This is a genomic window from Sediminibacterium goheungense (assembly GCF_004361915.1).
In the GTDB taxonomy this organism is placed as follows: Bacteria; Bacteroidota; Bacteroidia; order Chitinophagales; family Chitinophagaceae; genus Sediminibacterium; species Sediminibacterium goheungense.
Window position 1 is genome coordinate 115,344 of sequence record NZ_SNWP01000011.1, and the last position, 57,671, is coordinate 173,014.

At 40.6% G+C, this 57,671-nt stretch carries 60 protein-coding genes (2 of these 60 cut by a window edge); 35 read left to right on the forward strand and 25 right to left on the reverse strand.

Features of this window, described 5'->3' with window-relative positions; all coding sequences use genetic code 11:
- The 6 genes from rsfS to BC659_RS08045 all read left to right on the forward strand — a co-directional run.
- Window positions 1–290: the 3' portion of a ribosome silencing factor gene (rsfS, locus tag BC659_RS08020; protein WP_133474200.1), read on the forward strand. Its footprint begins 112 nt before the window's first position; the window shows 290 of its 402 coding nt (coding positions 113–402); the start codon falls outside the window, past its left edge; it ends in the stop codon at window positions 288–290.
- Window positions 291–382: 92 nt separating this feature from the next.
- Complete coding sequence (gene ftsH, locus BC659_RS08025; protein ID WP_246027099.1) at window positions 383–2,410, forward strand: ATP-dependent zinc metalloprotease FtsH; 2,028 nt, start codon at window positions 383–385, stop codon at window positions 2,408–2,410.
- On the forward strand, window positions 2,410–3,051 hold the full coding sequence (locus BC659_RS08030; protein WP_133474202.1) for a LutC/YkgG family protein: 642 nt from the start codon (window positions 2,410–2,412) through the stop codon (window positions 3,049–3,051). Before ftsH ends, BC659_RS08030 begins: the two co-directional genes overlap by 1 nt.
- A gap of 7 nt (window positions 3,052–3,058) precedes the next feature.
- Window positions 3,059–3,487: a gamma-glutamylcyclotransferase family protein gene (locus BC659_RS08035; protein ID WP_246027100.1), complete on the forward strand. Its 429-nt coding sequence runs from the start codon at window positions 3,059–3,061 to the stop codon at window positions 3,485–3,487.
- 17 nt (window positions 3,488–3,504) lie between these two features.
- Window positions 3,505–4,266 (forward strand): UDP-2,3-diacylglucosamine diphosphatase, encoded by a 762-nt coding sequence (locus tag BC659_RS08040; RefSeq protein ID WP_133474203.1) that lies wholly within the window; start codon window positions 3,505–3,507, stop codon window positions 4,264–4,266.
- 19 nt (window positions 4,267–4,285) lie between these two features.
- Window positions 4,286–5,374 (forward strand): mechanosensitive ion channel family protein, encoded by a 1,089-nt coding sequence (locus BC659_RS08045; RefSeq protein ID WP_133474204.1) that lies wholly within the window; start codon window positions 4,286–4,288, stop codon window positions 5,372–5,374.
- Here the strand turns inward: BC659_RS08045 and BC659_RS08050 are convergent, their stop codons facing one another.
- A complete protein-coding gene (locus BC659_RS08050) occupies window positions 5,375–6,094 on the reverse strand; it encodes a MerR family transcriptional regulator (protein WP_246027101.1) in 720 nt (239 codons plus the stop codon).
- A 97-nt stretch (window positions 6,095–6,191) separates the two neighbouring features.
- Here BC659_RS08050 and BC659_RS08055 point away from each other — a divergent pair, with 97 nt between their 5' ends.
- On the forward strand, window positions 6,192–7,052 hold the full coding sequence (locus tag BC659_RS08055) for a 3-hydroxyacyl-CoA dehydrogenase family protein (RefSeq protein WP_133474205.1): 861 nt from the start codon (window positions 6,192–6,194) through the stop codon (window positions 7,050–7,052).
- Between the two features lie 87 nt (window positions 7,053–7,139).
- Window positions 7,140–8,915 carry a DUF885 domain-containing protein gene (locus BC659_RS08060; protein ID WP_133474206.1) on the forward strand — a complete coding sequence of 592 codons (1,776 nt, stop codon included), beginning with the start codon at window positions 7,140–7,142 and terminating at the stop codon, window positions 8,913–8,915.
- 47 nt (window positions 8,916–8,962) lie between these two features.
- On the opposite strand, the gene BC659_RS08065 is transcribed toward BC659_RS08060, so the two are convergent.
- From BC659_RS08065 to BC659_RS08075, 3 genes are read right to left on the reverse strand one after another with little or no spacing between them, the layout of a single operon-like run.
- A complete protein-coding gene (locus BC659_RS08065) occupies window positions 8,963–10,108 on the reverse strand; it encodes a hypothetical protein (RefSeq protein ID WP_133474207.1) in 1,146 nt (381 codons plus the stop codon).
- A gap of 6 nt (window positions 10,109–10,114) precedes the next feature.
- Window positions 10,115–10,825 carry a hypothetical protein gene (locus BC659_RS08070; RefSeq protein WP_133474208.1) on the reverse strand — a complete coding sequence of 237 codons (711 nt, stop codon included), beginning with the start codon at window positions 10,823–10,825 and terminating at the stop codon, window positions 10,115–10,117.
- A complete protein-coding gene (locus BC659_RS08075; protein ID WP_133474209.1) occupies window positions 10,803–11,354 on the reverse strand; it encodes an RNA polymerase sigma factor in 552 nt (183 codons plus the stop codon). The genes BC659_RS08070 and BC659_RS08075 overlap by 23 nt, the downstream gene beginning before the upstream one ends.
- A gap of 251 nt (window positions 11,355–11,605) precedes the next feature.
- On the opposite strand from BC659_RS08075, the gene BC659_RS08080 reads away from it, so the two are divergent.
- The 6 genes from BC659_RS08080 (at window position 11,606) to BC659_RS08105 (ending at window position 15,864) form a co-directional block, all read left to right on the forward strand.
- Window positions 11,606–12,736, forward strand: a complete 1,131-nt coding sequence (locus BC659_RS08080) for a glycosyltransferase family 4 protein (protein WP_133474210.1) — start codon at window positions 11,606–11,608, stop codon at window positions 12,734–12,736.
- A 59-nt stretch (window positions 12,737–12,795) separates the two neighbouring features.
- Entirely contained in the window at window positions 12,796–13,140 is a 345-nt protein-coding gene (gene gldC, locus BC659_RS08085) for a gliding motility protein GldC (protein WP_133474211.1), read from the forward strand.
- 11 nt (window positions 13,141–13,151) lie between these two features.
- On the forward strand, window positions 13,152–13,607 hold the full coding sequence (locus BC659_RS08090) for a GatB/YqeY domain-containing protein (protein ID WP_133474212.1): 456 nt from the start codon (window positions 13,152–13,154) through the stop codon (window positions 13,605–13,607).
- 78 nt (window positions 13,608–13,685) lie between these two features.
- On the forward strand, window positions 13,686–14,231 hold the full coding sequence (locus BC659_RS08095; protein WP_133474213.1) for a CvpA family protein: 546 nt from the start codon (window positions 13,686–13,688) through the stop codon (window positions 14,229–14,231).
- Between the two features lie 156 nt (window positions 14,232–14,387).
- Window positions 14,388–15,161 carry an alpha/beta fold hydrolase gene (locus BC659_RS08100; RefSeq protein ID WP_133474214.1) on the forward strand — a complete coding sequence of 258 codons (774 nt, stop codon included), beginning with the start codon at window positions 14,388–14,390 and terminating at the stop codon, window positions 15,159–15,161.
- Window positions 15,162–15,204: 43 nt separating this feature from the next.
- Complete coding sequence (locus tag BC659_RS08105; protein WP_133474215.1) at window positions 15,205–15,864, forward strand: CBS domain-containing protein; 660 nt, start codon at window positions 15,205–15,207, stop codon at window positions 15,862–15,864.
- 82 nt (window positions 15,865–15,946) lie between these two features.
- Here BC659_RS08105 and BC659_RS08110 read toward each other — a convergent pair whose 3' ends face one another.
- The 5 genes from BC659_RS08110 to BC659_RS08130 all read right to left on the reverse strand — a co-directional run bounded on the left by BC659_RS08110 (window position 15,947) and on the right by BC659_RS08130 (window position 20,983).
- A complete protein-coding gene (locus tag BC659_RS08110; protein WP_133474216.1) occupies window positions 15,947–18,196 on the reverse strand; it encodes a multicopper oxidase family protein in 2,250 nt (749 codons plus the stop codon).
- Window positions 18,197–18,260: 64 nt separating this feature from the next.
- Window positions 18,261–19,130, reverse strand: a complete 870-nt coding sequence (locus BC659_RS08115) for a DUF3347 domain-containing protein (RefSeq protein WP_133474217.1) — start codon at window positions 19,128–19,130, stop codon at window positions 18,261–18,263.
- Window positions 19,131–19,212: 82 nt separating this feature from the next.
- A complete protein-coding gene (locus BC659_RS08120; RefSeq protein ID WP_484346118.1) occupies window positions 19,213–19,599 on the reverse strand; it encodes an HYC_CC_PP family protein in 387 nt (128 codons plus the stop codon).
- Window positions 19,600–19,629: 30 nt separating this feature from the next.
- Window positions 19,630–20,346 (reverse strand): heavy-metal-associated domain-containing protein, encoded by a 717-nt coding sequence (locus BC659_RS08125; RefSeq protein WP_133474219.1) that lies wholly within the window; start codon window positions 20,344–20,346, stop codon window positions 19,630–19,632.
- A 76-nt stretch (window positions 20,347–20,422) separates the two neighbouring features.
- Window positions 20,423–20,983 (reverse strand): helix-turn-helix domain-containing protein, encoded by a 561-nt coding sequence (locus tag BC659_RS08130; protein ID WP_133474220.1) that lies wholly within the window; start codon window positions 20,981–20,983, stop codon window positions 20,423–20,425.
- A gap of 135 nt (window positions 20,984–21,118) precedes the next feature.
- On the opposite strand from BC659_RS08130, the gene BC659_RS08135 reads away from it, so the two are divergent.
- The 13 genes from BC659_RS08135 to yidD all read left to right on the forward strand — a co-directional run bounded on the left by BC659_RS08135 (window position 21,119) and on the right by yidD (window position 35,182).
- Window positions 21,119–22,399, forward strand: a complete 1,281-nt coding sequence (locus BC659_RS08135; protein ID WP_133474221.1) for a M24 family metallopeptidase — start codon at window positions 21,119–21,121, stop codon at window positions 22,397–22,399.
- Between the two features lie 124 nt (window positions 22,400–22,523).
- Window positions 22,524–23,951 carry a POTRA domain-containing protein gene (locus tag BC659_RS08140; RefSeq protein WP_162847391.1) on the forward strand — a complete coding sequence of 476 codons (1,428 nt, stop codon included), beginning with the start codon at window positions 22,524–22,526 and terminating at the stop codon, window positions 23,949–23,951.
- Window positions 23,952–24,020: 69 nt separating this feature from the next.
- Complete coding sequence (locus BC659_RS08145) at window positions 24,021–24,899, forward strand: NAD kinase (protein ID WP_133474223.1); 879 nt, start codon at window positions 24,021–24,023, stop codon at window positions 24,897–24,899.
- Between the two features lie 322 nt (window positions 24,900–25,221).
- Window positions 25,222–26,076, forward strand: coding sequence for a type IX secretion system protein PorG (gene porG, locus BC659_RS08150; RefSeq protein ID WP_133474224.1), 855 nt, complete (start codon window positions 25,222–25,224; stop codon window positions 26,074–26,076).
- A 109-nt stretch (window positions 26,077–26,185) separates the two neighbouring features.
- Window positions 26,186–26,950 (forward strand): undecaprenyl pyrophosphate synthase, encoded by a 765-nt coding sequence (locus tag BC659_RS08155; RefSeq protein ID WP_211340753.1) that lies wholly within the window; start codon window positions 26,186–26,188, stop codon window positions 26,948–26,950.
- 156 nt (window positions 26,951–27,106) lie between these two features.
- Entirely contained in the window at window positions 27,107–29,848 is a 2,742-nt protein-coding gene (locus BC659_RS08160; RefSeq protein WP_133474226.1) for a BamA/OMP85 family outer membrane protein, read from the forward strand.
- A 23-nt stretch (window positions 29,849–29,871) separates the two neighbouring features.
- Window positions 29,872–30,387: an OmpH/Skp family outer membrane protein gene (locus BC659_RS08165; RefSeq protein ID WP_133474227.1), complete on the forward strand. Its 516-nt coding sequence runs from the start codon at window positions 29,872–29,874 to the stop codon at window positions 30,385–30,387.
- A 37-nt stretch (window positions 30,388–30,424) separates the two neighbouring features.
- Window positions 30,425–31,045, forward strand: a complete 621-nt coding sequence (locus BC659_RS08170) for an OmpH/Skp family outer membrane protein (RefSeq protein ID WP_133474228.1) — start codon at window positions 30,425–30,427, stop codon at window positions 31,043–31,045.
- 118 nt (window positions 31,046–31,163) lie between these two features.
- Window positions 31,164–33,266 carry a tetratricopeptide repeat protein gene (locus BC659_RS08175; RefSeq protein ID WP_133474229.1) on the forward strand — a complete coding sequence of 701 codons (2,103 nt, stop codon included), beginning with the start codon at window positions 31,164–31,166 and terminating at the stop codon, window positions 33,264–33,266.
- A gap of 18 nt (window positions 33,267–33,284) precedes the next feature.
- Entirely contained in the window at window positions 33,285–34,115 is an 831-nt protein-coding gene (gene murI, locus BC659_RS08180) for a glutamate racemase (RefSeq protein WP_133474230.1), read from the forward strand.
- Between the two features lie 163 nt (window positions 34,116–34,278).
- On the forward strand, window positions 34,279–34,434 hold the full coding sequence (gene rpmH, locus BC659_RS08185; RefSeq protein WP_026774417.1) for a 50S ribosomal protein L34: 156 nt from the start codon (window positions 34,279–34,281) through the stop codon (window positions 34,432–34,434).
- A gap of 97 nt (window positions 34,435–34,531) precedes the next feature.
- Entirely contained in the window at window positions 34,532–34,924 is a 393-nt protein-coding gene (gene rnpA / locus BC659_RS08190; protein ID WP_133474231.1) for a ribonuclease P protein component, read from the forward strand.
- 27 nt (window positions 34,925–34,951) lie between these two features.
- Window positions 34,952–35,182, forward strand: a complete 231-nt coding sequence (gene yidD / locus BC659_RS08195) for a membrane protein insertion efficiency factor YidD (RefSeq protein ID WP_211340754.1) — start codon at window positions 34,952–34,954, stop codon at window positions 35,180–35,182.
- A gap of 84 nt (window positions 35,183–35,266) precedes the next feature.
- Here yidD and BC659_RS08200 read toward each other — a convergent pair whose 3' ends face one another.
- The 8 genes from BC659_RS08200 to BC659_RS08235 form a co-directional block, all read right to left on the reverse strand.
- Window positions 35,267–35,872, reverse strand: a complete 606-nt coding sequence (locus tag BC659_RS08200; RefSeq protein ID WP_133474232.1) for a hypothetical protein — start codon at window positions 35,870–35,872, stop codon at window positions 35,267–35,269.
- Window positions 35,873–35,973: 101 nt separating this feature from the next.
- Window positions 35,974–36,573 (reverse strand): superoxide dismutase, encoded by a 600-nt coding sequence (locus BC659_RS08205; protein WP_133474233.1) that lies wholly within the window; start codon window positions 36,571–36,573, stop codon window positions 35,974–35,976.
- A gap of 156 nt (window positions 36,574–36,729) precedes the next feature.
- On the reverse strand, window positions 36,730–37,179 hold the full coding sequence (locus BC659_RS08210) for a nucleoside deaminase (protein ID WP_133474234.1): 450 nt from the start codon (window positions 37,177–37,179) through the stop codon (window positions 36,730–36,732).
- A 108-nt stretch (window positions 37,180–37,287) separates the two neighbouring features.
- Complete coding sequence (locus tag BC659_RS08215) at window positions 37,288–37,893, reverse strand: YdeI/OmpD-associated family protein (protein ID WP_133474235.1); 606 nt, start codon at window positions 37,891–37,893, stop codon at window positions 37,288–37,290.
- Window positions 37,894–38,002: 109 nt separating this feature from the next.
- Window positions 38,003–38,725, reverse strand: coding sequence for a 3-keto-disaccharide hydrolase (locus tag BC659_RS08220; protein WP_211340755.1), 723 nt, complete (start codon window positions 38,723–38,725; stop codon window positions 38,003–38,005).
- A 1-nt stretch (window position 38,726) separates the two neighbouring features.
- Window positions 38,727–39,116 carry a c-type cytochrome gene (locus BC659_RS08225; protein ID WP_211340756.1) on the reverse strand — a complete coding sequence of 130 codons (390 nt, stop codon included), beginning with the start codon at window positions 39,114–39,116 and terminating at the stop codon, window positions 38,727–38,729.
- A gap of 112 nt (window positions 39,117–39,228) precedes the next feature.
- Complete coding sequence (locus BC659_RS08230; protein WP_133474236.1) at window positions 39,229–40,287, reverse strand: sugar phosphate isomerase/epimerase family protein; 1,059 nt, start codon at window positions 40,285–40,287, stop codon at window positions 39,229–39,231.
- Between the two features lie 99 nt (window positions 40,288–40,386).
- Window positions 40,387–41,553 (reverse strand): Gfo/Idh/MocA family protein, encoded by a 1,167-nt coding sequence (locus BC659_RS08235; protein ID WP_133474237.1) that lies wholly within the window; start codon window positions 41,551–41,553, stop codon window positions 40,387–40,389.
- 226 nt (window positions 41,554–41,779) lie between these two features.
- On the opposite strand from BC659_RS08235, the gene BC659_RS08240 reads away from it, so the two are divergent.
- The 5 genes from BC659_RS08240 to BC659_RS08260 all read left to right on the forward strand — a co-directional run bounded on the left by BC659_RS08240 (window position 41,780) and on the right by BC659_RS08260 (window position 47,388).
- Window positions 41,780–43,063, forward strand: coding sequence for an MFS transporter (locus BC659_RS08240; RefSeq protein ID WP_133474238.1), 1,284 nt, complete (start codon window positions 41,780–41,782; stop codon window positions 43,061–43,063).
- A 39-nt stretch (window positions 43,064–43,102) separates the two neighbouring features.
- A complete protein-coding gene (locus BC659_RS08245; RefSeq protein ID WP_133474239.1) occupies window positions 43,103–43,993 on the forward strand; it encodes a hydroxypyruvate isomerase family protein in 891 nt (296 codons plus the stop codon).
- Window positions 43,994–44,097: 104 nt separating this feature from the next.
- The gene (locus BC659_RS08250; protein ID WP_133474240.1) at window positions 44,098–45,777 is read left to right on the forward strand and encodes a GMC oxidoreductase; all 1,680 of its coding nucleotides are present in this window, start codon (window positions 44,098–44,100) and stop codon (window positions 45,775–45,777) included.
- A gap of 83 nt (window positions 45,778–45,860) precedes the next feature.
- Complete coding sequence (locus tag BC659_RS08255) at window positions 45,861–46,427, forward strand: gluconate 2-dehydrogenase subunit 3 family protein (protein ID WP_133474241.1); 567 nt, start codon at window positions 45,861–45,863, stop codon at window positions 46,425–46,427.
- A 94-nt stretch (window positions 46,428–46,521) separates the two neighbouring features.
- Entirely contained in the window at window positions 46,522–47,388 is an 867-nt protein-coding gene (locus tag BC659_RS08260; protein WP_133474242.1) for a sugar phosphate isomerase/epimerase family protein, read from the forward strand.
- A 110-nt stretch (window positions 47,389–47,498) separates the two neighbouring features.
- Here BC659_RS08260 and BC659_RS08265 read toward each other — a convergent pair whose 3' ends face one another.
- The 6 genes from BC659_RS08265 to BC659_RS08290 form a co-directional block, all read right to left on the reverse strand.
- A complete protein-coding gene (locus tag BC659_RS08265) occupies window positions 47,499–48,977 on the reverse strand; it encodes a Gfo/Idh/MocA family protein (RefSeq protein WP_133474243.1) in 1,479 nt (492 codons plus the stop codon).
- Window positions 48,978–49,109: 132 nt separating this feature from the next.
- The gene (locus BC659_RS08270) at window positions 49,110–49,559 is read right to left on the reverse strand and encodes a hypothetical protein (RefSeq protein WP_133474244.1); all 450 of its coding nucleotides are present in this window, start codon (window positions 49,557–49,559) and stop codon (window positions 49,110–49,112) included.
- A gap of 134 nt (window positions 49,560–49,693) precedes the next feature.
- Window positions 49,694–50,284 (reverse strand): LPS export ABC transporter periplasmic protein LptC, encoded by a 591-nt coding sequence (gene lptC / locus BC659_RS08275; RefSeq protein WP_133474245.1) that lies wholly within the window; start codon window positions 50,282–50,284, stop codon window positions 49,694–49,696.
- Window positions 50,277–51,650, reverse strand: a complete 1,374-nt coding sequence (locus BC659_RS08280) for a hypothetical protein (protein ID WP_133474246.1) — start codon at window positions 51,648–51,650, stop codon at window positions 50,277–50,279. Before BC659_RS08280 ends, lptC begins: the two co-directional genes overlap by 8 nt.
- Window positions 51,616–52,350 carry a type III pantothenate kinase gene (locus tag BC659_RS08285; RefSeq protein ID WP_133474247.1) on the reverse strand — a complete coding sequence of 245 codons (735 nt, stop codon included), beginning with the start codon at window positions 52,348–52,350 and terminating at the stop codon, window positions 51,616–51,618. Before BC659_RS08285 ends, BC659_RS08280 begins: the two co-directional genes overlap by 35 nt.
- Before the next feature lie 9 nt (window positions 52,351–52,359).
- Window positions 52,360–53,001, reverse strand: a complete 642-nt coding sequence (locus BC659_RS08290) for an LON peptidase substrate-binding domain-containing protein (RefSeq protein WP_133474248.1) — start codon at window positions 52,999–53,001, stop codon at window positions 52,360–52,362.
- A gap of 103 nt (window positions 53,002–53,104) precedes the next feature.
- On the opposite strand from BC659_RS08290, the gene BC659_RS08295 reads away from it, so the two are divergent.
- Window positions 53,105–53,974: a glycosyltransferase family protein gene (locus BC659_RS08295; protein WP_133474249.1), complete on the forward strand. Its 870-nt coding sequence runs from the start codon at window positions 53,105–53,107 to the stop codon at window positions 53,972–53,974.
- Window positions 53,975–54,152: 178 nt separating this feature from the next.
- Here the strand turns inward: BC659_RS08295 and BC659_RS08300 are convergent, their stop codons facing one another.
- The gene (locus tag BC659_RS08300) at window positions 54,153–55,328 is read right to left on the reverse strand and encodes an O-antigen ligase family protein (protein WP_133474250.1); all 1,176 of its coding nucleotides are present in this window, start codon (window positions 55,326–55,328) and stop codon (window positions 54,153–54,155) included.
- An 85-nt stretch (window positions 55,329–55,413) separates the two neighbouring features.
- Between BC659_RS08300 and meaB the strand changes: the two genes are divergently transcribed.
- Together meaB and BC659_RS08310 are read left to right on the forward strand one after the other, a co-directional pair.
- Window positions 55,414–56,316 (forward strand): methylmalonyl Co-A mutase-associated GTPase MeaB, encoded by a 903-nt coding sequence (gene meaB / locus BC659_RS08305; RefSeq protein ID WP_133474251.1) that lies wholly within the window; start codon window positions 55,414–55,416, stop codon window positions 56,314–56,316.
- 13 nt (window positions 56,317–56,329) lie between these two features.
- A complete protein-coding gene (locus BC659_RS08310) occupies window positions 56,330–57,253 on the forward strand; it encodes a glycosyltransferase family 2 protein (protein WP_133474252.1) in 924 nt (307 codons plus the stop codon).
- On the opposite strand, the gene BC659_RS08315 is transcribed toward BC659_RS08310, so the two are convergent.
- Window positions 57,250–57,671 carry the 3' end of a glycosyltransferase family 2 protein gene (locus BC659_RS08315; RefSeq protein WP_133474253.1) on the reverse strand. Its footprint extends 472 nt past the window's final position, so 422 of the gene's 894 nt are visible here — the last part of the coding sequence; the start codon falls outside the window, past its right edge; it ends in the stop codon at window positions 57,250–57,252. The two genes, BC659_RS08310 and BC659_RS08315, sit on opposite strands and share 4 nt — an antisense overlap.

The following is a 57,671-nucleotide window of genomic DNA, read 5'->3' on the forward strand; positions in this document are numbered from 1 at the left end:
AACATATTATTAGTCTTGACCTGCGGAAAATACCAGAAGCCGCTGCTGATTTTTTTGTGGTTTGCCAGGCTTCCAGTACCACACAGATAAGAGCTATTTGTGATTCGGTGGAAGATGAAGTGAAGAAGGTATGCGGTGAGGCACCCTATAAGCATGAGGGCCGTCAGGCACTTCAGTGGGTGTTGATCGACTATGTGAATATCGTGGTACATGTAATGCATCCCGATGCAAGGAAATTTTATAAGCTGGAAGAAATGTGGAGCGACGCAGCCTCACAAATACATGAATAAAGAAAAAAACAGGATTACTGAATATTCAGCAACCTGAATCGTCATTATAAGAGAGGAATATGTCACAGGAAAACAAGCAATCGAAATCAAACATGGAAAAAACTGATGGACCACGTAAGGGTCCCAAATTCAATATTTACTGGATATACGGTATTATCATTGTTGCATTGATATCTGCACAGATATTCAATGTTAGCCCGGAGTTAAAATCCATTACCGAAAAACAGTTCCGGGATAATATCCTGATTCAGGGCGATGTACAAAAGCTCGATCTGGTAAAGAACAAGGAACAGGTATATGTATATGTGAAGAAAGACAGGTTGGAAAAAGACTTTTATGTAAAGCAGTTCAAAGGAAAACTGGATGCACGAAAAGTGGGCAATGACCCGATTTTTTCTTTTGAGGTGGTTGACTGGAAAGCTTTTGAAGAAAGACTGGATACTTTCTGTAAGGCCAATAACCTTCCTGAAGTAGATATGCGTGTGATAAAAGCACCAGAATGGTTTGGTCCACTCCTGAATACTGTATTTACACTACTTATTATTATTGTGGCCTGGGTATTACTGATGCGTAAAATGGGTGGTCCTTCAAGCGGAGGCGGTCCGGGTGGCATCTTCAATATTGGCAAATCAAAAGCCACTTTATTTGATAAGGGTGCAAAAGTAAATATCACTTTTGCAGATGTAGCTGGTCTGGATGAGGCGAAGGTGGAAGTGATGGAAATCGTTGATTTCCTCAAAAATCCTAAAAAATATACTTCGCTGGGTGGTAAAATACCCAAGGGAGCTTTACTGGTGGGCCCTCCGGGTACCGGTAAAACCCTGTTGGCAAAAGCTATGGCAGGTGAAGCGCAAGTGCCTTTCTTCAGCCTCAGTGGTAGCGATTTCGTAGAAATGTTTGTGGGTGTAGGTGCCAGCCGTGTACGCGACCTGTTCAAACAGGCAAGAGAAAAAGCACCCTGTATCATTTTTATCGATGAGATTGATGCCATTGGTCGCGCACGTGGCAGAAATGCCATTATGAGTAACGACGAAAGAGAAAATACCCTGAACCAGTTACTGGTAGAAATGGATGGCTTTGGTGGAGATACCGGAATCATTATCCTGGCTGCCACTAACAGACCAGATGTATTGGATAGTGCTTTATTGCGCCCGGGTCGTTTCGACAGACAGATTTCAATTGACCGTCCGGATGTAAAAGGTCGTGAAGCCATTTTCAAAGTACACCTGATGCCGATCAAGATATCTGAAACACTCGATCTGCACAAACTGGCTGAACAGACACCCGGATTTGCCGGAGCCGATATTGCCAATGTTTGTAACGAAGCTGCCCTGATTGCCGCACGTAAAGGCAAAGAAGCAGTAGACATGAGCGATTTTCAGGATGCCATTGACCGTGTAATCGGAGGATTGGAGAAGAAAAACAAAATCATTGCACCACACGAAAAATCTGTGATTGCTTATCATGAAGCCGGACATGCGGTTTGCGGATGGTTCCTTGAACACGCTTATCCATTGCTGAAAGTTACAATAGTACCAAGGGGCACGGCAGCTCTGGGTTATGCGCAGTACACACCAACCGAACAGTACTTATACAATACAGATCAGTTGATGGATCAAATCTGTATGACATTGGGTGGCCGTGCAGCAGAGCAAATCTTCTTTGGTAAAATCTCAACAGGAGCAGCAAACGATTTGCAGCAGATTACCCGGATTGCGTATAGTATGGTAACAGCCTATGGCATGAATAAAAAAGTGGGAAATGTGAGTTTTTATGATCCGTCACAGGAAAATACATTTACCAAGCCTTTCAGTGAAGAAACAGGGAAAATCATTGACGAAGAAGTACGTGGCATTATTGACGAAGCATACCAAAGAACCATCGCGTTGCTGACAGAAAAAAAAGAGCAGGTTGAAAAATTGGCAAAAGAGCTCCTCGATAAAGAAGTATTACATAAGAGTGATGTGGAAGAACTGATTGGCAAAAGACCTTTTGAAGAAAAGAAAATACTGGAAGTAGAAGAAGGAGAGGTTGCAGCAGAACCAGCAACAACAGCCCCTGCTGTAATTGAAAATACAGATAATAACGAAACACAAACAGATTCAACCGTTATCGCCTGATGTCACAAACAGCAAGAGAAAATATTTTGAAAAAAATAAAACAGGCACTGACTAAACCAGTGCCTGTTCCCTTTCCTGAAAGATTAAAGGAGGAAGGTTCGGTATTTCATCCGGCAACGGACGATCTGGAAATCTTATTTGCACAAAACTTTACACAATTACAGGGTCGTTTCGCTTTTTGTGAAAGTGAAAAAGAACTGGTATCTCAGTTAAATATGCTTTTTATAAAGCGTGAGTGGAAGGCTTTATATTGCCGGGAGGAAGAACTGAAACAGAATCTTCAACAGGCAGGATTTCAGGCTATGACAGCTACAGATATAGAAGCCTGCGATGCTTCTGTAACCGGTTGTGAATACCTGATAGCAAGAACAGGCAGCATGCTGATGTCGAGTGCACAGGAAAGTGGCAGAACGGTGAGTGTATATGCACCGATACATATTTGTGTGGCTTATACTGATCAGTTGGTATATGATGTAGAAGAAGCTTTGCTCTCGTTAAAGGAGGAATATGGAGAACAATTGCCTTCCATGATTACACTTGCTACAGGACCCAGCCGTACTGCCGATATTGAAAAAACATTGGTGGTTGGCGTACACGGACCAAAAGAAGTATTTTGTTTTTTAGTACAACGAAACAGATGATAAACACATGGCCATTCAAATTTTACCTCTGTTTGTATATGGGTCACTGAGAAGTGGCTTTCAGCATCCGGCTTATGCCTATATCAGCCGTTATTTCACTTTGCTGGGCACAGCCACTGTGAGGGGTGAATTATATGATATGGGAGAATATCCTGCTGCCATACCTTCTTCTGCCGATCAATGGATTACAGGTGAACTATATGCAATTCAGAAAAGCGAAGAGTTTTCCTGGGCAATGGGCCAGCTGGATGATTATGAAGGAATAAATGGTGAACCCGACGAACCGCAACTCTACAGAAGAGATACCACAACCGCTTACCTGAATGGGCAGGCTATAGAAGCCTGGATTTACTGGTTTAACGGAAATACAGAGGGGAAGGCTAAAATTGATTGTGGAGACCTGCTGCTGTATATACAACAACAAAAGAAGTCTTAATTGTACCTGTATCATTGATGGAATTGATAACACCAAAAAAGAAAATATATTTTTTATCCGATTTCCATCTGGGTGCGCCTGATCATGCTGCAAGCCTGGTCAGGGAAAAAAAAGTAGTGGCATTTCTCGATAAAATAAAAAATGACGCTGGCATTATATTTATTGTAGGCGATATTTTTGATTTCTGGTATGAGTATAAAAAAGTAGTACCTAAAGGATATGTTCGATTGCTGGGTAAACTGGCAGAATTAACAGATAGTGGTATTGATGTGAGAGTGTTTATCGGGAATCACGATATGTGGATGAGTGGTTATTTTGAGGAAGAACTGAATATACCCGTATACCATCACCCGCAGGTATTTGAATGGAATAAAAAACGTTTTTATATTGGTCATGGTGATGGTTTGGGCCCGGGCGATCATGGCTATAAGTTTTTAAAAAAAATATTCCGGAATCCATTTTGTCAGTGGTTGTTTGGCCAGTTACATCCAACATGGGGAATCGGTCTTGCCAATTATTTCAGTAGAAAAAGCCGTGAGAAAACCGGGTTGGCTGACGAACATTTTTTAGGGGAGGATAAGGAATGGCTGATCATTTATTGTAAAGAACTATTGCAGAAAGAGCAGTATGATTTCATGGTATTTGGTCATCGGCATTATCCGATTGATTTCAAACTGAATGAACAGAGTCGTTATGTTAATCTGGGCGACTGGATACGAAACTATACCTATGCCAGCTTTGATGGCACCAATATGCAGTTGCATATATGGGAGCAGTAACGCTTCTTAAATTGTAGTTATGGATCACTTTTTAAAACAGAAAATATTTGATAATACCATCGAATCGTACCTCTATGTATTAGGTACTATATTGGTAATGCTTTTACTGAAAAGGCTGATTTCAAAATACCTGGCTCAACAGTTGTTCAGGATGATTGCCAATAAAAAAAATCAGACAGCAAGAAAATCCTTTCTTGATCTGGTAGTGCAGCCACTGGGGCTGTTTTTACTGTTATCCATGACCATTATAGCAGTTGATAAACTCAGGTTCCCCGGCGTATTAGACTTTAAGATTTACCGTATTACTTCCAGACAACTGGTAGAGTCGGTGGCCAATGCCATTATGGTGATTGTTTTTATTCGTCTCTGTTTACGTATCATCGATTTTATAGCAACTATTCTCGAAGAGAAGGCAAATCTTACAAAAGACCAGACAGATAATCAGCTCATCATATTCTTCAAAGATTTTTTTAAAGTGATACTCGTCATTATCGGTATCCTGCTGATGATGAAATTCTCTTTTAATAAAAGTATTGGTAACCTGCTTACAGGACTGAGTATAGTAGGTGCAGCTATTGCTTTGGCTACCAGAGAGAGTATGGAAAACCTGATTGCATCATTTATTATTTTCTTCGATAAACCATTTGCAGTAGGTGACCTTGTAAAAGTGAATGGCTTTACGGGTAATATTGAGAAAATAGGTTTACGAAGTACAAGAATCAGAACCACTGAGAAAACCTATATCTCTGTTCCTAATAAGCAGATGGTTGATAGCATTGTTGACAATATGAGCCTGCGTACACAGCGTAAAGCGGAATTACGGCTGGAAATCGATCTTTCAGCAACGGCAGCACAGCTTCAGTCATTAACAGATGCCATCAAACAAATACTTACCGTGCCGGAGATTGAAAACAAAGTGGTTTTTCTGAGTGAAACAGGGAAGAACGCACATGTTGTGCTAATAGAGTTTTTTACGAGTGCCGAGCAACCGATAGAAGCTTTTAATCTCTTACGTCAGGAAACAAATCTTCAGATTATCAATTGGCTGGAGCAACACGGGATAGCCCTGGCTGCATCTAATACATCTGTAACAGTAAAACAGGTCTGATTAATTACCCAACCCGGCTTTTAGTTCCAGTAAAAATGATTTGAATTTGGTAAGCGACTGTACAAGTTGAAGTTGTACATCCGCCTGTCCTTTATTTTGTTTGAGGTAATTACGCGCACCTTCAATGGAGAATTTGCGCTGGCGCAGCAGAAAATAAATGAGCTGCAGGTTTTTAATATCTTCTACCCTGAATAGTCTGTCACCTTTCCGGGTTTTACGGGGTTGTAATATATCAAACTCGTTTTCCCAGTAACGCAATAAAGAGGTATTTACTTTAAACCAACCCGCTACTTCACTGATTGAGTAATATAATTTCTGGTTCAGGGTTTCTTCATCAGGAATATCAATCAGATCGACTTCTGTATCAATTTCCCTGAATGATTTACGTCCGCGTTTACCTGGCTGTCTGTAACTGTTCTCTATTTCCGGAACAGGCTCATGCACCTGAAGCGCTTCCACAACCGGGGTCGGGGGCGGTGTTTTTGCTTTGATCTTTACAACAATACGTTCATCTGCAAATACCACAGGGTCATTTACCGGTGCAGGTTTTTCTGCGATGGGTTCGGGTAAGGTTGGGGCAACAGGCTCAGCTATTACTTCGTTAACAACAGGTAATGCTTCAACAGCCTTTTCCTTCACAACCGGCTTCTTTTTAGCAGGTGGTGTAGCCGGTTCAACGGGCATACCAAACAAATCGAGTTGCTGAAGAGGCTTTTGCATGGCATAAAAGTAATACATCTGTAAAGCAGTAACTTATGCAGGTTAGTTAAAGTGGAAAAGATGTAAGTATCTTGCAGTTATCTTAACTATCAGCCATATGAATCATATCAAAATCATCTGTGTTTGTGGTGCCGGAACCATGGGAAGTGGTATTGCACAGGTAGCGGCACAGGCCGGTTTCCAGACCATACAGTTTGACCTTAACCCGGATATGGTAGAAAAAAGTAAACAGTCGATAGAAACGGGCCTTACTAAAATGGTAGACAAAGGAAGGATGACGATTGCAGATAAAGACGCCATCGTGAACCGGATATTGTTTACCAGCGACATACAGCAATGCAGGGCCGATCTGATTATTGAAGCCATCATAGAAAAAAAGGAAGCTAAAACCGGTCTTTTTCAAAGCTTATCAGTGATTAATGCTCCAGACACTATACTGGCCACCAATACTTCTTCTATTTCTGTTACGGAGATTGCAGTGACTATTCCATATCCTGAAAGAGTGATTGGCATGCATTTTTTTAATCCTGCGCCGCTGATGAAATTGGTAGAAATTATCCGTACCGACAAAAACACAGACCTGATCATAGAGAAAACGCTTTCGGTAACAAAACAAATGCAGAAAACACCTGTACTTTGTAAAGATGCACCCGGATTTATTGTAAATCGGGTGGCCCGTCATTATTATCTGGAAGCCATGCGCTTTGTAGAGAAAGAACAGGTTTCTATAGAAAGCATTGATCAGTTGATGGAAGCCAGCGGTTTTAAAATGGGCCCCTTTAAACTGATGGATCTGATTGGTATGGACATCAATTATGGTGTGAGTAATATTGTATGGGAAGCTTTGGATAAACCTGTTCGATTAACACCATCTCCCTTGCAACGTGCAAAAGTAGAAGCAGGTGAATTGGGCCGAAAAACGGGCAAGGGTTTTTATAATTATGGAAGTAGCCAATAGTTAATAGTGTTTGGCTAATAGCATCTGCTATTAGCCATACCTCATAAGCTAAACGCAATTACCCCAAAAAAGAATAAATCAACTTGTATGAAATACTTATTATCCAGTCTCTGTTTATGTATACTGCTTTCGTCCTGTCAGTTAAGTAACCGGAATGTTACCGGGGAAGACAACAAAGAACTTGCGGCATTGCTGGATAATTATTATGAGGAGCGATTGCAGTTTTATCCGATTGAAGCCACCATCAATGGAGATGAACGATACAATGATCGTTTACTGATCGATTTTACGGATGAACACCGTTCAAGACTAAGAAGTTTTTATAAAAACCAGCTTACCTATCTTACCCGATTCGACAGGGAAAATCTGAATGCCAATGATCAGTTAAGTTATGATGTGCTGAAAAGAGAGCTGGAAGTGAATATTGAGGCTTTGGGTTTTAAAGATAACTACATGCCCTTGAACCAGTTTTCAAGCACACACCTGGTTTTTATGCAAATGGGTAGCGGTCAGGTATACCAGCCATTTAAAACAGTACAGGACTATGATAACTGGTTAAAAAGAGCGAGCGTTTTTCCTGCCTATATCGATAGTGCCATTGTATATTTTAAAAAAGGAATGGGTTCGGGATATGTATTGCCTAAAATACTGGTAGAACGCATGATTCCGCAGTTTCGTTCTGTTATAACCGATACGGCTGCTGCCAGTTTATTTTATGGTCCTGTTAACCTGATGCCTGTATCTTTTGATATAGGCGAGAAAAAAAGATTATCAGGTGCATTTAATACACTGATTGTAGAGCAGCTTACGCCTGCATTCAGAAGAATGGCCAACTTTCTGCAAAATGAATATTTACCAGTTGCCCGCAGCTCTACAGGAATTGCTGCCATTCCGGATGGAGAAAAATATTATCGTTTTCTAGTAAAACAACAAACTACCACTGCATTTACGCCGGATGAAATCTACGAAACAGGTTTGTCAGAAGTAAAACGCATTCGTGCTGAAATGGAGAAGACAAAAGATGCAGTAGGATTTAAGGGAGATCTCAAATCGTTTTTTGCATATATCAATACAGATAAGAAATTCACACCGTATAAAACACCTGCTGAGATAATTGAGGCTTTTCAGTCTATACAGCAACTTATACAACCTAATCTGGAAAAACTTTTTGGTAAAACGCCCAAAACGGGATTTGAAATAAGACAAACAGAAGCTTTCCGTGCAGCGAGTGCAAGTGCAGAGTATCAGCAGGGTACGGCAGATGGTAGCAGACCCGGGGTGTTTTATGTACCTATTCTCGATGCAACCACATTCAATATTACCAGTGGTATGCAGAGTTTATTTTTACACGAAGCCATACCCGGACACCACTATCAGATTAGTTTACAACAGGAAAATACGAAGCTCCCGAAATTCAGACGTTTTGGTGGTAACAATGCTTATATAGAAGGTTGGGCCTTGTATTGTGAAAGTTTGGGTAATGAATTAGGCCTTTATAAAGATCCCTACCAGTATATAGGTGCATTGGGCGATGAAATGCATCGTGCTATCAGGCTGGTTGTAGATGTAGGTATGCATGCAAAAGGAATGACCAGGGAGGAAGCCATTCAGTACATGATGGAAAACGAGCAGATAAGTGAAGCCGGAGCCATTGCAGAAATTGAGCGATATATGGCCATACCCGGTCAGGCACTTGGATATAAAATCGGTGCTTTAAAAATCAGGGCCTTGCGAACAAAGTATGAGCAACAACTGGGTACTAAATTTAAAGTGAATGCCTTTCATGATGCAGTGTTGAAAGACGGCGCTTTACCATTGGAAGTACTGGAAAAGAAAATGGATTTATGGTCTACTAAACAATAATTATTTTACCGGCTTTGGCAGTTGTTTTCCAAAGCCGGTAAAAGTGTTTAAAAGTTGAAGCTAAACTTGATCGAAGGCGATAGATTCTTAAACCATCCATTGAATACCAGTTGAGGCTCTATGGATAGGTGTTTGTTTTTTAGTACTGGAAGTCCGATTCTTAATGTGGAAGGCTCATACCAATTACCTTTTCTTGACACCAGATAGCCAATACTAAGATTACCTGCAAAATATAAATTGTTTCCTGAGCGGTTTTTTTCTGTTTGCGTAAGCTGTGCAACAGCAAAAATATTAGCATCCGTATTAAGTTTGTTCGATGCATCTCTCGAAAAAAAGTATTGTCTTTCAATATAAAACCTGAAACTATTATTGAAATAGTTATTACCTGTGTTGAAAGCAATTCCTGCCTGGATAGAAGGCGCAATAGATCCGCGTACAGCTGTCAGTGAAAAACCTAGAACCGGCGAAATTTTTTCATACCCTGTAGGAATATAGCTATCATTTATGGGTGAAAACATTTTTCCGGTCAACATATTAAAACTAGCCCTGTAGTTATATGATGGCGAGTTCAGTTTATCACGTTTGTAGAATTTCTCTACTTTTTGTTGTAAACTGGCAACACATTTTTGTAAAGCATCAGGCTCAATGGTTGCAATATCAGCAATATTATTTGTAATGATAGTTACAGAAAAAAGAGAAGGACGTAGCTGTATGCTTTTTTTCCCATTTACATCCATAACATTCCAGGCGGCTCTGCTTTTCGAAAGGCCAATAATACGAATGGTATCCTGATTGATTTTTAATTGCATTAACTCCTGATCTTTAATGGTATACGTATTGGTGAATTCGGGGTGTGAAATGAGTCTTATTTTCGGAATAAGATCTGTTAATACAACATCCACTCTTCTTACTATACCATCTGCTTTAAGCGAGTCGCTTAAAGGATCGAGCATTGAAGCAGCAACTTTTACCAAAGAATCCAGATCAGGCAACTGTTCTAGCTGTGAAATATATTCGAATTCAAGCCCTATCCTGATATTTTTTGATAAATAGAATACAAAATGAGCGTTTGATTTACCAGGAGGTGGATTGTCGAAAATACTTTCACTTCTGTTGGGTAAATCTCTATACTGTGCGGGCAAAAGTTGGACTGTTCCTGTTAGTAACAGGAAGCATACAATGATTTTTTTCATGGTAAATTAATTGTCTGAAATAGTAATGGTATGGTTTATGAGCGGCGTTTTCTTAAAGAATAAAAACTGTTTAGCGGGTAGTTCTACAGCATCCTGCGTTTCAGAAAGGTCTGTTTTCGGTATGATTTTTTTTAATTCATTTTTACTAAGCATTTTTGCCTCTTCTGTTGAGATGCTGAAAGGAGTTAGTTCGTTTAGATGAACGATTCTATATTTTTTAGGACTTGCTTTCTGAACAGTTAGTATTGCTGTTTGATTTGTTTCGCTTACTTGTTGTATAGTACTGGTAGTAGGATCAGTTGCCTCAATTGGGGTTGGCACCTCAACTGAAGTTATAACGATATCTTTTAAAATACTATCTGTATTTACGGGAGGCTCTTTTTTCATTTGTGAAGAATGTGTAACTACTTCCCTCAACTGTATTTTTTCAGGTATGATCGTTTTTAATTCTTCAATAGATGATTTCTTATATGGTTGCGAACTTTTAGATATACTTTGTTTTTGTTCAGACTTATGCTCTAATAAAAAGAATGTTGTAAGTATTAATACAATAAATACAGCAGCATATTGCCAATATTTTACCGAACCCTTTTTTAAAGGTAGTTGTGTAGAAAGCTCAGCCCATGTTTTATGGCTGTTAAAATGTATATCAGCAGGTAAATGTTCCAGACCTTCTATCGCTGATTGAATGATTTTATCTTGCATTAACTGAGACATACTGGTTGGCATTTTTGATTAAATCCTGTAACATTTTTCTTGCTTTATTCAGCTGACTTTTACTTGTTCCGTTTGTAATCTGAAGTATATCAGCTATTTCCTGATGACTATATCCCTCAATAACATACAAATTGAAAACAGTTCTATAGCCAATTGGCATGCTGGTAATCAAACGAAAGATTTCTTCTGTAGACAATTGACTTATAATACCGTTTTCTTCAACAATCTCATGTGCTGTTTCTTCTGCCACAAGGAAAAAATTGTTCTTCTTTCTTAATTCCTGTAAACATTCATTCACCATAATCTTTTTCATCCAGGCAATAAAGGCATTATCTGTAGTATACCTGAATGTATGTAGAGAGGTATATATTTTTAAAAACCCGTTTTGTAACATATCTTCTGCTTCTACATCAGTTTTAAGGTATCGTCTGCAAATGAGAAATAGTCGAACAGCAAAAAGATCATACAACTTTTTCTGCGCAATTATTTCAGCCTTTTTGCAATCATTTATGAGTACAGATAATTCCATTCGTCCGAATTGCTTTACTAAATGATAAATGCATAAAAAAGAAAAGGGTTGCCTACGTCTTTACAATTACTTAGATTTAATTTAGTCTGGCTGACCGGATTCCTTTGCCGATAGCGGGATATCCTTTGTGTTCAGCTATGTGTGCTTAACCAGACATTAGCCATATTATATATAGCAATTATATATATAAATGGTTTTTGTTTTGCAATGAAAAAAAGTTTTAACAATTAAAGCCTCTACTTTTGTGGTTTATGCGCATCGCTATTAACGCCATATTTCTGCAGAACAATCCGATGGAAGGTTATGGCCATTATACGGCTGAAGTCATACAACGAATTATTTCGAAACACCCTAACGATGAATTTCTATTGTTGTATGACCGGCCATGGGATGACAACTTTTTTGATCAGCCCAATATTACCCGGCTATTGGTAACACCGGCTGCCAGGCATCCATTGAGTTTTAAATATTGGTATGATGTAAAGGCAACCGCTGCCGTAAAAGGATGGAAAGCTGATGTATGGTTTCAACCCTATGGTTTTTGCAGTATCACCAGCCGTGTTCCACAGGTACTGATGATTCATGACCTGGCTTTCAAACATTATCCCGCTTATATAAGCTGGTACCAGCGTTTATACTACCGTTGGTTTACGCCTGCTTTTATTAAAAAAGCCCAAAAACTGATTACGGTATCCAATTTTTCAAAAGAGGACATTGCCAAAACCTATCGTGTTGGCGATGGTAAGATGGTGGTGATACCCGGAGCTGCCAGACAAGGCTTTGTTCCTTTGGAATGGGAAGAAAAACAGGCTGTAAAAGATGGTTATGCAGATGGAAGGGAATATTTTCTGTTTGTAGGCGGTATACATCCACGTAAAAATCTAATAACACTGCTGAAAGCCTTTTCACATTTTAAAAAATGGCAGCACAGTAATATGAAATTACTGGTGGCGGGCAGAATGGCCTGGCAATATGAGGATTTACTGGAAAAATTGAAAACCTATAAATACAGGGAAGATGTGCTCTTGCTTGGATATTTACCTGAAACGCAATTACAGCGGGTAACAGCGGCAGCTTATGCGCTGGTATATCCTTCCTGGTTCGAAGGTTTTGGTTTGCCCATACTCGAAGCTATGCAGGCAGGTGTACCGGTTATTTGCTCCAATACCAGCAGTATGCCGGAAGTTGCCGGTGATGCAGCCATACTTACCGATCCTTCTAACTATGAAGCAATGGGTAAAGAAATGATTGCCTTATACCGAAACGAAAGCATCCGGAATGCATTTGTAGAAAAAGGTCTGCAAAGGGCAAAGGCATTTAGTTGGGATGAAACTGCCCAATCGGTTTACAAAGAGCTGGAAGCGGCGGCTGTAAGCAGGTAAAGGTTCCTGAAATCTCTCCATTTAATCCTATTTTTGCGCCTCATTTATACATCATAACTATGCATCAGTCAACAATAACCATCGGCGTTCAATTAGATGAGCAAAAAGTGCCGCAGAATATAGAATGGAGTGCCTCAGACAGCACCGCAGATATGGCACAACAGGCCAGGGCCATGATGCTGGCTTTCTGGGACGCAGCCGACAAATCAGCGCTTCGTATTGATCTTTGGACCAAGGATATGATGGTTGATGAAATGGCAGATTTCTATTACCAGACCCTGATGGGAATGGCAGATACTTATGGAAGAGCAACTCAACAGACAGAGATGGTAGAGGACATGAAAAAATTTGCCAAAGACTTCATCAAAAAATTCAGGGACAGCCAAATAAAAGCTAACCAATAAAACCTACCGATATGAGCTTAGAAGAAAAAGTAATGGCGGGCATGAAAGAAGCCATGAAGTCGAAAGATGAAGCTTTGCTGCGTGGTCTCCGTGCCATTAAAGCTGAAATTATTAAGGCCAAAACAGAACCCGGTGCAAACGGGCAGGTTTCTGAAGATGGTGAACTTAAACTTTTACAGAAACTGGTAAAGCAAAGAAAAGATTCACTTGAAATATTCCAGCAGCAGAACCGTACAGATCTTGCACAGAAAGAACAGGAAGAAATCAGTGTGATTGAGCAGTTCTTACCTAAACAACTGGATGCCGCTGAACTGAAAACGATCATAGCCGGGATTATCACTGCTGTAGGCGCTACAGGTCCGCAGGATATGGGTAAAGTAATGGGTACAGCCAGCAAACAACTTGCCGGTCAGGCAGATGGCAAAACCATCTCAGCTGTGGTAAAAGAATTATTGGCCGGGAGCTAAATATGTGAATGGTGAATGGTCAATGGTGAATATGATAGGTTCACCATTGACCATTAACCATTGACCATTCACCATTCTATGCTAATCGACATCATCTTCATCATCTGCATGGTTCTCGCTCTTTTTAAGGGTTATCGGAACGGACTCATTGTGGCTGTATTCTCTCTGGTATCTATCATAGTAGGGTTGGCTGCTGCTATGAAACTTTCGGTATATGTGGCTAAACAGTTGGGTGAGCATACCTCTGTATCACAATCCTGGCTACCTTTTATATCCTTTGCACTGGTGATGATTGTGGTGGTAATATTGATCAGACTGGGTGCCAATGCCCTGCAGAAAATGGCCGAACTGGTATTACTGGGCTGGCTGAATAAACTGGCAGGTGTGGTACTCTATGCCATTCTTTATATGTTGGTATTAAGTGTGGTATTATTTTTTGCCGAAAAACTCCATCTGTTTGATCAAAATACGATAGCAGCATCAAAAGTGTATAGTTTTATACAGCCCTGGGGGCCCAAAGCCATTGACGGTATCGGTAAACTTATTCCTTTATTTAGTGATATGTTCGGGAGTCTGACAGGCTTTTTTGAAAGTGTAGGTAAGACAGAGGGAGCGGTACAATAACATCTGCAAGTATTTAAACATTCGTTTTTGCCCTGAAATCAGTATTTTAGCGAAGAAGGAAAACAATCTGTTGCCAGGTTCAAACGTTACTGAATTTGTAAATGGTTTTTCTTTTATTTGTACCGGTTCATAACGCTTGCATAAGAAACTAACCTAATGAATTACGAGATTAAACAACAGGATAAATTTAAGTTCATCGAAGAAGGTGAAGGAGAGCCATTGTTATTGCTGCATGGACTGTTTGGTGCTTTGAGTAATTTCCGTGACCTGATTGAGCATTTCAGACAGCGATACAAAGTAGTGGTACCAATGTTACCCTTATTCGACCTGGATATTTTTCATACTTCAGTAGGTGGACTTGAAAAATATGTTCAAAAATTTATAGAGGCACGTGGGTATACCGGTATTCATTTACTGGGGAATTCGCTGGGTGGTCATGTGGCATTGGTGCATATTTTAAAGCATCCGGAAAAGATCAAATCGTTAATTCTTACGGGAAGTAGTGGATTGTTTGAAAATGGTATGGGTGATAGCTATCCTAAACGTGGAGATTACGAGTATATTAAAAAGAAGACACAATTAACTTTTTATGATCCCAACACGGCTACCAAGGAACTGGTGGATGAGGTTTTTGAAATTACCAATAACCGTATTAAAGTAATCAAGATCATTGCACTGGCGAAAAGTGCTATCAGAAATAATCTTGGTGAAGAATTAAACCAGATTAAACAACCTACACTGCTTATCTGGGGTAATAATGATACCATTACACCACCTTTTGTAGGGAAAGAATTCAATCGTCTGATTCCAAACAGTGAGTTACATTTTGTAGATAAATGCGGACATGCCCCGATGATGGAAGTGCCGGCAGAATTTAACCAGATACTGGATGGTTTTTTGAATAAATTAAGTGTTGCTCCGCAACCTTAATAGCCATAGAAGCGTATATTTTACTTAAGAGGAGGATTGTTATATGCTCGCATCGCAGTTAATTAATACGGGATTTCCTTCTATCAATCTTTTTGATAAGGTTTCTTTTGCATTGCAGCTTATGGAGGATTATGATCTGCTGCATCTCCCTGTGCTCAGCGAAGAGAAATTTGCCGGCATTATTGAAAAAGATGATTTGCTTGATGCAGACGAAGGTACTTTGGTGGCAACACTGGAGCAGTCGCTCAAAAAAATTTCTGTAAAAACAGAGGAACATTTTCTGGTAGCCGTAAAACAAATAGCAGAACACGAACTTACCATGCTACCTGTTATTAATGAGCAACAGGAACTACAGGGCATTATTCCATCTAAAACCCTTTTTGCCCATGTATCGCATTTTTTGGGTAATGATGAAAAGGGTGGAGTTATTGTACTGGAAACAGATAAACGACATTTCTCTTTTGGTGAAATCAGCCGCCTGGTTGAAACCAATGATGCCTATATTACCCAACTCAACACTTATCCTGAAACAGATACGGGTCTTGTTATTGTAACCATCAAAATCAATAAAATAGAAGTATCTGATATAGTGGCTACTTTCCAGCGGTATGATTATGTGGTAAGGTATTATTTCGGGGAGGAGGAATATGCAAATGAATTGAAAGAGAATTATAATCATCTCCTGGCTTACCTGAATATGTAAAAAGAAACCGAATACCTATATCAAAACCGGGTTATCTGTAAAACTCACTGCTACAGATAACCCGGTTTTATTTTATCTAATATTAATAGGCAAATGTAAATCCGGCGCCAAAGCCCATATCGCTGTCATAATGAGTTCTTACGGCAAGCGCACGACTGAAAATATAATGTAACCCGGTCATGTATTCTTTATCCGTATTCACCATAAAAGCAAAACGGAGTCTTTTGGTCAGGGGAATATCTTCCCGCATCAGTTGAAGACGAACAATACCGTCTGTAAATATCTCTCCCTGAAAACGCACCAGCATGGGTAAGGTGTAATTTAACCCGGCACTAATTACTGCCCTGTTATCCTTGGTGTTGCTTTGCCCAAACATGTTTTTTTCTTCTGCGTGGAGCCCCATTTTCCTGTAGCGCCAATCGAAGCCTATGAAAGGCATAAGCCATTGCATTTTTCCGATATAACGGCCAATATGAGTTTCTGTTTCATAGCCATGCATATCATTATAGCCAAGTCGCCACTCAGTACCAATGCTCCACCTTGTATTCTGTAGCATCATTTCACCGTCATTACCATTTGTGGCAACATCATTCTGAAACATGAAATGCATTTTTCTGTCGTCTGCAAACAATTTACGTTGCGCCAGCTTCGGATTGAGAATTAAAGGATTTGGTTGTTGATCCTTATAACTAAAGACCCTTCCCATGCCACTCATCATGTGATATAAAATATGACAATGAAAAAACCAGTCACCTTCTACATTGGCATTAAACTCCAAGGTGTCGGTTTCCATGGGCATAATGTCAATCACATTTTTTAATGGTGCATATTCACCCTGCCCATTTAATACCCTGAAATCGTGCCCGTGTAAATGCATTGGGTGACGCATCATGGAACCGTTATAAATAAGGAGTCGCAGATTTTCTCCTTTTTTCACCAAAATTTTATCAGTCTCCGAAACTACTTTGTTGTTCATGCTCCACACATACCTGTTCATATTACCTGTTAGTTCAAATTGTAAAACTTTTACAGGTACATCAGGCAATGTTGTTTTTTCCGGCGCTTTCAGCATTGCATAATTGAGTGTAACAATATCAGATAATGCATTTGCATTATAGCGGTTTGGATCATCCTCTTTCTGTTTGGGTTTGACTTCTCCTGTAATTTCCGGATACATTACTACATTCATGTCCATCTGGTTCAAACTCATATTCATTCCCATATCGTCTAGGTCACCATTCATTTTCATCATATCATTCATCATCTTCATACCCTCAAAATATTTGAGTCTGGGTAATGGAGAGATGAGTTGTTTGATACCGCTACCAATATAAACAGATGCTGAATTGGTACGATCTTCCGTAGTAGCCAGTAATTCGTATGCGGTACCTTCGGCAGGTATATTCAAAACGATGTCGTAAGTTTCAGAAACTGCAATAATTAACCGGTCAACCTCAACAGGCACTACGTCATTACCATCATTGGCTACCACTGTAATTTTTCCACCTGCATAGCGTAACCAGAAATAGGAAGAAGCAGCACCGTTTGAAATTCTGAGCCGGACTTTATCACCTGCTTTTAGTTTTTTACCATCTACGGTGTCAATAACCGATTCGGGTTTGCCGTTCATGAGAATTTTGTCATAATACACATCACTCACATCCATGGCCAGCATTCTCTTCCATTCGTTCCTGAGTTTTGTTTTGAAATGACCAGCTCCGATAGCTTCCCCATAACTTTGCACAGCATTCTTCTTTAGTGCAAACCAGTCGGTGGCATTGTGTAACATGCGATGAACGTTGTCAGGTTTATAATTTGTCCACTCACTCAGTATTAACGGAACCGTAGGCAAGCCATCCACATCTTTTCTTTTTTCAATATCAGCCGATCTTTTGTTAAGTATCATAGACCCATACATACCTATTTGCTCCTGTAGGCCTGAATGGCTATGATACCAATGTGTACCATGCTGTATAATCGGGAACCTATAAATATGTGTAGTGCCCGGCTTAATGGGCATTTGGGTAAGATTGGGAACACCATCTTCCTTGTTCGGTAAGAATAGACCATGCCAATGCAGCGATGTTTCCTCTTTTAATAAATTATGTACGTGTATTTCAGCAGTATCGCCTTCTGTAAAACTGAGTGTGGGCATAGGTATCTGTCCATTTACGGCGATGGCCCTTTTTTCTTTTCCTGCAAAAGCTACCAGCGTATCTTTCACATAGAGATCATACCGTACCACTTTTTGCGAATACCCTGCGCATAGTAAGAAAATAAAAAGCGTAGTTAACGGCAGCAGCTTTTTATAAATAACTTTTTGTATAGCCATTTTAAAAATTTCATTTATGTAAGATTGATGGCTGCAGGCTTCTCATGAAGCCTGCAGCTTGTGATTACTGTTGAATGGTCTCTACTGTTTTTCCGCAGGTAAGCATCTGAGCCCCATAGTAGGGGTTTTTGATGCCCGCCTCCCTGCTTAACCAGTTGGCTCCTTTGCCATTATTGGCCATCGGGCAAAATTGGTAATACACAGGGGCGGAGGTTTTGGAAACCTTCATCAACTCGTACATATTTTTTGAAAGTCTCATGAAATGGTCGCGCTGGTGTGCTATGTCTTTTGTTTCGTTAATATGTTCAGCATCTTCTGTTAAACCGTTTACCAGTTTCATCCAAACGGTATGCACATCCATGCCAAGCTTATCCATTTTAACCGCTTCAATAGCAGTTTTCAATTCTTTAGCTTTAACAGAAGCCTGGTTGCCGTCGGTTTTTACGAGTGCATCTTTTAGGGTAAAATAGCTGTCGAATACTGCTGTCAACTGGTTGGTAGACTTTATTGTATTGTCTTGCTTGCTTTGATTATGTTCTTCATGATTTTCGTGAGATGAAGGTGCAGGCTGTAAGGTCTGAGCGACTGCTGGTTGCTTATTTTCCCTTTTGTACTTGCAACATTCAGGTAGTTTATTGTATGCGTCGTCTGGTGCCAGGAAACTTTGGTTATCATAACCGGCGAGTGCAATATCTTTTAAAACGGCATCCAGGCTGGTTTTCGTACTGTTGTAAGTAATATTAGCCAGCTTGGTATCCTTGTCCCAGATTGCTTTCGATATTTTCTTTTTATCAGCGGCTTTTTCAATGCTGTTTTTACACATACCACAGTTACCGTAAATTTTTGCACTTACTGTAACGCTATTGTCTATTTGTGCAAAAGCTATATTATTTGTAAAGAGGGCGGCAAATGCCAATAATATGAATGATTTCATTTTTTTAATTGTTAAACGTGATTAATAGGTAGAAGGTCATCAATACATGAATAGTATGGATGTATATGAAAACCTTAGCGTATCAAATTAAAAAAACGCAATTCAGTATATATAAACGCCCTCGGAGCGTTTTTGACGGGCCATTTGATGTAGGGTAGTTGATTGATAGAGATGATACACTTACCACAATATCAATCAAAGAAGTAACAAAAGTGGGTAGTTCCGGAAGTTCCACAAATTGTGTAGCGGTTTTCTGGTGGTCGGTTGTAAGCTTAACCTGTTTGTGTTTGTCTTTGCAACAACCATCTTTCTTTTCCTTCATCCCGCATTTTCCACACTTATTATCATCTTTACCATGCCATAAACTCCCGCCCACATATTTATTCATGCAATAATGCATGTGAATAGTGGCACCCATGGTTGCAGAACCATAGATCAATAGCATTAATATGATAAAAATTTTCTTCACCGATATAAAGATATAATTAATCTGCTGGTATTATAACATCATTACAAGCATTGCCGCACTCATGGCTATCATTAAAGCATCTTCAATAATGGTAACTGTACTCATGGGCAGATTAAAGACCGCTCCCAGGCAGGCGCAACGAATTTTTCTTTTATTAAATACACTCTCCAGTACACCTATAATACTTACCGTCATCACAATTAAGGTGATCGTATTGGTTATAATGGGTTGAAAGTTAGTAGCATACGCAATACCCAAAGCGAGTTCAATAAAGGCATATAGATATCCCCATGTTTTGATTCTTTTGGCTATTATATCGTACATGGAATAGCTTTCTGCAAAAGCCTGAAGGTCAAGCATTTTAAAAAAGGAGAAAACCAGAAAGAAACCAGCCATGAATACATTCATACCCTGTAACCAGTTAAAACCAACCCCGGTAAGAGTGCTACTGATAACAGCGATGGTTGTTATATAAATAAAAATGAGTAGAATGGGCTTATAAGTAGCGAACCAGTTCTTTGTTTGTTCAGCAATCTCTGAATGTTCCAAAGCACTGATCGTATATTTTTTATCCAACGACTGCTGAAGTGCGGAAAGTGCAATATGTTTTTCCATGGTAATAGTTACAGTCTGGGTTTCTTTTGATACTTCAACAGCAGTAACATTTGGTAGCATCAGTAAACTACTTTTTACCTTGCCTTCGCAACTACTACATGTCATGCCGGTAACAGTATAAGTGTGTGTCATATTCTTGATTTTAATGCAAAATTAGACACACTGTTTCCGGCTGCTGTTATGGAATTTTGTAAAGCTCTTGTAAGATTTACAGGTCTTCTATATTCCTGCGTTTCTGTTCTTTTAATGTTTTGAAATAACTGGGTGTAAAGCCTGTTGTTTTCTTAAACTGGTTCGATAAATAAGCAACACTGCTGTATCCTAGTTGATCTGCTATTTGTGAAAGAGAAAGTTCGTCATACATCAGTAGTTCCTTGACTCTTTCTATCCGCTGGCTAATAAAATACTTTTCAATAGTGGTTCCTTCTACTTCAGAAAAGAGATTACTCAGGTAATTATAATCCTGGTGAATTTTTGAAGTGATGTAGGTGGAAAGATTGGTTTTAATATCCTCGTTTTTGTGATGTACAAGATTTATAACCAATGTTTTGATTTTTTCGATTGTCTGACTTTTTTTGTCGTCTATTAATTCAAAACCTACTGAGCGAAGAGTATGATCTAATTCCTTTCTTTTGTTTACTGATAGCATGCCTTCAATTTCTACTTCTCCAAGATCAATCGATACAGGTGTAAGCCCCGCATTTTCCAGTTGCGACTGTACAACCATTTTGCAACGGCTACAAACCATGTTTTTTATATAAAGCTTCATATTGTAAATGCTGGGTGTACAAATTTAATAAACAACAGATATTCTCTTTCGGATAAGATATGATAACCTTCGGTCAATATTCTGCATAACTCCTATAAGCGCTTCCGTTAACTTAACTTTTCATAATCATACTGTATGAAAAGAAGAGCTTTTATTAACCTGTCTGTGGTAACAGCCAGTACTGGCGCAGTAATCGGATTGAAAGCCTGCTCAACAACATCATCTGATACTAAAGATCCAGCTAAGAACCTCGATAAGCTGGAATCTATGACAAAAGACATACAACCGATAACCGTGGAAGAGCGGCAATTGAGAATTAAAAAAGCACAGCAGTTATTGCTTGAAAACAAAATGCAGGCATTGATACTTGATGCGGGTACTGCCATGGTTTATTATACCGGCATACGTTGGGGAAGAAGTGAAAGAACCATGGTGGCGGTTATTCCGGCTTCCGGAGAAGTGTTTTATATATGTCCGGGTTTTGAAGAAAACCGCCTGCGTGAGCTGATTAAAATGGGTAAAGATGTATATGCATGGCAGGAGGATGAAAGTCCTTATCAGTTAATCATACAATCCCTGGAATTAAAGGGAGTGAAAGGTGGTACACTGGCTGTAGAGGAATCCTTGCGCTTTTTTATCATGGATGGTATTCGTAAACTGGCTCCTCAATTCAGTTTTGTGAGCGGTGATCCCGTTACCATTCCCTGCAGGCTCATTAAATCGCCGGCAGAAATAGCACTGATGCAGAAAGCGACTGATATTACGATTGCAGCTATGAAAATCGGTATCAATAGTTTATATGAAGGCATATCGCCAAAAGAATTCTCAGAAATAGTAGCTACGGCACAAAATAAATTTGGAGCCAGCAGCGATTTTGCTATGGTAAATTTTGCAGAAGCTTCTGCCTTTCCGCATGGAAGCACACAGCCCCAAAAATTAAAAAAAGGAGATATTGTATTGATGGATTGTGGTTGCAGGGTAGAAGGTTATTCATCTGATATCAGCCGTACCATTGTATTCGGCGCCGCACCGACTGCACGTCAACAGGAAATCTGGAACCTCGAAAAAGCAGCACAAACTGCAGGTTATAAAGCCGCTCAGCTGGGTGTTCCCTGCGAGAATGTAGATGCCGCTGCCCGCAAGGTGATTACTGATGCTGGCTTTGGGCCAGGTTATCAGTTACCCGGTTTACCACATCGTACCGGTCATGGTATTGGAATGGATGGCCATGAATGGGGTAATATGGTGAAAGGGAACAGACTATTATTACAAGCCGGCATGTGTTTTAGTATTGAACCGAATATTTCGATTGTAGGTGAATTCGGTATTCGTCATGAAGACTGTGTTTATATGACAGAAACAGGTCCTAAATGGTTTTCTCAACCTTCGCCATCCATAGATCAACCCTTTGTATAATCACATAAATTGCAATATATATTCATCCGCAGCCTATACCCTTAGAGGTTATTTAATTTTAAAAGGCTTCAAATAATCGATTCCCCTATTTTTACAAACTCTGATTGTAATAACCGGGATGCGCATGAGGCTATTTTTCTTTTTTTGTCTGACACTGTTAGCCGGTTCATTATTGGCACAAGATCAGGATTCTACACTTTCAACCGGGCAAAGCCTTTCAGAGTTTGTTGCTTCAAAAAGTATTTTTCAGCTCATTGGTGAAGTCAAAGTAAACGGAAATAAAAAAACCAAAGAATATATTATTCTTAGGGAAGTGCCCTTTAAAAAAGGTGACAGGCTTGCAGCTGGCGATCTGGAGAAAATGCTCACGCTGGCCAAACAACAGGTTATGAATACCTTGCTTTTTGTAGATGTAAATGTTTATGTAGCTGCGAAAAAAGGAAATGTACTTGTCATAAATATTGATGTAAAAGAACGATGGTATTTTTTCCCTTTACCTTATTTCAGGCTGGTAGACCGTAATTTTAACCAGTGGTGGGTGGAACAGAAGCGTAGCCTGGAAAGGGTGAATTATGGACTTAAATTTATACAGAATAATGTAAGTGGCAGAAATGATAACCTTGATATCTGGTTCATCAATGGCTATACGCAACAATTTACGGTTCGTTATGATCGTCCTTTTTTTGATAAGAAATTAAAACAGGGATTTAATATCGGTTTTATACGTGCCACACAAAAGGAACTCAATTATGCCACCGGTGATAATAAACAATTGTTCAGTCGGCAGGATTATATTGTAAGGAAATTTACCCGGGCAGATTTTACTTATTCATACCGGCCGGATGTTCGTAACAGGCACTATTTCCGGATTGCTTATAACAGTGAACAACTTGCGGATACTATTCTAAAACTCAATCCCGCTTATTTTCCCGGAAGCGCTACAAGGTTTCGTTATGTAGATTTTAATTACCAGTATAAATATTATAATGTAGACTATATTCCTTACCCGACAAAGGGTTTTCAGATGGAGGCGAGTCTGTATAAGCGGGGTATTACTAAAAATACCAACTTATGGCTCACGAGTGCCAGAATGGTATATGCAAAGCCGATTTCGAAAAACAGTTTTTTACACCTGGAAGGATTGGGTATTTTAAAACTGCCTTTTAATAACATCTATTTTAATCAGCGGTTGATTGGCTACGGTTTTAACCAGATGCGTGGTCTTGAATACAATGTGGTAGATGGTGTGGCTGCAGGCATTTTAAAAACCAGTATTCATAAAAAAGTATTTGGGTTTATCCTGCGGAATCCATTCCCGAGTAAAACGCATGATAAAATTCCCATTCGCTTTTTCTTAAAAGCTTATGGTGATCTGGGTTATGGTTATCATACCAATCCTCTTCCGTCCAATACACTGAACAATAAACTGTTGCGTACCTGGGGACTGGGACTTGATATTGTTTCGATCTATGATTTTGTGTTTAAAATCGAATACAGCTTTAACCAACTGGGTCGCAATGGCTTATATTTACAAAGCAGGAACGATTTTTAAAACTGGTTTAGCAGAAGTGCCATGTGAATAAAAGTAGCATGTTACAGACTACAGTTTAAATGAACAAACATGAAAATTGCTATTTATAGCCGTGGGCTTGATGCTGATATGGGTAACCCCTTAATGGTATTGCTTGATGAGCTGGACAGATATGATACGCAGGTGTACATTTATCAGCCCCTGATAGCCACCATGCAGGTTCCTTTGCAAAAAGCTGAAAAACTGATTCCCTTTTTCAGCTCACAGGACCTGAATGAAGAAATTGATTGCCTCATTAGTCTGGGTGGCGATGGTACCATACTCGATGCAGTTACACTGGTGCGTGATACAGGCATTCCTATTCTGGGTATAAATTTTGGAAGATTGGGTTTTCTGGCGAGCATTAGCCCGGAAGAACTGGGAAGTGCCGTAGATGCATTGATCAACCGGACATTTGTAGTAGATAAGCGTACCCTGATACACCTGGACTCTAACCAGCCGCTGTTTGGTGATGCGCCTTTTGCACTCAATGAGTTTGCCATTCATAAGCGTGATATTTCCCCTATGATAAAAATTCATACTTACCTGAATGGTGAGTTCCTGAATAGTTACTGGGCAGATGGATTGATTGTGTCTACCCCAACGGGTTCCAGTGGTTATAACCTGAGTTGTAATGGTCCGATTCTGTTTCCTGAGTCGGCCAGCTTTGTAATAACACCTGTTGCACCCCATAACCTGAATGTACGCCCCATTATTGTACCTGATAATAACGTGATTTCTTTTGAAGTGGAAGGTAGGGCCGATCAGTTTATCTGTGCATTGGATGCAAGAAGAGAAATTGTAGATAAAAGCGTTCAGTTGGCCGTTAGACGGGAAAAATTCGCCGTAAATCTGGTAAGGCTCAATGAAAATAGTTTCCTGTCTACCCTTCGCAGTAAGCTAACATGGGGGCTGGATAAGCGGAATTGATTGAACCGGAGGAGGCTTTGAGTCTTGAGACAAGGGCTATGAGCTGATTTTTTCAAGATTCGTAACTTGTCGTTATAACCAAGACGATCAAATAACCACTCATGGCTCAGAGCCGATAGCTCGTAGCTGTTTTCTACGCTTCAGGCATCGTTTTGAGAAGGTTCTTTATCTTCAGATTGCGATAAAAGTTGTTTATTACATCCGTTCCGGTGTTTTGGCCGGAGATTTGTAGTAATATCTTTCCTTGAAATAAAGAGAAATTAACTTTTATACTAACAATTTTTGATGCTATTTTACAGAGATGTAAGCACCCGATAAGTTTATGGTTAGAAAAGTAATCTTTACAGCGGCATTATTTATGGGTTTACAGCAGGCAAAAGCCCAGCTGATGGAAAGTTTTGTACATCAGGGAGAAGTAGGGGTATCAATCGGTGCTGCCCATTATTTTGGTGACCTCAACCCCAATATCAAAGTAAATCGACCCAAAATTGCCGCGGGTCTTTTTTTTCGTAAACAGATCAGTAATTATATCGGCGTTCGTGTATCAGCAGATTATGCCATGCTTGGATATTCAGATATTTACAGTGATAACGCAGCCCAACGCAGACGTAACCTGAGTTTCAACAGCAATGTATGGGAACTGGCTGTAGCCGGTGATTTTAATTTCTTTCGCTTTCAACCCGGTTTTAAAGGCTACCATTATACACCATATGTAGGCATCGGAGTGGGCGTATTCTCTTACGATCCTTATGCCTACCTGAACGGAGAAAAGGTTCAGCTACGTCCTTTGGGAACGGAGGGTCAGGGTAGCTCTTTGTATCCTGATTTAAAACCTTATAATCCCATTGCTATCAGTATACCTTTCACAGTAGGGTTTAAATATGCATTGAACGAACAGATGAACCTCTTTGGTGAGCTGACCTACCGCTTTACCAATACCGATTATCTGGATGATGTAAGCGGTCAGTATGCACCGGATGCTTTTCCTCCCTTGCCTGACGGATCGCCTTCGCCTGCGTTCCTCCTGCAGGACAGAAGTTATGAAACCGGTACTTCAATTGGCATAAAAGGCCGTCAGCGGGGTAATAGCCCGCAAAAAGATGCTTTTGCCACCTTCAAAGTAGGGGTATCTTTCAGTCTACAGTCCTATAAATGTCCTACGGTTACTACCCGCTAAGCAGTATTTTAGGCTGAAAAGGGGGGGTGGGGCGATATTTCCCGCAATTAAATCCCTTCAACCCATTGATTTTGTTAATTTCGCAGCCTTAATATCGCAGAGAACGACCATGGAGTCAGCACTTATTGCACAAATCGATAAAAACCGCCTGCCAAAACATATCGCCATCATTATGGATGGTAATGGCCGTTGGGCCGAAGAAAAGGGGCAGGAGCGGTTATATGGCCATTTTCATGGCGTGGAAAGTGTTCGTAATATTGTGGAAGGCTGCGCCGAACTCGGCATAGGTTACCTTACACTGTATGCTTTCAGTACCGAAAACTGGGACCGCCCGGTACAGGAAGTGGAGGGTTTAATGGCTTTACTGGTAGATACCATCCGTAAGGAAGTTCCCACCCTGAATAAGAACAATATCCGCTTACACGTAATTGGTGACATGCAGATGCTGCCCGAATTTGCCAGGAAAGAACTGAATGAAGCACTGGAAATGACAGCAGTCAATACCGGACTAAATCTGGTGATGGCACTGAGTTACAGTAGCCGGTGGGAATTGGTTAATGCGGTAAAACAGATCGGATTGGACGTACAATCAGGCAAAATTGCACCGGAAACCATTGATCAGGATACTCTCCAGCAATACCTGTCTACCAGCCAGTTTCCCGACCCGGAGCTCATGATACGTACCAGTGGCGAATACAGAATCAGTAATTTTCTCTTATACCAGCTGGCTTATGCAGAATTGTATTTTACCAATACCCGCTGGCCAGACTTCAGAAAAGAGCATTTGTATGAAGCCATCCTTGATTTTCAGTCCCGGGAGCGTCGGTTTGGTAAAACCGGAGAACAGATTCAAAATGAAACGACTCTTGCCTAAGAAAAATGTAAATCCTTTCCAATCAGAAAATAAGGTGGTTGATTTAACAAAGACTTTTAATAATTCCCGTTAATTTGCCCCGTTTAGATAACCCAAAACCATTGCAGAGACTGCTGTAACAAGAGATCAGCCAGTTGAAGAACAAACAGAAACCGGATGCAGAAAGTGTACAAATTTTTCGTGTTGGCTTTAGTATCATCACTGGTAGGCAATTTCGCTTATTCACAGGCAACAACTAATAAGGATACCATCATCACTTCAGTAGATGCCGAGCTGCTGAATATTTTCAACCAACGCACGCCCAAAAAATATAAGGTAGCAGCCATCAGGGTTACCGGTAATAAATTTTTTGATGAAAACCTCCTGATCTCCATAGCGAATATTAATATCGGCGACGAAATCAGTATACCGGGTGGTGATGCTTTTTCAAAAGCCATTACCAAACTCTGGAACGAAAGATATTTCAGTGATGTGGAAATATACATTACCAAACTCGTTGATAAGGAAATTGAAATTGAAATTGCCGTAACAGAGCGTCCCCGTTTATCCAGCTTTTTCTTCAAGGGTGTGCGTAAAGGCGAATCTGAGGATCTCACCGGTAAAACCGGTCTTGTGCGTAACCGGGTAATCACTGAAAACATGAAAATTTCTGCAGTGGAAGCCATCAAGAAATTTTATGGTGAAAAAGGCTATCAGAATGCCACTGTAAGGATTGATGAGAGAACAGATACCACTTTTGAGAATACATTGATTCTCGATTTTGTAATAAATAAAGGTGCAAAAGTAAAAATCAACAATATCAACTTTGGGGGTAATACTGTAGAAGCTTCCAAACTCAAGAAGCAACTGAAGGGTACCAAGGAGAAATCAAGGTTAACACTCAATCCATCTTTTGATAGTGGACAGATTGTTACCGTTCAGCGCTATGATTTTGAGCAATATTGGCGAGAAAAAGGATTCCTTACCCTCAGTAAAACCAAGAAAGTACTTGACCCCTATGCACGAATTAAATTATCGTCGGCAAAATTCGACAGGGTGAAATTCAGCGAGGATAAAGAAAGTTTACTGGATTACTATAATACACTCGGTTACCGCGATGCCGTAATTGAAAAAGATACGGTTTACTTTAATAAGGCAGGCAACCTCAATATCGACCTGAAAGTAAATGAAGGCCGCAGGTATTATTTTGGGAATATAACCTGGAGAGGTAATACAAAATATTCTGATTCTATTTTAACAGCCATTCTGGGTATCAGAAAAGGAGATATTTATAACCTCGATGTGCTGAATAAAAAATTAGGTAAGTCTGCTTCACCGGATGGTGGTGATATAAGTGGTATTTATCAGGATGATGGCTACCTGTTTTTCCGTACCGATCCTGTTGAAACAGCCGTGTATAATGATACCATTGATTTCGAAATCAGAATCATTGAGGGGCCGCAGGCAACTATTAAAAATATCCGTATCAGTGGTAACGACAGAACCAAGGAACACGTGATCCGTCGTGAACTGAGAACCATTCCCGGAGAAAAATTCAGCCGTACAGATCTTATCCGTTCACAGCGTGAGATTGCACAGTTGAATTATTTCAACCAGGAAAAAATTGGTATCAATCCTATTCCGAATCCTGAAGATGGAACAGTAGATATTAACTACAGTGTGGAAGAAAAATCGAGCGATCAGCTGGAACTAAGTGCCGGTTGGGGTGGTATGATTGGTTTGACCGGAACACTGGGAGTATCGTTCAATAACTTCTCTATCAGGAATATCCTGAAAAAATCGGCCTGGGATCCATTGCCAATGGGTGATGGTCAGAAACTGAGCCTGCGTGTACAGAGTAACGGTAAAGCCTTCCGTTCTTATAACTTCTCATTTACTGAGCCCTGGCTCGGAGGAAAGAAAAGAAATGCACTGACCTTTAGCATTTATAATACCCGTTTCGGACAAACTTTTAATCCTACAACAGGTCTTTTCGATCCGAATTATTCCAATACCAGTTTTATCTCTACAACGGGTGCTACCATCAGCCTTGCCAAGCAGTTAAAATGGCCGGATGACTTTTTCTCTTTATCGCTGGGTTTAAACTTTACCCGCTATAAGCTGAGCAATTACGCCATCGATCCTATTAACCTGCCCGGGTTCGATAATGGTAATGTACACAACTTTAACTTCAGAATCGCTTTACAGCGTTCTTCTGTTGACCAACCTTTGTTCCCCCGTTCGGGTTCTAACTTTATGCTGAGTCTGGCGGTAACACCACCTTACTCACTGATTAATAAAAACATTGTTACGGCTACCAATCCTTATCGTTGGGTAGAGTACCATAAATGGCGCTTTAATGGTGAGTGGTTTGTGCCATTGGGCAGACCCCATGGTGAAGACAGAAACAAGCAGTTTGTACTGCGCGCCTCTGCTAAATTTGGATTCCTGGGTAAATTCAATAAGAACCTGCAGATATCTCCCTTTGAACGTTTCCAGGTGGGTGATGCAGGTTTGAGCAACCAGTTTGCTTTATTAGGGTATGATATCATTGCACACCGCGGATACCCGGTTTATGATAACTCAAACCCCAAAGTGAACCCCGATCAGCAGCAGGCCAGACAATATTTTACAATTTTTAACAAATACACCATGGAGCTCAGGTATCCGTTGAGCCTGAACCCCAGCAGTACCATTTATGGGCTTGCATTCTATGAGGCTGCGAATGGTTGGTTTAACATCAAAGATTACAATCCTTTTAAGCTCAGAAGATCGGTTGGACTGGGTATGCGCTTCTTCCTGCCGATGTTTGGGTTGCTTGGATTTGATTATGGCATAGGATTGGATAGGTTTTCACCAAATGGTTCAATGAAAGATGCAGCAAGGTTTACCTTTATGCTGGGCTTTGAACCGGAATAAACCTGAACCCTAAAAAAAAGTTTATGAAAAAAACCTTACTCATTGCACTTGTATTGGTATGTACGGCCTTCTCTACACAAGCTCAGCAGCGCTATGCCATCATCGACACAAAATATATCCTGGAACGTATTCCGGAATATCGTGATGCAGATAAAAAACTGCAGCAGGTGGGTGAACAATGGCAGAAAGAAATAGACGATAAGCAAACCCAGCTCGATAAAATGTATAAAAACTATGAGGCTGAGCAGTTTATGCTCACCGAAGAGTTGAGGAAAAAAAGAGAAGATGAGCTTTTTGTAAGAGAGAAGGAAATCCGCGACCTGCAAAAAAAACGTTTTGGCTATGAAGGCGACCTGTTTAAAGAGCGTCAGCGACTTATAAAACCGGTTCAGGACAGGGTCTACAATGCCGTTCAGAAAATGGCACTGGCCCGTTCTTATGACTTCGTACTCGATAAAAGTGAAGGAATTACCGTTATATTTGCCGACCCCAAGCTGGATAAAAGCGATGATATCCTGAAAGAACTGGGGATTAAATAAGAACAACTAAAACCAAATTTTCACAAACCTCTCTACAATGAAGAAATTATTACTTGTGTGTGTGACTGTAGCGGCCAGCTTACTGTTCTCCAACAATGCTCAATCTCAGGTTAAGATCGGTTATTTTGATGAGCAAACCCTGTTAAGCCTGTTTCCCGGTATCGACAAAATTGATACATTGATGAATTCTTATGTAAGAGATTCATTGAATGTAGAATATCAATATTCTGTTGTTGAATATCAGCGCAGAGACAGTCTTTTCAAAAAAGATTCTGCTACCATGCCTGCTAAAGCAAGAGAACTTGCTATCAGCGAGTTGAATAACCTTTATTACAAAATAGCTAACTGGCAGCAATATTCACAGGAAATGCAGCAGTCTAAAATGGATCGTTTGCTGTTGCCTTACAGACAACAAATGGTAGCTGCATTGCAACAGGTAGTAGCTGAGAATAAATATACGCTGGTATTAAAGGCAGAAGCCATATCTCCATACATCGACCCAAGCTTAAGTATTCTTGATAATCTCACCATTCGTACAGCCATCAAGTTAAAACTTGAACTGCCGAAAGAATGGACAGATGCTTGGAAAGCAGCGGGCGGTACCATACCTGGTTCAACAGGTGCTAAACCTGCTACACCAGCTCCTAAAAAGAATTAATCATTTTCTTACTGAATGAATAGAAACCCGCCTTTAAGGCGGGTTTTTTCGTAAAATTTAAAGAGATTCTAATATGTAATGCAGGTTGATATGTTTAGTTTAGTAGAAACACCTACTGATGAAACTACTGCTTATAGCAATCAGCATAGTATTGCTGTGTACCTATACCCATGCACAGGATTACCTGAAACAGGGCGACGCCTGTTATACCCAGAAAAATTATTCCTGTGCTTACGATAATTATATGAAAGGGTATGAGGCCAATCTTCCGGCCCAGAAAAACCTGCTGTATTTCAGAATCGGTTATTGCCTCAATAACATGAAACGATTTGAAGAGTCGAAAGTATGGCTGAGACGTGCCTTGAATGAGAAAACAGAACTTGATCCTACCTGGTCAATGGCTTTCGCGCACTATAGTACTTATAAATACGATTCTGCAGCTATTTATTATACACGTGCCTATGCACTGGCCACAAGTATTGAAAATAAAAAAAGCATTGCTTACTATGCAGGACTTTCCTTTTACAATGTAAAAAATTATTCATCGGCACTTACGCAGTTCACCAATTGTCTGAAACACGATACTGCTGATCTTAATACACAAACTTATATTGCACGTACCCAATTTGCGCTTAAAAATTACACGACCGCAGAAAATGAATTCAGGAAATTACTGATTGTTTCAAAAGATTCAGCATCCATCAGCTATGCACATAAAATGATCGGGGAAGTATTTTATAATCAACGTAAATATCCAACGGCCATTTCTTCTTATAGAAATGCCTTACAATATACCCCCAAAGACTACCAACTCTTAGGATATATAGGTGATTGTTACCTGAATCAAAGTAAGAACGATTCGGCCAGGCTTATTTATCAACAGGCAATTGATGGAACGAAAAGCCAGCAAAAACTATTTCTTAGCGATAGTATCTTTATGGCAGATCTTAGCCGTGGGTTACTGAGTACTTATATCAATCAGAAAGATACCCTTAATGCCATCCGTAAGCTTTCCGAAATTATCAGGTATGATATTGAACAAGAACAAATAGCAAATCTGTTGAATGTACTGGTTGTTCAGAGAAGAGATCTGAAAGCATTGGAATCCCTCATGCCGGTACTGATATCAGGCTATAAATTATATAGCATGAAAGCTGAACTGGCCTCGTTGTATAACAATGCAGCCATAGTATATGATCAGCTGAAAATGCAACCCAAAGCAATCGCTCATTACCGACTCGCAGTACAGGCTAACTATCCACCCTCTGATTATATCGGATCAGGGTTTATCAAAAACCTTATCAAAGAAAAAAAATACAAAGAAGCCAGTGATAGTGTAAATAACTGGGAAAAACTGCCTAATAAATATCCTGATCTATATAAACAGTTTACACAGAACATGAAAGGCAGAATTGCTTATGCGCAAAATGATACAGCAACTGCGGCGAGGTATTTTAAAGAAACGATTAAGCTTAATTATACCTCACCTGATGCGAATCTATTTCTAGGTAAGATGTTATTAGATCGAAAAGACTCTTCCGCAGCCTTTAATTATTGGGGAAGAATAACAAGTGCCATCAATTTTATAACCGAGCAGGAGGCAATATTGGAAGTGTTTAAATTCGTGGGTTTGCGATATTTTGAATCTGCATCGAAAAACCCAACTTATGGTTATACCAGTTTTACCAGTGCTTCAGATTTTTTTGATAAAGCATTTGCTATAGACAGTAACCAGGCGCTTATTCGTTTATACGCAGGTATTACCCATCTTCAGCTAAAGCGCATTTACACAGGCAAATCACACTTACTAAAAGCGGTAGATTTATACCAAAAGAAAAAAGATACATTGGGTATTGTTTACCGTTGGTTGGGTTATGCTGAAATGCGTGGTGAAACCTTACCGAATTATACCAAAGCGTTCGATTATTATCAGAAAGGCATACAGGCTAATCCCCTTGATTCAGCCATTGTAAATGATCTGGCCACAGCCTACTATCAACAGAAAGATTATGTAAAAGCAGCAGAGCATTTCGGGAAAACAACAAACCTGTATAAAAGCACAGGTAATAAAGCAGTTTCTTTTTACAACAAGGCACTAAGCTTGTACATGAATAAGCAAAAAACAGAAGCCATGGCAGAGGTAACCAGGAGCCTTGAATTGAACCCTAAATATGCAGATGCCTTGAAACTAAAAGCAGAACTCGAAAAACCCACACAATAGATGCCTTAACTTTGTAGTATGGCAAATAAAAAGCCCATCGGGGTTTTCGATAGTGGTTATGGCGGCCTTACCGTTTTAAAGGAAATTGTAAAGGTTTTGCCTGAATACGACTATCTATATCTCGGCGATAATGCAAGGGCCCCTTATGGTCCTCGTTCATTTGATACCGTATACCAGTATACACTCCAATGTGTGCAGTGGTTTTTTTCACAGGGCTGCGAATTGGTGATACTGGCTTGTAATACAGCCTCAGCCAAAGCATTGCGCACCATTCAACAGCAGGACCTCCCCAAAATCGCGCCCGATAAAAGGGTACTGGGTGTAATACGCCCAACAACAGAAGTGATTGGTAACTATAGTAAAACCGGTTCTGTAGGTATATTAGGTACCAATGGAACCATCGTCAGTGAAAGCTACCCCATTGAAATTGCGAAATTCTTTCCCTCTTTACAAGTGTACCAGGAAGCCTGCCCGATGTGGGTACCACTGGTAGAAAACAATGAATACAATAAACCCGGTGCCGATTATTTTATTCAGCAACACCTCCATCATCTTTTTGGTAAGTCGAAAGAAATCGATACGATTTTACTGGCCTGTACCCACTATCCGTTGCTGATAGACAAAATCAGATCCTTTGCACCGGCAAACACCCGCATTTTATCGCAGGGTGAAATAGTAGCGAATAGCCTGAGGGATTACCTGGAACGACATCCCGCCTTGGCAGGTATCTGTACAAGAGAGGGGGGGAGAAGATTTTTTACGACCGATTCTGTGACCGATTTCGATAACCATGCTACTGTTTTTTATGGAAAACCAGTCAGTTCAGAACATGTAGAACTCAGTCTCTAGACATTTTTTCAACTGATAATCAATCTTTTAAGAAATCTAAAGCATTTTTTCACCTCTTTTTCATTGCTTTTCCTTAGTTTTGCCGTCCTTTCACAAACAGCAGTATGGTGACTGCCGTAATGAAATGAAACAAGATTATTGGGTTAGCTAAAAAAACGTAATTATGAAACGTACATTTCAACCGCATAAACGCCGCCGTAAATCTGTTCACGGATTCCGCAAGCGTATGCAAACTGCCAACGGTCGTAAAGTATTGGCCAGCCGCAGAGCGAAAGGCCGCAAGAAACTGACTGTTTCCAGCGAGAAAGGATTAAAATAAAATAAACGCTGATCCGTCTATCTATGTTAGAGGACGAATCACTGAAAAAAATATAAAGTCCCGCCGTAAAGCGGGACTTTTTTAGTTTAGCGCATTCATGAAGTTGAACGGTTACCATAAAAAGGAAAAACTCAAAAGCAGAACGCAGCTGGAAGCCATTTTTGCTACCGGCAAGTCGTTTTCTGTATTTCCTGTAAAAATCTTTTTTCTGGAAACAGATACTTCAGAAACAGCATATATAAAAGCCGGGGTAGGTGTAAGTGCCAGGCATTTTAAAAAGGCGGTTCACCGTAACAGAATCAAGCGATTGTTGCGAGAAGCCTATCGTCTCGAAAAACAAACTTTGCTGCATCAATTAGAGAAGCATGGGAAAAAAATAGCCATTTTCCTTTTATACATTGATAAAGAAATGCCTGATTATATAGTATTAAGGGAAAAGATGAAAGATGGTTTTGAAAAGCTGCAAAGCAGACTTGCTATTCAGGAATAAATTGCCATTATTCTTTATCAGAAACATATGAAATACCTGCTACAGATACTTAGTTATCCCTTCATTTTGCTGATCAGGTTTTATCAGTATGTACTATCTCCTGCCATGGGTCCCAAGTGCAGGTTTACACCTACTTGTTCTCAATATGCCATCACGGCATTACAAAAATATGGCTTAATAAAAGGAGGGTGGCTGGCGATGAAACGTATCAGTAAATGCAGGCCCGGCGGCGGACATGGCTATGATCCGGTACCGTAGGAAACAGAGAATCATGAAACAGAGAAATAAGAAAATGATATACTGCTCTACTTTCTTATTTCTTATTTCTTATTTCTCTGTTCCTTATTCCTCCGTTTTCTTCCCTCCTGTCATTCCTTCCAGCTTGGCAATGGTTTCGCGGATTTCTTTGATGCTGTAAAAGCGATACACTTCAGGAGCTTTACCGTCTTTGCTTTCAGCAGAACGCATTTGATGAAAAGGGCCAACAACGATGGCGTCAAAATTATCTGTCAGGTGTACAGCAGAATTGGGTAGGATGTAAAAATTACGGGTAGCCTTACCTACATTTTTATTGTTAACAAGGTTATGCAGTGAATCGATTTTCACCCGTAAAGCTTCCTGTGTAATCACCTGATTACTCAGTTGTGGATCGCTATAGTTTACCTGGCTTCCAATAATGGTATCATTCTTTACATTCACGATATAATATCCATTCTCCGTAAGGGTAACTTTTGCATCTCCTGAAGGTGTATTGAGTGTTAATTCTACTGTCTTACCCACAAAATCAACTGTTTTATCTTCATGTCCGGCACCATCGGTTGCCTTAATCGTTTTGGTATCGGTATTGATGTCAACAGAACCTTTACTGAATACCACTACCCTTTTCTGGTCAGAAGAACATGATGTAAGCAGGAGTATGGCTGTAAAACAGGAAAGAATGAATTTCATAAGTAAAGTTTATTAGTAAAATGTAAGCCACAAGCTACAGGCTTCAAGCTACCAGAAAGTAGTATTTGCAGCTTGAAGCCTGTAGCTTGTGGCTTCTGCTCTTATTTTGCAAAACGCTCCGCTACTTTATTCCAGTTTACTACATTCCAGAATGCGGCCAGATAGTCAGCGCGGCGGTTTTGGTATTTGAGGTAATAAGCATGTTCCCAAACATCTGCTCCCAGAATAGGGGTGCCCTTTACTTCTGCAACATCCATTAAAGGATTATCCTGATTGGGTGTTGAGCTTACTTCCAGTTTGCCATCTTTAACAATGAGCCAGGCCCAACCACTTCCGAAGCGGGTCATACCGGCATTAGCGAATTTTTCTTTGAAGGCATCAAAAGAGCCAAAAGCACTGTTGATGGCATCTGCCAAAGCTCCTGTAGGAGCGCCACCGGCATTGGGTGCCAGACTCTCCCAGAAAAAGGTATGGTTCCAGTGTCCACCACCGTTATTTCTTACTGCCGGGCTAATAGATCCTGCCGAAGCTACCAATTCTTCCAGGCTTTTGTTTTCATGATCGGTTCCTGCCACAGCTTTGTTTAAATTGTCTACATATGCCTGATGGTGTTTACCATGATGTATCTGCATGGTAGTGGTATCGATATGTGGTTCCAGTGCATCATGTGCATAAGGTAAAGGTGCTAATGTAAATGCCATAACTATATTTTTAAGTTGATTAAATAGTATCTACAAATTTACTAAGCTTCGGCTGAATGCCCGTGAATTGTTTCTTAAATCGAAAGAGGAGAGCTGCAGGCCACAAGTAATACTAAACCGCCTCAACTTGCGGATTGTAGCTTGTAGCTCTTTCCATCATCTTTTCAGCTGAAAGAAATTCCTCATCAGCCAGGTACATTCATCCTGCAGAATGCCACTTATGATTTCGGTTTTTGGATGAAAAGGGGATTGTTCTGCTTTAATATGCTTTCTGAAGCCGTTTTTTTCATCACTGGCACCATATACAATACAACCGATCTTACCCCAATACAATGCACCAGAACACATTAAACAAGGTTCCAGTGTTACATAAAGGGTGGCTTCGGGCAGGTATTTGCTACCCAGACTGCTATAGGCAGAAGTTAATGCCAATATTTCGGCATGTGCGGTTGAGTCGTTCAACAACTCTACCTGATTGTGCCCACGTGAAATAATCTTATTATTCAATACAACAACAGCCCCAACGGGCACTTCATCAGCTTCAAAAGCCAGCTGTGCTTCTTTAAGCGCCTGCTGCATGTAATATTCATGTGTTTCGGGATGCATGTAAGAAAAATTAAAAATCAAAAGTCAAAAAAAGAAACCATACCATCAAAGATCAATCTATCCAACATCAAAAAATAAATCTGCGATCAGCCATCCTACATCAGCCATCTACTTGTATTTCCAGTTTCTGTTTTTACCCTGTTCCAGCCATTCAAGCATGGTGGCAATACGTTTATGGCGGGTAGGTTCTGTTTTGGCTTCTGTGATCCATTCTACATATTCTTTTTTATGGGAGTAGGGGAAGGCATCAAAAGTGTTGGCGGCTTTTTTATTTTTCTTTAGTGCATCCTTAATATAGGCGGGTATTTGTAAAGTTTTGGGATCTGCTTTGGGTCTGGCAGGTAATTTCACACCGGCTTCATTAAGTGCAACGGCCTCTTTAATATAGGCAATCATGATCTTATCTGGCGGAAGATCTTTGATGCTTGTAATACGGTCGAAATGGCCCATAGCACCCCTTTCTTTGGTTTGCAGAATTTTATTTGGGTCCTTCATAATCGAAGCCTTCCAGAAACCGAATGCGCAATGCTGTTTAAAGGAAGCCATACTGCAAACAACGCCTTTGTGTTCAAAATGCGGAAAGCTCCACTTCATGGTTTCCGTAATATCCGGAAAGGCTTTGTGTACCAGTTTACGGATATGTATCAGTATAGGTTGCGCAAATGTTTCGGCCTTACTGATATAAGCGTCTATGCGGGAATCTGTAGCAGGCATTCGCTAATGTAATGAGAAGAAAGGGAAATGTGAAGCCTGATGGCAAAATAAAACCGCTTCAAATAGAAGCGGTTTTACTTACTTATTTCATATTCCTTATTTCTTATTCTCACAGTTTCTTCACCATTATATTCCTGTACCAAACATGGTCACCATGGTCCTGAAGGGCAATATGTCCTTTAAAATTTTTACCAAAAGCCGGCATTGATCTGAACTTGCTGTTGGCAATCATCTGGTTCCACTGTTCATCACCATAGGTAGTGGTAAGAATACTTATACCATTGAGTTTGAATTCCAGTTTCCCCCGGTTGCTGATGATTTCAGCCGTGTTCCATTCACCCACAGCTTTTGTTACGCCTTCTTTGCTGGCAACCAGATCATAGAGGTTCCCGGAACGGTGTTTATCGATTTTTGCATCCGGGTGTCCGTCATTATCCAGTACCTGCATTTCAGGACCTGTGTACCAGACATATTTATATTTCGCCGGATCATTCTGCGCCCAGAAAATAATGCCACTATTACCGTTTTTGGCAATTTTCCAATCGAGTTTGAGGTGAAAATTTTCCAGTTCCATGTTATGGATAATATCACCACGCCCCGATTTATCGGCCGCATCCAGGTGTAAAGCGCCATCTTCTACTTTCCAGGAACCGCCTAAAGTATCCTTACCATAAGTGGTCCAGCCTTTGGTGGTTTTACCATCAAAAAGTGATATCCATCCGTTTTTTTGCAGGATATTATGCAGGGGGGGTACTGTATTGTTAGCATTATCTGTATTGCCCAGCATGAAAACACTGATTAATGCTGTTGTTATCCAGTTATTCAGGATCATTTTATTTCTTTAAAAGGAGAATATATTTTACCATGGCCTTGGCATCATCTTCTGTAATTGCAGGATGTGGTGTCATAGGTATATTTCCCCATACTCCTTGTCCGCCCTTGATAATTTTACCAGCCAGCATAGCAATATTCTCTTCGGTATTCTCATATTTCTCGGCCACATCTTTGTAAGAAGGACCAATCACTTTGTCACTTACTTTATGACAGGTAAGACAGTCTGATTTACCAATCAGTTCCAGCCCTTTAACGTAATCAGGGTTACTACTCAGGTCACTTGAAGCAGTTGTGGCAGCTGGTGCTGCAGCAGTTTCTTTTTTCTCTTCTTTGCCTCCGCATGCTGCCATCAGCGCCAGCATGGATAAGGATACTAAATACTTTTTCACGGTGTATGGTTTTGTGGTTTGATAGTGAGCAGTGAGTAGTGAGTAGTCAGTATGTAGTAGTATTTTCTTTACTCACTACTGACTACTCACTACTCACTCTCACCTCGCTAAGTTATTCATTGATTCCCAGAATCCTGCGGTTAAAATTTTCATCTGAACCCGTTCCGGCGAAATCGTCAAATGCTTTATCGGTTACTTTAATGATATGTTGTTTGATAAAGGGCGCACCTTCTGCAGCTCCTGTTTCAGGATGTTTAATGGCACATTCCCATTCCATGACTGCCCAGCCCTTATAGTTATAAGCAGCAAGTTTACTGAAGATGGATCCGAAGTCAACCTGACCATCACCCAGCGAGCGAAAACGACCGGCTCTGTTGATCCAGCTTTGATAGCCTCCGTACACGCCCTGCTTACCGCTCGGATTGAATTCGGCGTCTTTTACATGAAACATGCGAATCCGCTCATGGTAATGATCTATATAACTCAGGTAGTCTAGACACTGTAATACAAAATGGGAGGGATCGTACAACAGGCAGGCACGCGGATGGTTGTTTACTTTCTCCAGAAACATTTCATAGCTGATACCATCATGGAGGTCTTCACCTGGGTGAATTTCATAACAAAGATCAACTCCATTGTTATCAAACACATCCAATATAGGCTTCCATCTTTTTGCCAATTCTGTAAATCCCGTTTCTACCAGTCCGGCCGGCCTTTGTGGCCAGGGATACACTGTATGCCATAATAAGGCACCACTAAAAGTGGCATGTGCATTCAGTCCGAGATTGGCAGAAGCTTTTGCTGCATATTGTAATTGCTGAATGGCCCATTCTGTTCTTGCTTGGGCATTGCCGCGTACATTTTCCGGCGCGAACCCATCGAACATAACATCATAAGCAGGGTGAACAGCTACTAACTGTCCCTGTAAATGTGTAGAAAGCTCTGTTATCTGTAAACCTGCAGCTTCAACGATGCCTTTTATTTCATCGGCATAGGTCTTGCTTTCAGCCGCTTTCTGAAGATCGATACAACGAGCATCCCATGTAGGAATCTGTACACCGGTAAAACCCAGTGAAGCAGCCCATTTACAGATACTTTCCAGAGAATTAAATGGTGCTGCATCTCCCATAAACTGCGCAAGAAAAATACCGGGACCTTTGATGGTTGTCATAGTGCAAGCGATTTTTTAAGTGAGTAGTTGGAATTGAGTAGTGAGTAGTCAGTAGTGAGTAAATAAAACCGTACTCACTACTGACTACTCACTACTCACTCATATTCTATATTCCGTCCACTTTACATCCGAAGCGGCTGAGGCAACCACATTGTCTATAAATGCCATACCCCTTACTCCATCTTTGGTAGTAGGGAAGTCGAGCATTTCGGGAGTTGCTGTGGTGCCGTTGATACGGGCCGTGAGTGTTAGTGCGAAATTGCGGTAGATATTAGCAAATGCTTCCAGATATCCTTCCGGATGGCCGCCTGGTGTACGGCAGTTATGGGTGGCAAAAGAACTGAGCCTGTCACCATAATTACCTCCGGCACGTAAAATCTGCGTTGGCTGATCGAGCCACTTAATTAATAAAGTATTGGGTTCATGCTGGGCCCATTCCAATCCGCCGTTCTCTCCATAGACCCTTATTTTTAGTGCATTTTCTTCACCTGCGGCTACCTGTGACGCCATTAAAACACCACGGGCCCCATTGCTCATACGAAGTAATACATTACCATCATCATCCAGTAAACGGCCTTCCACTAATGCATTGAGATCGGCACAGAGATGCGTAATCTCTGCACCGGTAATGTATTCTGCCAGATGAGCAGCATGTGTACCGATATCGCCCATGGCTCCTGCTTTACCCGATTTTTTAGGATCGGTTCTCCAGGCAGCCTGTTTATTACCTTCCCTTTCCGATAATTTACTAAGCCATCCCTGCGGATATTCAACCCACACTTTTCTGATTTTTCCAAAAACGCCACCGGTAACCATGGCACGTGCCTGTTTTACCATCGGGTATCCTGAGTAAGTATGTGTTAAACAAAGCAATAATCCTGTTTCCTGTACTTTTTGGTGTAGCTGCTGAGCTTCTTCGAAAGTAAACGTCATGGGCTTTTCAATAACCACATGGAAACCATGATCCAGTGCCATCATCGCAGGTGCAAAGTGTGCAAAATTGGGCGTAACAATGGTAATGAAATCCATTCTTTTGTCAGCAGGAAGCCGACTTTCTTTGGTAATCATCTCCTCAAAATTCATGTAGATTCTGTCTGCCGGCAGAAAAAGATCTTCACCAGAGGCTTTCGCAATTTCAGGGTTAATGCTGAGGGCACCACATACTACTTCAATAAGTCCGTCCATATGTGCTGCTATACGGTGAATGGCGCCAATGAATGCATCACGACCACCACCTACCATACCCATCCTGAGTTTTCGGTTCATGTAGTTTTAATTTTATTGGTTCTGGTATTGTAAAGTCAATTCAGAAATGTAAGGTTATTAAAAAAATGGATGCGGAGGAAATTTTATCATTTTAAGTTCTTTAAAAGAACACAAACGTTTGCGTAAAACCGATAAAAAACGAACATGTCATCAAAACTTTTTCATTTTTTGTTTAAAAAATAAAAATTACATTTAGTGGCTTAATTTAAACAACAACCTAAACGATATGCAAGCCACTCCCCAACGTCAACAATTATTTGTTGCCAGCTGTCTGGCATTACTGGTAACTTCTCTTTCATTTGGTATACGGGCCGGAATTCTTAGCAGGCTGGGTGTTGAGTTTGAGTTGAATGCTGCACAGTTGGGAACCATAGCTGCTACTGCTTTCTGGGGCTTCCCACTTGCCGTGGTAATCGGTGGGTTTGTAGTGGATATCATTGGTATGAAACGACTACTTATTGTTGCATTTCTATTTCATCTCGCAGGTATTGCACTTACAATTTTTGCCGGTGGTTACTGGACACTTTTTATATCTACACTCTGTGTAGGTATTGCTAATGGTACGGTAGAAGCTGCCTGTAATCCATTGGTAGCTACTATTTATGCTGATAATAAAACCACCAAGCTGAATCATTTCCATTTGTGGTTCCCGGGAGGTATTGTAATTGGTACTTTACTGGTTTACTTTTTAGATAAAGCAGGTATTGGATGGCAGATACAAGTGGGACTCATGTTGATTCCTACCATTTTATACGGATACCTGTTTAGTAAACTCAGCTTCCCGGTTACTGAGCGGGTGGCAAGTGGTGTTTCAACCGGTGAAATGTATAAGTCGCTGTTCAATCCATTGTTTATTTTTATGATCATCCTGATGTTTGGTACGGCCATCACTGAATTATTTACCGGTCAGTGGATTGATGTACTCCTCAAAAATGTTTCCGACAATGCAATTCTTTTATTAACCATTGAAACGGGTATTATGGTTCTGGGAAGAGCTTTTGCAGAACCCGTGGTTCATCGTTTTTCTCCGGCAGGTGTGTTACTGATCTCAGCAATATTATCGGCTGCAGGTTTATACCTGATGGGACATACTACTGGTAACATGTTATTTGTGGGTGCCATTGTATTTGGTATGGGCGTTTGTTATTTCTGGCCTACTATGCTGGGCTTTGTATCTGAGAACTTACCTAAAACAGGTGCCGTAGGCTTAAATCTCATGGGTGGTGCGGGTATGTTTGCTGTTTCTGTTTATATGATTTTCATGAGTGGCTATTATGATAACCTGCTGGCAGCTAAACTTCCAGCAGGCGCAAGTCTTGCAGAATATTCCAATGCTCCTGCCGGAACAGATATGGCCAATGCGCTGGGGGAAGCAAAAAAACTGGCAGGTCCTGAAATATTAAATGCTACGCTTGTTATACCGATTATCTTATCAGTGGCATTCGCAGGTCTGTTAATTTACATGAGAAATAAAAACAAAGGAAATTCAACGGTAGTAAACGTTGGTTAAACATTAATCCTTACATTTAGTACGCACGAAAAGATACCGATGTCAACAGATTCCAACAGACGAAAAACGATCAAACAATTGCTTACCGGATCCGCGATATTGGCATCAGGAACAGCCATAGCATCGTTTGCAGATCCATTATCTAAAGAAGAGCAACCTATGGCGTTGAAGGGTAATATTAACCATTCTGTGTGTCGCTGGTGTTATAACGATATACCACTGGATCAGTTATGTTCAATTGTAAAAGAAATGGGCTTGGTGGGGATAGATCTGGTAGGCCCAAAAGAATGGGATATACTGAAGAAGCACAACCTTATCTCTACTATGTGCAATGGGGCAGAAATTAGTCTGGTAAAAGGGTGGAACGATCCTCAATATCATGCAACACTGATTAAAAATTATACAGAACATATTGAACTGGTGGCAAAAGCCGGTTATACGAACCTGATTTGTTTTAGCGGTAACAGAAATGGGATGGATGATGAAAACGGATTAAAAAACTGCGTCGAAGGCTTAAAGCAGATTATGTCATTGGCAGAAAAGAAAGGCGTCATCATTCAAATGGAACTGTTTAACAGTAAGGTCGACCATAAAGATTATATGTGTGACAGCTCTGCATGGGGTGTTGAACTGTGTAAGCGATTGGGTTCTCCCAACTTCAAACTGCTCTATGATATTTATCATATGCAGATCAATGAAGGAGATATTATCAGAACTATAAAAAGAGACCATCAGTATTTCGGACACTACCATACAGCAGGTGTGCCTGGACGTCATGAAATCGATGAATCACAGGAACTCTATTATCCTGCTATCATGAAAGCGATTGTAGAAACAGGGTTCAAACAATATGTAGCACAGGAATTTATTCCAACCGGTAATGATAAAGTAGGATCATTGAGGAAGGCAATTCAGATATGTGATGTGTAGGGAGCATATGGCTAATGGTTTATAGCATATAGTTATCCATTTGCTATGAACCATAGGCTATTCACAAAAAAAGCAAACCACAAACCTTCATAAACAAACAGACCATGGCCGATCAAAATTATGACGCAATCGTAGTAGGCTCAGGAATCAGTGGCGGTTGGGCCGCAAAAGAGCTTACTGAAAAGGGGTTGAAAGTACTCCTGCTCGAACGTGGGCGAAACATTGAACACATCAAAGACTATGTGAACGCCAACAAAGAAGCATGGGATTTTCCTCATCGTGGCAGAAGAACACAACAGATGATCAATGATTATCCGGTACTGAAGCGCGATTACCCGTTAAATGAAACAAATCTTGATTATTGGGTGAATGAAAAAGAAAGTCCGTACACAGAGGTAAAACGTTTCGACTGGTTTCGAGGTTACCATGTGGGTGGGCGCTCATTAATGTGGGGTCGCCAGAGTTACCGCTGGAGTGATCTGGATTTTGAAGCCAATGCGAAAGATGGTATCGCCGTTGACTGGCCGGTACGTTATAAGGATATTGAAAAATGGTACACCTATGTTGAACGCTTTGTTGGAATCAGCGGTAGTAAGGAAGGCTTACCCCATTTACCAGACAGTGATTTTCTTCCGCCGATGGAACTTAACTGCGTAGAAAAAGACCTCTCTAAACGTATCAAAGAATACTATAAGAATCAACGCCACATGATCATTGGCCGTGTTGCCAACCTTACTCAGGAACACGAAGGGCGCACAAACTGCCAGTATAGAAATAAATGCTGGCTGGGATGTCCGTTTGGTGCTTATTTCAGTACGCAGTCGTCTACCTTGCCTGCTGCTATGAAAACAGGTAACCTTACTTTACGTCCATGGTCTATTGTAACAAGGGTGATTTATGATAAGGATAAAAAACGTGCAACTGGTGTGGAGGTACTTGATGCAGAAACCAACAAAACATACACTTATAATGCGAAGATCATCTTCCTCAATGCCTCTGCTTTAAATACTTCCTGGATATTGATGAATTCTGCTACAGATGTATGGCCCGATGGTCTGGGCAGCAGTAGCGGAGAACTCGGGCACAATATTATGGACCATCACCTGGGTGTGGGTGCAGGGGGTAAGGTAGAAGGCTATGAAGACAAGTATTATTTCGGTCGCCGCGCCAACGGAATTTATGTACCTCGTTTCCAGAATATCAATGGTGATAAACGTGATTACCTACGCGGTTTTGGTTACCAGGGTAGTGCTTCCCGTCAGGGATGGGGCCGCGAAGTGGCAGAGTTGAGTATTGGTGGTGATTATAAAGATGCCATAACAGAACCAGGTGGCTGGACATTTGGTATGATGGGTTTTGGAGAAGTATTACCTGATCATAGCAATAAGATTACACTGGATAAGAATGTGAAGGATAAATGGGGTCTGCCGGTATTATCATTTGATTGTGAGCTGAAAGAAAACGAGCTCAAAATGAGAAAAGATATGCAGGCTGATGCTATTGAAATACTTACCAATGCCGGTGTGAAAGATGTATATGGTTATGAAGGAAATGGCGTTTTAGGAAGAGGTATCCATGAAATGGGTACAGCACGTATGGGCCATGATCCGAAAACTTCGGTAGTAAATAAATTCAACCAGGTTTGGGATGCGCCCAATGTGTATGTAACAGATGGCGCCTTCATGACATCATCAGCTTGTGTTAACCCGTCACTGACTTATATGGCTTTTACTGCCCGTGCAGCAGACCATGCAGTGACAGAATTGAAAAAACAAAATTTATAGAGTCAGTAGTGAGTACTCAGCAGTGAGTGTTTTTTACTCACTACTCACTACTCACTGCTCACTAAAACTTAAAAAACATCACCATGAATAGAAGAGAAGCCCTTTCCAGCGTTGCCTTGCTGCTTGGGGGAACATTAATCGGTTCGACCGCTTTTCTTACAGGTTGTAAAACCAGTGGTACAGATAGTGGTATCAGTTTTTCTCCGGAGGAAATCAGTTTTCTGAATGAAGTAGGAGAAACCATTTTACCCGCAACCAGTACACCCGGCGCCAAAGAAGCCAAGGTAGGCGAATTTATGTCGGTATATGTAGCAGACTGTTACGAAGCAAAAGATCAGGTAATTTTCAAAGAAGGATTTAAAAAACTGGATGAAGCCAGTAAAAAGAAACATAATAAAACCTTCCTTGAAAGCAGTCCGGAAGAAAGACATGCCCTGCTGGTAGACCTGGACAAAGAAGTGAAAGAATACCAAAAAACAAAAAAGGAAGAGGATCCCAATCATTATTTCAGGATGATGAAAGAATTAACCCTGATGGGCTTCTTTACATCTGAAGTAGGTGCCACAAAAGCCTTACGTTATGTGGCTGTTCCCGGAAAATATGAAGGATGTATTCCGTATAATAAAGGGGATAAAGCATGGGCTACTTAACACAAATAAAAAGTCAAAATTCAAAAGTCAAAAAAGCGATGCTTCAACTCTTGAATTTTGACTTTTGAATTTTTAATTCCTTAATTTTTTATGTATGTCAACCAATCGCAGAGATTTTCTTCGTAATACCGGCTTTGCTGCGGCAGCATTATCCCTGCCTTTCGTAGGAAAGTCTTCCATATTGGATGAACTGGCCTATAAGCCCTTGGGATCTTTTGGTATTCAGTTATGGACCGTTAAAGAAGCCATGTTTGCTGATCCGAAAGATACACTTACCAAGCTGGCATCCTATGGGTACAAACAGATTGAAAGTTTTGAGGGTCCCAAAGGCTTTTTCTGGGGTATGAAAAATACTGAATTTAAAAAGTTGATGGATGACCTGGGAATGAAAATCGTTTCATCTCATTGTAATAATACAGTAGAGTTTGAACGTAAGTCGGCTGAAGCGGCGGAGATCGGCATGTCTTATCTGATTTGCCCATGGAAAGGACCGCAAAAATCAATCGACGATTTTAAACGCTTCAACGACGAATTCAATAAATCTGGTGAAATAGCCAAAAAGAACGGAATACGCTTCGCTTATCATAACCATGATTATTCCTTCAAAGTATTGGATGGGCAGGTGCCACAGGTAGTGATGATGGAAGGCACCGATAAAAACCTGGTCGACTTTGAAATGGATATTTACTGGGTGGTGGCAGCAGGCGAAGATCCCAAAGCCTGGTTTAAAAAATACCCGAATCGCTTCCGCCTATGCCATGTAAAAGATCTTACCAAAACTGCAAAGGGAAGCGAATCATGCCAGATTGGTAAAGGTTCTATCGATTTCAAATCGATCCTTAGTGAAGGTAGTAAATACGGACTGAAAAACTTTATCGTGGAGCAGGAAGCTTTTACCGGCACCAACCCCATGGAAAGTGCACAGGCCAATGCAGGCTATATGAGTAAGTTTCAACTTTGAGAGAACAGTGAAATAAGGAATAAAAAAATAAGGAATGAGAAAGTGTAAGTTTGTTTTACACTTCTTCATTCCTTTCTTATTTCAAATTTCCTATTTCTTATTTCTCTGTTTTAAACGCCCAGGCTCCATCCATCTCTGTACTGACGTTTCACAAACTGATTGGCCTCGTCGAAGTTGGTGATTTTCATGTTCGGACCATCCCAAACCAGTCTGATATTTCTGCCCGGATAGCTGATACGTCCTCCGTCCATTTTCTTTTGAAGGTCATAACTTCGAATGGCCAGATTACCCATCAATACACTTTCAGTTAAAGGACCCGCTACATCAAAGTTTGAACTAAGTGTTTTGGCAGCTTCTGAACCATAACCGGCCATAGCAGCTTCTACCCATGCAGCGTAGTGACCATTATCGCCGTTCGGTACCCGCTTGATGGTTTGTGGAACCTGTGTTGTCTTGGTACGGTTGGTTGGCAACAGATTTGGTAAAACACCGTAAGTGCCACACATCATCTTTCCTTTGGTTCCAATAAAAATGGTTCCATTACCGCCATCACCCATCATTTCATTAGGCCCTAATTCCTCAGGGCGTTCTGGTTGAATACCACCATCCATCCAATGCATGGTAAGATCAGGCTTCCCATTTTGTCCTTTGAATTTAAGAATGATATGTGAGGCCAGTGGTCCGCATTCAGGAGCATACACAGCATTCCAGTTTCTTTCATAACGTTTTGCCACACTGCATTCTGCAGAAGAAGGATAGCCAAGACCCAGCACTGCAAAGGCTGGTGCCATAATATGACAGGCCATATCGCCTAATGCACCGGTACCATAATCCCACCAGCCACGCCAGTTAAACGGAACCAGGTTGTCAACATAATCTTTATAAGGAGCAGTACCTAGCCATAAATCCCAGTTCAGTTCTTTGGGAACCGGTAAAGTATTTTTTGACCATTGAATACCTTGTGGCCAAACCGGACGGTCGGTATAACAGTAAACAGTATGTACATCACCAATTACACCAGCATTGTACCAGTCGATTAATTGGCGTACCCCATCGCCGGAAGCACCCTGATTACCCATCTGGGTCACAACCTTATAACGATGCGCAGCTTCTGTCATTACACGCGCCTCATAAATATCATGTGCAAGAGGTTTCTGAACATATACGTGTTTGCCTAACTGCATAGCTGCCATAGCCTGAACAGCATGCATATGATCGGGAGTAGATACAGATACAGCATCAATATTTTTATGCTCTTTATCCAGCATTTCGCGATAATCCTCATATACTTTTGCTTTGGGATAACGCTCACGGCTTTTGGCAGACATCCTTGAATCAACATCACATAAAAAAGCAATATCAGCTTTACCACTCATGAAGAAGCTGTATAAATCACTTTCACCTTTACCGCCTGCGCCAATACCCGCTACCTGTAACTTATCACTGGGTGCGGTAAATCCGCGGCCTATTACATGTCGTGGAACAATATAGAACCCGGCAAGGGCCGTCATACTGTTGCGGAGAAATTTTCTCCGGGAATCATCTGTCAGATTGGTTTCCTGTTTCTTTTGCAGGTCTTTCTTTTTCATAGCAATCAGTTGATTATTGGTTGGATAAGCAATGGAGCTATGAATTTATTTAATTATTTTGAAAGAGGCGGGAATAATAAAGTCACCAATTCATTATTCTGTATTCAGAAATTAATGGCTTTATGAGAGGTATTATAAATTAGGTGGCCTTCTGTTCTCCACATATAAATTCAGACCTGCATATTTGCCATTTATTTTTTTAAGCTCACTGGTATCTACATAGCCATATTTTTTATGTAACCTCAGTGAATCGTCCTGCATATAAGTAACCATTACCCATCTGTCTGTATCCAGGGCCAGTGGATATTTTTTGCAGATCGCTCCGTTATGCGTATTCACTTCAATGGCATAGGATCCTTTTGGAAACTTTCGAATGGGTATATTTTGCAAACCTGGCTTTAATGAATAATGAATATCTTCTTTCGTTTTACCGTTTTCCTGATCGCTGATAACCAGATGCATAGGGATATTTTCCCCGCTTTCATTATTTACAATAACATGGGCCGATTGCTTCGACACAGTACAGGCAGTTAAAGTGATAATAATGCCTGAAACATAGATCATTGGCTTGCTGATACGCATAAAATATTGATTTTATTGGCTCTTATATAGAAGAATGAAACCTGTTTTCGTAAACAGTTCAGGAGGGGTCCTGTACAGACACAGCAGGGAAGTTAACCGTTGCTTTCAGAGGAAAATTTTTGTCTGGAAAGGGCTTACTTGCTAAAAGCACTGTCTGGAAGAATGGCAAAACTACCCGGCTGTATATTGAAGAAGGTAATATCTGTGAGATCCTGATTAGAACGGAAGCCATTTGCATACCGGCCTTTTTGTTTATAGGGATAATTCTGAACAAGGGTAACCGGTGTCTGGGTATAGAATTGACCTAAAGATTGGTCCCAAAACAATTCATTACTGTATAAGGTATCTCCTTTCGTGTTAAAAATTACGACACTGTCTTTGAGAAAAACCTTGCTTTCATTGGGAAGATACCGCCCATATTTTGCAAAAAGCTGGCTCTCTATGCGCATCGTTGAATCAAAAAAATCTACATGCAAAGTATTCGGGAATTCAGTTTTTCGCATACTGTCACCCTGATAGCGCAACAATATAGGAGCGGTTAATTTTGCTCTGATACGGCCATTCTGACTGATATAGCTTTCTATATTTTTGCCTTCTTCGATACCAGGTGATTTACTGCCAAATGCTTTTACATCATTTACATCATTTTCACAGCCACACACAAAAAAGCAGCCCAATAAACAGGCTGCCACTATGTTTTTAATATTTGTGTTTGTATTAATCATACCTGCGTTTCTGGAACCAGACATCCGTTAAGCTGATACCCAATGTAAACTGTACATAACTTTCTGTGATATTATTCACACCGGATCCTCTTTTACCAAATTGAAGCGCTGTGTTCAAAACAGTAAACTGTCTATCGTAGTTGTTCCATTTTTTTATCGGTAATCCTGCGCCCACAGAAAAACCCACATGTTTTAAACCATTACCATCGGGATCAACATAATCCTTACCTATAAATGCACCTATGCGGTAATTGACGTTGCTCCAGTAGCTACGTCCTGTGAGAGGGTCTGGACAAAGTTGCGCGCCAATCTTTAACTGCCAGCTATTTACCAGTTGGTCTGCCTGGTTATAAAAACGGTATTTATTCCACTGAGTTGCTGTGTATTCAGCACCAACTGACCACATTTCAAAAGTTCCACGGTTATTGCTGGCTGTTTTGTGTAAAGTAATGCCAGCAGCATAGGTAGAAGGCATTTGGATATTGCCTTTAATTCCGTTTTTGATAGAAATCGTATCAATGGTAATATCACCGGCCTGTGATTCAGTGTAAGTTTCTCTTTTCTGATCCTGTGAGGCAGAAAGACTTTGCGAAAGCGTAGCAGAACCTCCTATGCGAATCAGGTAATTGCTGGTTGTCTTCGTTTGCTCATTTACTTTTTTACCTACAGAAAACTCATATTGAAAACCCGGGTTAAAAAACATACCGCTAAAGCTGGTAAGGGTTGATGAGTTAGACTGAAAGAAGAAAGTGGAGTCGTTGATAAATATCTTTTTGGTTCCGATTTCTCTTCTTCCAAAGTTCATACCTGTATTAAACCCGATACTCAGGTTTTTCCATTTTTTCCCAATTCCTACATATGCCTGATTCAATCCGCCAGATCCCTCATAAATGGTTGCTAAACTGTCGCCAGCCACCCTTTCGCGGCTTACTATTGAGTAGCTGATACGGCTCAATGGTCTGATTCCGAATGCCATACCAATTCCTTTTACTCTGTTTATGGGTAAACCTACACCTACATACGACGGATAAAAGTAATTTGACCTGAATTTACCCGCAGGATTCTCACTTCTTAAATTTCTGGTGTCGAAAGTTAACCCCAGATCATAGGAAACCATGAAGAAATTGCTATAAGTAGCGGGGTTCATGAAATTGATGGCCTGTCCTACATTATTATTGGTTCCGTCAGAGTAAGCAGCACCCAATCCTCCCAATGCTCGGGTTATGGCGTTACTGCCATTATAGAAATCGCCCAAACCATAACGGGTAAATGGTGAATTCTCCTGTGCGTTAGCATTTAGCAGGGTAAATCCGGTAACCAGAAAACTCAGACTAAGTCTGATTAGTGTTGTACTCACAGATCGCATACAGGCCTTTAAAAATTAAATAAGGGTCGGCAAATATCCTGTTTTTTAGATGTGGTACAAAAAAACCCATATCACCCCCGGTTAACAGCACGTTAAAGTTATTGAATTTCAAGGCATAAGCGTCAATAATTCCATCAATTTCCTTAGCCATTCCCATGATTACCCCGCTTTGCAGGTTGGTTTTGGTGTCGTAACCAATCAGGGGGAAATGCTGATCGGGCTCTACAAGAGGTAATAAAGCCGTTTGTTCATGCATGGCTCTGAAGCGCATGGTCATGCCCGGCGAAATGCTCCCACCCAGAAACTCGTGTGCCCTGTTGATGTAGTTATAGGTAATACAGGTACCGAGGCCAATAGCCAGGTTATGCTGGCCGGGAAAAAGATCCACCGCTGCGGCGCAAATAGCCAGTCTGTCGGCACCAATAGTCTCAGGCTTTCCAACAGGGGTGGTAAAAGGTAGTTTGCTGGTATGCCCGAGTTTATGGAACACAGTTTTCTCAGCCAGTAAAACTTCTATATCCGGATTATGATTGATAACTGAGGAAAGAATGGATTTTTGGGGTTGAAACCGCTGAATCAGGCTTATGATTCTATCCGTACTGTCATTATCCAATACAATCACTTCTTTTAGTTCTCGGTCCGCAAAAACGGCGCATTTAAGACGTGTATTACCAAAATCAAAACATAAACTGGTTACCATACCCCTTAGTTATGCGTTAAAGTTAAAGCCTTTCAGTTCCCGGAAATGACCATTTAACTGGATTCTTTCCTTTAACGATTCTATGCCGGATACCACCGGTAATATCCTTGTAAGATGTCTTTTCAAATATTCCAGCCTTTGTAATTCATGTAACAGACTTAAAAATTCATATTCTTCCTGCAGAGAAAGGCCTGCATGATGGGCCAGATCATAACTACACAGGCTATCATCTGGTTTTTTAAAATCTTTGGTTACACCGATAAACCTGTGTAACTCCCTGATACCGGTTAGAATCTGTTCCACAATCTGTGGCTGTTGTTTTTCATTGTTTTCGGGATAATGAACTATGGCACCACTATACAATTTATCCGGAATGGATTTGATCAGTTCAAGTATCCTAAAGACCTTTTCGCCACGGGTCCGGATATCCATTTTACCATCAGCATGTACTTCCGCAATCTCGGTAACATGAACCAGTGTACCCATTTCTGCCACAGCGTTGTTGATCACAATAGGAATGCCGAACGGTTTCTGCTCCCCATAACAATCATGAATAAGCTGTTTATAACGGGGTTCAAAAATGTGCAGGTTCACCTGCTCGCCCGGAAATACAACAATACCTAAAGGGAAAATGGGAATAAAATTGGTCATAATAAAAAGCAATAGTACTAAGAAGTAAATAAAAGGGATGAACAAATTGGGAAGAGAAAAGTTGATCTGTGTCCTGTATGCTTTTTCATACTTACTTTGTCGTATGAAAATATCGGGATTCACCATTATCCGAAATGCTGTTATCAATGATTATCCGATTGTGGAAGCAGTCCGGTCCATACTTCCTGTTGTGGATGAAATGATTATCCTGGTAGGTAACTCAGACGACGATACTCTCGGACTCATGCAGTCAATCAATGATCCTAAAATAAAAATCCATCATTCGGTATGGGATGCTTCACTGCGTACCGGTGGCTCAGTGCTGGCGGTAGAAACCAATAAGGCTTTTCAACTGATAGACCCGGATAGCGACTGGGCATTTTATATTCAGGGTGATGAAGCGGTGCATGAAAAATACCATCAAACTATCAGAGAAACCTGTTTGCAATATAAAGATGATAAACGTGTGCAGGGACTTGTTTTCAAATATCTCCATTTTTATGGTACGTATGATTATGTGGGCGACAGCCGTAAATGGTACGATCATGAAGTAAGGGTTATCCGAAATGATAAAAAAATTAGTTCATATAAAGACGCACAGGGTTTCAGGGTGGGTAAGCAGCAGTTAAAAGTAAAACCGGTAGATGCTTATGTATACCACTATGGTTGGGTAAAAAGCCCGGAACAGATGATGAAAAAAATGAAAAATTTCAGCAAACTCTGGCATTCCGATCAGGCCCTGGAAGATATGATGAAAGCCCCCGACTTCTGGAATTATGATGAATTTGACTCACTACAGAAATTTACGGGCACACATCCTGCAGTGATGCAAGAGAGAATAGCACGTCAGAACTGGAAAACAGAACTCGATATCAGTAAAAAGAAATTTTCCCTGAAAGATAAACTACTCTACTATTTTGAAAAGAAGACCGGAATACGGTTGTTTGATTTCAGAAATTATAAGATAATTTGATCAGCCTGAGGCTGAGAAAATTTGAAAATAAAAAGCCAATTGTCAACCCAAACTTCTTCTATTTTCAAGTTTTTATTCCTTTTTTGCAGGACAAATTGTGTAATGATTACGAGCCAATTTTATGCATAAGAGATGATGTTTGTAAACAAATCCAGCACCTGATATCATTTTCAAATTTTCATCCCGCTTTGTGCGGGACAAATTGTCTAATTATTATCCACCCATGCAACCAAACTCCATACTGGTATCCAAGATTGCATTCTACCAGACAGGATGCTGCAATGGCAAAGGTCCAACAGATGGCTGCCATATTTTTCTTTCGCCAGCCGAGATAGGCCGGAAAGAATAACCAGATAGTGAATAATAACATACCCCACCAGCCACTGCCCATCCACCAAAACAACCATTGATTAAAAGGCCAGCCAAAACCGGTTGTATAGGTGGGGAACAACTGACCGAAATAATTTTGCAGGGTATTGGGAATATGTGCCCAACCTATATTCTGTTGCCCTGATATTATGGCATACCAGGCCGCTTTATTCACTGCATACCTTGTATTGTCTGAAAGTGTAGGATCGTATTTGCCAGGTACATATTGTTTCCAGTCATAGAAGCTGTACCCCATTTTGTGTTGCACAGTCGGAAAGAATAACCAGGCTGCAATGCAGATACTTAGCAATGCGAAGAATATGATAATCCCCTTTTTTCGATCCTGTTGATTACTGAAAGTCTGAATGGAAACGATGAGTCCCATCAGTAAAACAAGCATCCATCCTGTGCGGGCCGATAAGAAAATAATGCAGAGTAATAAAAAAATACAGACAGGCAACAACCACTTGTGCCTATTCCTGTTGAACCAGGCAAGCAGCACAGCACCCGATAAAAAAATAGAGAACCGCACATGGTCATTATCCATGAAAACAGGCAACGATTGTCCGCTGCTATACCTTTCAAGTGCATACTGACTATTGAATATATACCAGCCTAATGGATACAAAACAGCCAGTAGTGCTGCCAGGATCCAGCAATAGCTTAATGTTCTGAATATCCGGGGCTCGATCGATGTGATACAGACTGCGCTTAAGGCCAGCACCGGATATGTTGTTAAAGTAAGCAGATGATCCCAGCCTGCTGCATTATCAGGAGATTGCCATATGCCAAGCAGACCCAGTATAACAGGTGTAATGCCCCAGAGAATGACAGGATTCTTGTACCAGTTGTGTATCCATAATCGGAAGTGCCAGAGTGAAAAAAAAAGCCATATTCCCATCGATATAGATAAAATCGCCCTGCCCCACAGTAATCCTGCCAGTGAAACAATAAACAACCCCGTAATGAACCATTCTTTTTTCATGTTATCAATAGTATTCTATGAATCTCTGGATGCAATTACTTTGTTTTGCAGTAACAAGAATTAAATTTACGCTTAGCATCGCATTATGTGGCAGCAATTATTAACAGGTATCATACAACAGGATCAAAGAGCACTGGCGCGTAGTATTTCATACGTGGAAAATGAAGTACCCGGGTATGAAAACTTCCTGTCTCAATTACCTGCAGGAAATGCATCTATAACGGGCATTACGGGTCCTCCCGGTGCAGGGAAAAGTACATTGGTAGATGCCCTGATTCATGAATGGGTTTCAAAAGAAAAAAAAGTAGGTGTGCTTTGTGTAGACCCCTCTTCACCCTTTAATCTGGGGGCGGTACTGGGCGACAGGATCAGAATGAGTGAATGGTACAATCATCCGAATGTTTTTATCAGATCGCTCGCAACACGTGGGGCTTTGGGTGGACTACATCCTCATATCATTGATATTACCGCACTTATGCAGGCGACAGGGTTTGATCATATTATTGTAGAAACAGTTGGGGTAGGGCAAAGTGAAATTGAAATTGCTGGTCTGGCCGATACAACGGTTGTGGTAGTAGTTCCCGAGGCTGGAGATGAAGTACAGACCATGAAAGCAGGCCTTATGGAGATTGCTGATATTTTTGTGGTAAATAAAAGTGACCGGCCAGAAGCAGACCTCTTTGTAAAAAACCTCCGGATGATGCTGGCTCCTGCGTTTTACCAGACAAAAACAGAAATACCCGTTATCAAAACAGTGGCTACTCATAAAACCGGTATACCTGAACTGGCCAATGCCATAGAACAACACCAGTCAGCAACACATCATTCAGAAAGAAAAGACTGGTTGCTTACAGAGAGAGCATGGAAACTGATTCAGCAATATCGAATGAATGATATTGATAAAGAATTATTGAAGGAAAAGATCGCAGCACTCAGAAAAAAGGAAGCATTCAATCTTTTTGGATTTATCCAATCCTATACAAAATAATCATTACTACTTTATGCTTCCTCATCAAACCGATATTTCAGTAGTAATGGCCACTTTTAATGGTGAGCGATACCTGCGACAACAATTAGATAGTATTCTCCTGCAAACGGTTTCACCCAAAGAAATTATCATCGTTGATGATGGTTCAACGGATACAACACTTGCTATTCTGAAAGAATATGCAACCGACGATCGTTTTCGCTTGTTAGTAAATGACTACAATGTGGGTTATATCAGAAGCTTTGAAAAGGGAATGCTACAAGCCACCTGTCCATATATTGCCTTAAGTGATCAGGATGATATCTGGCTGCCACATAAACTGGAAACTTTAGCGTCTAATATTGAGGATCATATTGCCGTATACAGCGATTCAATGCTGGTGGATAAGAACGGAATGTCTTTGAATAAAAAAATGTCAGACCTCAAAAATCAACTTACTTACAATAACTGCCTGATGTACACAATCGGTGCCTGGGCGCCTGGTCATGCCATGTTATTCCGGAAAGCCCTGGTTGATCAATGCAAACCATTTCCAGCCTTGGTAACGCACGATTTTTGGCTGGGTTTCGTAGCTTCCTGTAATGGGGGTATTTTCTATGTGAATGAGGTGTTGGTGCATTACAGACAACACGCAAGCAATGCCATAGGTGCCAATACGCAGCAGTCGAAAAAACAAAAACCAACAAGAGCCGAAAAAATACTTACCGCCCAAAGGAGAATGCAACTGTTATATGAAAAGTGCCCTGAAGGCTTAACTGAACAAAAAGAAGTGTTAAGACTGCTTTCGGAAACGTATCAAAGAAGCGATCTCAAAAGCCGTTGGAAAAGAATGATCTGTTTTTTCCGTTACAGAAATATTTTCCTTGCCTACAAAAAAAAATCAGTACTGATGCAGATACTCTTTTGCGTTAAGATGTTTTTTAAGATAGATGCTTAATGATGCTGAACCAATGCATTCCAACAACGTTTAAAAAGATTTTTTAACTGAACAGTTGCCGGTATTTGTTTTTGTACCAGTGGTCCGTCGAATTTTTCACCTCTTCGCAGATAATACTTTGATAATGTACCAGAAGTAATGCCCCATTTTGCAATAAAAGTATAATAGCCCTTGTTGCGTTTTACGCGTTTAACGGAAATGGATCCAAAATGATAAACCCTGCTTTTTTCGATCCCTTTAAATAAACGTACCCCCAATTGCCAGAGTTTCATGGAAAAGTCGGGATCGGAATACATACCCGGGCTGAACTCTATACTATAACCTCCGGCGAGGTCCCAGATGTCTTTATGTACTACATTGGGTGGCCAGGTAGCTCCCTGCCAGTCCTGAAAAGGAATAGCCGAAAACTGCTGAAGTA

What these genes read in the sequence shown, in the direction of transcription:
- ftsH (WP_246027099.1), top strand. Translation starts at nt 383, where the DNA reads ATGGAAAAAACTGATGGACCACGTAAGGGTCCCAAATTCAATATTTAC.
- BC659_RS08030 (WP_133474202.1), top strand. Translation starts at nt 2,410, where the DNA reads ATGTCACAAACAGCAAGAGAAAATATTTTGAAAAAAATAAAACAGGCA.
- BC659_RS08035 (WP_246027100.1), top strand. Translation starts at nt 3,059, where the DNA reads ATGGCCATTCAAATTTTACCTCTGTTTGTATATGGGTCACTGAGAAGT.
- BC659_RS08040 (WP_133474203.1), top strand. Translation starts at nt 3,505, where the DNA reads ATGGAATTGATAACACCAAAAAAGAAAATATATTTTTTATCCGATTTC.
- BC659_RS08045 (WP_133474204.1), top strand. Translation starts at nt 4,286, where the DNA reads ATGGATCACTTTTTAAAACAGAAAATATTTGATAATACCATCGAATCG.
- BC659_RS08050 (WP_246027101.1), bottom strand. Translation starts at nt 6,094, where the DNA reads ATGCAAAAGCCTCTTCAGCAACTCGATTTGTTTGGTATGCCCGTTGAA.
- BC659_RS08055 (WP_133474205.1), top strand. Translation starts at nt 6,192, where the DNA reads ATGAATCATATCAAAATCATCTGTGTTTGTGGTGCCGGAACCATGGGA.
- BC659_RS08060 (WP_133474206.1), top strand. Translation starts at nt 7,140, where the DNA reads ATGAAATACTTATTATCCAGTCTCTGTTTATGTATACTGCTTTCGTCC.
- BC659_RS08065 (WP_133474207.1), bottom strand. Translation starts at nt 10,108, where the DNA reads ATGAAAAAAATCATTGTATGCTTCCTGTTACTAACAGGAACAGTCCAA.
- BC659_RS08070 (WP_133474208.1), bottom strand. Translation starts at nt 10,825, where the DNA reads ATGTCTCAGTTAATGCAAGATAAAATCATTCAATCAGCGATAGAAGGT.
- BC659_RS08075 (WP_133474209.1), bottom strand. Translation starts at nt 11,354, where the DNA reads ATGGAATTATCTGTACTCATAAATGATTGCAAAAAGGCTGAAATAATT.
- BC659_RS08080 (WP_133474210.1), top strand. Translation starts at nt 11,606, where the DNA reads ATGCGCATCGCTATTAACGCCATATTTCTGCAGAACAATCCGATGGAA.
- gldC (WP_133474211.1), top strand. Translation starts at nt 12,796, where the DNA reads ATGCATCAGTCAACAATAACCATCGGCGTTCAATTAGATGAGCAAAAA.
- BC659_RS08090 (WP_133474212.1), top strand. Translation starts at nt 13,152, where the DNA reads ATGAGCTTAGAAGAAAAAGTAATGGCGGGCATGAAAGAAGCCATGAAG.
- BC659_RS08095 (WP_133474213.1), top strand. Translation starts at nt 13,686, where the DNA reads ATGCTAATCGACATCATCTTCATCATCTGCATGGTTCTCGCTCTTTTT.
- BC659_RS08100 (WP_133474214.1), top strand. Translation starts at nt 14,388, where the DNA reads ATGAATTACGAGATTAAACAACAGGATAAATTTAAGTTCATCGAAGAA.
- BC659_RS08105 (WP_133474215.1), top strand. Translation starts at nt 15,205, where the DNA reads ATGCTCGCATCGCAGTTAATTAATACGGGATTTCCTTCTATCAATCTT.
- BC659_RS08110 (WP_133474216.1), bottom strand. Translation starts at nt 18,196, where the DNA reads ATGGCTATACAAAAAGTTATTTATAAAAAGCTGCTGCCGTTAACTACG.
- BC659_RS08115 (WP_133474217.1), bottom strand. Translation starts at nt 19,130, where the DNA reads ATGAAATCATTCATATTATTGGCATTTGCCGCCCTCTTTACAAATAAT.
- BC659_RS08125 (WP_133474219.1), bottom strand. Translation starts at nt 20,346, where the DNA reads ATGACACACACTTATACTGTTACCGGCATGACATGTAGTAGTTGCGAA.
- BC659_RS08130 (WP_133474220.1), bottom strand. Translation starts at nt 20,983, where the DNA reads ATGAAGCTTTATATAAAAAACATGGTTTGTAGCCGTTGCAAAATGGTT.
- BC659_RS08135 (WP_133474221.1), top strand. Translation starts at nt 21,119, where the DNA reads ATGAAAAGAAGAGCTTTTATTAACCTGTCTGTGGTAACAGCCAGTACT.
- BC659_RS08140 (WP_162847391.1), top strand. Translation starts at nt 22,524, where the DNA reads ATGAGGCTATTTTTCTTTTTTTGTCTGACACTGTTAGCCGGTTCATTA.
- BC659_RS08145 (WP_133474223.1), top strand. Translation starts at nt 24,021, where the DNA reads ATGAAAATTGCTATTTATAGCCGTGGGCTTGATGCTGATATGGGTAAC.
- porG (WP_133474224.1), top strand. Translation starts at nt 25,222, where the DNA reads ATGGTTAGAAAAGTAATCTTTACAGCGGCATTATTTATGGGTTTACAG.
- BC659_RS08155 (WP_211340753.1), top strand. Translation starts at nt 26,186, where the DNA reads ATGGAGTCAGCACTTATTGCACAAATCGATAAAAACCGCCTGCCAAAA.
- BC659_RS08160 (WP_133474226.1), top strand. Translation starts at nt 27,107, where the DNA reads ATGCAGAAAGTGTACAAATTTTTCGTGTTGGCTTTAGTATCATCACTG.
- BC659_RS08165 (WP_133474227.1), top strand. Translation starts at nt 29,872, where the DNA reads ATGAAAAAAACCTTACTCATTGCACTTGTATTGGTATGTACGGCCTTC.
- BC659_RS08170 (WP_133474228.1), top strand. Translation starts at nt 30,425, where the DNA reads ATGAAGAAATTATTACTTGTGTGTGTGACTGTAGCGGCCAGCTTACTG.
- BC659_RS08175 (WP_133474229.1), top strand. Translation starts at nt 31,164, where the DNA reads ATGAAACTACTGCTTATAGCAATCAGCATAGTATTGCTGTGTACCTAT.
- murI (WP_133474230.1), top strand. Translation starts at nt 33,285, where the DNA reads ATGGCAAATAAAAAGCCCATCGGGGTTTTCGATAGTGGTTATGGCGGC.
- rpmH (WP_026774417.1), top strand. Translation starts at nt 34,279, where the DNA reads ATGAAACGTACATTTCAACCGCATAAACGCCGCCGTAAATCTGTTCAC.
- rnpA (WP_133474231.1), top strand. Translation starts at nt 34,532, where the DNA reads ATGAAGTTGAACGGTTACCATAAAAAGGAAAAACTCAAAAGCAGAACG.
- yidD (WP_211340754.1), top strand. Translation starts at nt 34,952, where the DNA reads ATGAAATACCTGCTACAGATACTTAGTTATCCCTTCATTTTGCTGATC.
- BC659_RS08200 (WP_133474232.1), bottom strand. Translation starts at nt 35,872, where the DNA reads ATGAAATTCATTCTTTCCTGTTTTACAGCCATACTCCTGCTTACATCA.
- BC659_RS08205 (WP_133474233.1), bottom strand. Translation starts at nt 36,573, where the DNA reads ATGGCATTTACATTAGCACCTTTACCTTATGCACATGATGCACTGGAA.
- BC659_RS08210 (WP_133474234.1), bottom strand. Translation starts at nt 37,179, where the DNA reads ATGCATCCCGAAACACATGAATATTACATGCAGCAGGCGCTTAAAGAA.
- BC659_RS08215 (WP_133474235.1), bottom strand. Translation starts at nt 37,893, where the DNA reads ATGCCTGCTACAGATTCCCGCATAGACGCTTATATCAGTAAGGCCGAA.
- BC659_RS08220 (WP_211340755.1), bottom strand. Translation starts at nt 38,725, where the DNA reads ATGATCCTGAATAACTGGATAACAACAGCATTAATCAGTGTTTTCATG.
- BC659_RS08230 (WP_133474236.1), bottom strand. Translation starts at nt 40,287, where the DNA reads ATGACAACCATCAAAGGTCCCGGTATTTTTCTTGCGCAGTTTATGGGA.
- BC659_RS08235 (WP_133474237.1), bottom strand. Translation starts at nt 41,553, where the DNA reads ATGAACCGAAAACTCAGGATGGGTATGGTAGGTGGTGGTCGTGATGCA.
- BC659_RS08240 (WP_133474238.1), top strand. Translation starts at nt 41,780, where the DNA reads ATGCAAGCCACTCCCCAACGTCAACAATTATTTGTTGCCAGCTGTCTG.
- BC659_RS08245 (WP_133474239.1), top strand. Translation starts at nt 43,103, where the DNA reads ATGTCAACAGATTCCAACAGACGAAAAACGATCAAACAATTGCTTACC.
- BC659_RS08250 (WP_133474240.1), top strand. Translation starts at nt 44,098, where the DNA reads ATGGCCGATCAAAATTATGACGCAATCGTAGTAGGCTCAGGAATCAGT.
- BC659_RS08255 (WP_133474241.1), top strand. Translation starts at nt 45,861, where the DNA reads ATGAATAGAAGAGAAGCCCTTTCCAGCGTTGCCTTGCTGCTTGGGGGA.
- BC659_RS08260 (WP_133474242.1), top strand. Translation starts at nt 46,522, where the DNA reads ATGTCAACCAATCGCAGAGATTTTCTTCGTAATACCGGCTTTGCTGCG.
- BC659_RS08265 (WP_133474243.1), bottom strand. Translation starts at nt 48,977, where the DNA reads ATGAAAAAGAAAGACCTGCAAAAGAAACAGGAAACCAATCTGACAGAT.
- BC659_RS08270 (WP_133474244.1), bottom strand. Translation starts at nt 49,559, where the DNA reads ATGCGTATCAGCAAGCCAATGATCTATGTTTCAGGCATTATTATCACT.
- lptC (WP_133474245.1), bottom strand. Translation starts at nt 50,284, where the DNA reads ATGATTAATACAAACACAAATATTAAAAACATAGTGGCAGCCTGTTTA.
- BC659_RS08280 (WP_133474246.1), bottom strand. Translation starts at nt 51,650, where the DNA reads ATGCGATCTGTGAGTACAACACTAATCAGACTTAGTCTGAGTTTTCTG.
- BC659_RS08285 (WP_133474247.1), bottom strand. Translation starts at nt 52,350, where the DNA reads ATGGTAACCAGTTTATGTTTTGATTTTGGTAATACACGTCTTAAATGC.
- BC659_RS08290 (WP_133474248.1), bottom strand. Translation starts at nt 53,001, where the DNA reads ATGACCAATTTTATTCCCATTTTCCCTTTAGGTATTGTTGTATTTCCG.
- BC659_RS08295 (WP_133474249.1), top strand. Translation starts at nt 53,105, where the DNA reads ATGAAAATATCGGGATTCACCATTATCCGAAATGCTGTTATCAATGAT.
- BC659_RS08300 (WP_133474250.1), bottom strand. Translation starts at nt 55,328, where the DNA reads ATGAAAAAAGAATGGTTCATTACGGGGTTGTTTATTGTTTCACTGGCA.
- meaB (WP_133474251.1), top strand. Translation starts at nt 55,414, where the DNA reads ATGTGGCAGCAATTATTAACAGGTATCATACAACAGGATCAAAGAGCA.
- BC659_RS08310 (WP_133474252.1), top strand. Translation starts at nt 56,330, where the DNA reads ATGCTTCCTCATCAAACCGATATTTCAGTAGTAATGGCCACTTTTAAT.